We start from the raw sequence: 57671 nt of genomic DNA on the forward strand, positions 1-57671 counted from the left end.
AGCACCCCCGCCATCTCCTGCGCCGACACCGGTGCAGCCAGCGCCAGCGCCAGCGCCCGCGCCCGCGCCGACACCGGTGCAGCCGGCACCCGCGCCGACACCTGTGCAGCCTGCGCCCGCGCCGACACCTGTGCAGCCTGCGCCCGCGCCGACACCGGTGCAGCCTGCACCTGCGCCCGCACCCGCGCCGATTCCGGTGCAGCCCGCGCCTGCGCCTGCGCCCGCTCCCATGCCGTTCCCTCCGCCATCTCCCACGCCGGTGCCGCCTGCGCCGCGGCCTGCGCCCGCGCCGCGGTCCGCGCCAGCGCCTGCACCGCCGCCCGCGCCGCGGTCCGCGCCAGCGCCTGCTCCGCCGCCTGCTCCGCCGCCCGCGCCGCGGGCCGCGCCGGCCGCGGCCACGCCCGCTCCGGAGCCGCCCGCGCCGGTTCCGCCCGCTCCCGAGGAGCAACCGAAGGAGCCCGAGGACGACGAGAAGGACGGGATGCGCTTTCGTTTCGGTACGACGCTCGGCGGCGGGATCATCGAGTCACCCACGGGCGCGGGGGCCGTCTTCGCGCTGTCGGGCCGGCTCGGTGTCCAGGTCAACCACTATTTCGGGATATACTACCAGAACACACCGATGGTGACGCTCACCCCCGAGAGCACCGAGAACAGCGCTGGATTCGAGGCGGGGTTCATCGACTACAACTCGGTGCTCGCGGGCTTCACGCTGTTCCACTTCCTCGATCTCGGCGCGGGACCGTCCATGGATTACGTGGCCGTCGCGACCTGCGGCGCGGAGGTCCCGGAGGGCGGCATCCCGCTCCCGAGCGCCGGCTGTGAGAGCACGGCGGCCTGGTACCCTGGCGCTCACGCGCGGGGCGCGCTGATCCTCGGCGGCCTCGCCGGGAGCGGCGCGCGCCGGAGCGGCTTCGCCATCAGCGCGGATCTCCACCCGGTGTTCCTGCCAGAGGGGACGACATTCACCTTCACGCTGGGCCTCGGCAGCGAGTGGTACTGAGACGAACGGCGCGCCGGAGCGCGGCGCGCCGCCTCGCCGGGCGAGCCGCTCCGCTCGCTCGGCGCTCCGGGCAGCGGCGGGCAGCGGTGCGCCCGTCCGCTGGCTGAGCGCCCTTCGAGTGGAACCTTCGTTCCCCAGGTCAAGAGAGTTCCTCGCAAATACGCCGGGTCGCAAGGGGGCCCTGCCTCACGACTGCGCGGCGGTCGGCGCCAGCGCCTCTGTGGCGCGCCACCCGCTGTGATCCGCGACACCCCGACCCTGCGTTCGCGGTTCGCGAGGGTTGCTGTGTGGCGACCCGATGGACTACAATCCCATTGTCGGAGCGATTGTTGGCGGGACGCCGCACCGGAGAGCTGGACGCCACGATCGTCCTGCGGCAGCGGCAAGCGACAGCAGGAGAGCGCCAGCGGCAGAGCGCCACCAAGTAGAGCGCCAGCGATAGAGCGCCAGCGGTAAGCAAGCGGTACGTAGATCGAGCGCGATGCGCGAGCTTTCGAGCTCGGTGGCAGGGAGCGAAGGCGCGCCCATGGATCCGCTGTTGTGCATGACAAGGTAAAATTACCGAGTATCACGATGCACCATCGCTCACCATGTAGGTCGACAAGGCAGGATGTGTCGCGCGAATCCGGGGCGCCATCTGTTGGTTTCTCGGAGGCGCCATCTCTTGCTTACGCTGTGCGGTGGGCATGCCGCTCCTGGGACTCGAGATCGAGCCCTGAGACCGAGGTGCGTGAGGAGCATGTCAAGCGCTCGCCTTCGTGTTTGGCGTGCTCGGCAGCGCCGGCGTGGTCGTGCTGGCCGGCTGCTGGGGGAGCGGCCGTCGGGTGTCGTCACCCTCTCCGGCGTCCCCATTTCGCCAAGCTCCGTGGGACCGCGGGGGCGCCTCCGAGGGGGCGCTTGACAAAGAGGGTTAACCATCGGCTACGCTGCCTACCCATGATGACCGGGAGGGCATGAGCCTGGTGGAAACGAGCTGCAGGCGCTCCACGGGGGCACGGCGGTCAGCGGTCGAGCGGGCCGTGGGGCACCTCGCGTGTCGGGCGCGAATCGCAACCCGCTGGGCATCATCGTGGGTGCCACGAAATAACCGCGCGGCTCCTCCGGTTCGGCACGGGGGATTTCGCTCACTCCTCAGGACCCTCGCCGAGCGCGCTTGGCCCGACAGGACCGGAGTTCCGCTTCGCCGGGGGCTCCGATCGACGCGCGCGCCGGCGGCCCTGCTCGCGGCGGCTCTGCTCATCGGTTGCTGTCTTCTGCTGCTCAGCCCGCCTATCACGGCTGGGCCCGTGGCCACGCTCTATGTGTATGCGGTGACACCGCTCCGCGCTCGCGCCCTCGAGCAGAAGATCGAGGAGTCGATGCCCGGCGTCGATGTCACCGTGTTCGGAAAGTTGAGCGACTTCAAAGCCGCGCTCGAGTCGACGCCGCCCGACGCGGCCCTCTCGCCAAAGCCGGTCCTGGCTTCGCTCAATCGGACCGCCGACATCCAGGGCATGAAGGCGGGGAGCGACGCGGAGCAGTACCTCCTGGTCTCGACGAGGGCGCTGACCAAGGAGATGCTCTCCGGTCTCAGATACGGGATCGTCGATCTGGTCGAACGGAAATCGCTCCCTAAGTTCGTAGCCGGGCTGCTGGGTGTGAGCACCGCGCCTGAGGTCCAGCGCGTCACGAAGATCGAAGATCTTCTGCAGCTGCTCCAGTTCCAGACGGCTGATGCGGTCCTCCTCCCCGAGCGATTTCGTTCTGACTTCGAGTCGAGGAGCAAGATGACGTTCACGATCCTCAGCCTCTCGACGGCGAAGGTCGGGCTGGTGGCGGTCACGTTCCTGGGCGAGCGTCAGACGCTCGAGGGCGCGATCCGGAGGCTTCCGAAACACGTGCTGGCCGATCTGGGGGTTGACGAATGGAAGTAATGTCGACGCGTCCCCTCTCTCGGCGCTCGCTGCTGTGGGCCTCCGCCCTCGCGGGGCTCGTGCTGTCCCTGAGCTGCTCGTCGGGCCCGGCCACGCCCGTGGCCAGCGACCCGGCGCCGACGCTCACGCCGCCGCCTCCGGACGCGAGGCCGGTCATCTCCGTCATCGCCCCCTCGGATCCGCAGCTCGACGACATGCTGAAATCGCTCCGCGTCGAGCTGTCCGGGGAACACCGCGTCATCATCTCGCTGCTGCGCGGCGAGGCGTCGAGCCCCGATCTCGTGGCGCAGATCGTCGCCCGCGATCGCCCGCAGGCGGTGGTGCTTGTCAACAACTCGACCGTGCTCCTGTATCGCGAGTGGGCGCGCACCGTCCCGACCTCGCCGGTCGCGCTGATCCTGATGGCGTCCTTCGCCGAGGAGCTCCAGCGCACCGTCCCCAACTCGGTCGCCATCTCCTACGAGGTGCCGGCGGTCACGGCCATGGTGGGCCTGCGCACGCTGGGCCTCGACGCTCATCGGGTCGGCGTCGTCTACCGCCAGGGCTTCGCGGATCACATCGCGCGACAAGAATCGCTCATGCACGTCGAGAAGCTGACCTTCGTCAAGGAAGAGCTCTCGAACAAGCCGCGCGTGCAGGACCTCCGCGCCGCGCTGGTGAACCTCCAGCGGGCGAAGGTCGACGCGATCTGGCTGCCGAACGACAATGGCCTCCTGAGCCCGAGGTTCTTGACCAACGTCTGGCTGCCCTACGTGGACCGGCTCGGCGCGCCGGTGGTCGTGGCCGTGCGTTCGCTCGTGAACGAGCACGCGGAGTTCGGGACGTTCGCTGCCATCCCCGACACCCAGGCGCTCGCGGTGCAAGCCGCGGATGTCCTCTACGAGCTCGCGGACGCCGACTGGAAGCTCCGGTCGTCGGGCGTCCGCCTGCCCATCTCGGTGAAACGCCTGGTCGACGTGAGGCTCGCACGGCGCTTCGGGCTGAATTCCAGTCAGTTCGGCCAGGTTGACTTTCTCATCGGTAGGTGAGCGCGTATCGGGGGGAATGGAGGCGCCGTGCGATTACCTTTCCAACCGGGCACATGGTCACGATGCGACGGGCCAGCTCGAACCATCGAGCTCCCGGGCTCGCCCGCCATCTGCTCGTCGCGTGGAGAGCGTCGCGCGCGTAGCTGCCGCCCCTGGAGCGCGCCGTCATGATCCGGGTGCTCGTGATCGATGACGACGAGATCGCTCGCGAGGCGATGCGCGCCGTCCTGGTCAGGGCCGGCTTCGATGTGGTCGAGCTCGCCACGCCCATCGGCGCGACGGCGGTCATCAAGCGAGACAAGATCTCCGTGGTCGCGCTCGACATCAACATGCCGACCATCAACGGCGACAAGCTGGCGAAGCTGCTCCGGGACAACGCGCAGCTCTCGAACCTGGGTATCGTCCTCGTCTCCAGCTGTGATATCGACAAGCTGAGCGCGATCGGCGAGAAGGTCGGCGCCGACGGCATCGTCTCGAAAGCGAAGCTGCACGTCGCGCTGGCGCCGGCGGTCGAGCGCGCGGTGGCCTCGCGCGCCGGGAAGACCAGCCCGCCGCCGCCTTCGTCTGCGGGGTCTTCTGCGGCGTCGTCCTCCTCTAACCCGCCGCCCTCGATGAGGCGTCCAAAGTAGAGTGCATGGCAACCCCGAACACCCACGGCTCGCTCCGCATCAAGCTGCTGCGCCTGATCCTGGGGGCGCTGCTGCTGCTCGGGGGCACCACGCTGCTCGCGAGCGGCGCGCTCATCTATTCGACGGATCGTGCGGTCCAGGCCAAGCGTGAGCAGGAGCTCCTGAGCGGCCTGGAAGAGAAGGCGCGCCTGCTCGGCTTCAACCAGGCGCTGGCCCTGCGCAGCCTGGTGGCGGACAACCTCTTCGGGGATGTCAAGGCGCTCATTCACCAGACCGTCTCGGAGAACAACGACATCGCCTACGGGGTGTTCTTCGACGCGGAGAACCGGGTCTGGGCGGCGAGCGGCCTGGCCCGGGCGCCCGCCTCGAAGGACCCGCCCGGCCCGGCGGCGCCGAACTACACAGCGGCGGACCTGGAGTCCCTCGGGATCAGCACAGCGCACCAGTCCCGGCTCGTGCTGCGGCGGCGGCAGAACCCCCTGGGCGGGGAGGACGTCCTCGAGGTCGCGGCCCCGGTCATCTCGGAGGGGGCCCACGCCGGGAGCGTGATCTACGGCATCAGCACGAGGAGCGTCGTCGAGCGCATGGTCCAGGCCCGGGACCTCGCCGCGAACCGGCTCGTGACCACGCTCGGCCTGATCGTGGCGCTGATCCTCGGCAGCGGGGCGGCCAGCTATTTCCTCGTCAAGCGGGTCGCCGTCCACATCACCGAGCCGCTGCTCGCGCTGCGCACGGCGGCGGGGGCCATCGCCACCGGGCTCCGATCGAGCGCGCCGCCGACCGAATCGCCCATCGTGGATCGGAAGAAGTGGGAGCGCGTGCAGATCACGAGCGGCGACGAGCTCGAGCTGCTCGGATCGGCCTTCAACAGCATGGTCGAGGCGAACGAGCAGGCGTTCGAGGAGCTGCGCGTGAAGACCGAGCAGGCGCTCGAGGCGTCGCGGATGAAGAGCGAGTTCCTCGCCAACATGAGCCACGAGATCCGGACGCCGATGAACGGGATCCTCGGGGTCATCCGGCTCATGCAGAACCAGTCGCTCGACGGCAAGATGCGGCGTTACGTGGAGACCGTCGACGCCTCCGCCAACACGTTGATGTCGATCATCAACGACGTGCTCGACTTCTCGAAGCTCGAGGCCGGCAAGTACGTGGCGCAGCACGTCTCCTACGATCTGCGCCTCGTCATCCAGGAGGTCGCGGAGCTGATGGCGAGCCAGGCGCACGAGAAGGGCCTCGAGCTCGTGTACCGCGTCGAGCGCCGCGTCCCCACGGGCATCGTGGGCGATCCCGACCGGTTCCGCCAGGTGCTCACCAACCTGGTCGGCAACGCGATCAAGTTCACCGAGCGCGGAGAGGTGCTGATCGACGCCTCGATCTCTCAGCAGGACAAGGCCACGGCGCTCATCAAGCTCTCCGTTGTGGACACCGGCCCCGGCATCGCGCCCGACGACCAGAAGAAGCTCTTCGCGGCCTTCTCGCAGGTGGACGGCTCGCTGGTCCGCAAGCACGGCGGCACGGGCCTCGGGCTCGCGATCAGCAAGCGCCTCGTCGAGGTCATGGGCGGCGAGGTCGGCCTCGACAGCACGCCGGGGCAGGGCAGCCGGTTCTGGTTCACGATCAGGGTCGGCGTCACCGCCGGAGGCGAGCAGATCCGCTCCGCCGAGTGGGCGAGCGGGCGCCGCGCGCTCGTGGTGGAGAACAGCAGGAGCTGGCGCGACGTCGTGGTGGAGCACCTGGTGGCCTGGGGCTTCGACGCCGAGTCCGCGGCCTCCGGCAGGGACGCGATCAACCGGCTCGAGCTCGCGGTGCTGGAGAAGCGGCCGTTCAGCGCCGCCGTCGTCGGTGTCCAGATGGACGATCTCGGCCTCGAGGAGTTCCTCAGGACGATCCAGTCGGTCCCGGCGCTGCAGACGTTGCCCGTGGTGGCGCTCTATCACATGGGATCGAGCGTGACGTTGAGCGGGATGGACTCCAGCATGGTCACGCAGCTCCCCAAGCCGCTCCGCGTCTCCGAGCTGTACAACACGCTGCAGAGCGCGCTCACGGGCGCCTCGACCCCGCCGCCTAGCAAGCCGGGCGTGGAGCCGGGTAAGATCGCGAGCAAGCTCCCCGTGCTGGTCGTCGATGACAACGAGATCAACCGCTACGTGGCGATGGAGCAGGTCGAGCAGCTGGGCCTGCGCGTGGAGACCGCGTGCAACGGCCAGGAGGCTCTCGAGTGCGTCAAGCGAAAGCGGTATGTCGCCGTGCTCATGGATTGCCAGATGCCCGTGATGGACGGGTACACCGCCACCCAGGAGATCCGCGCCTGGGAGCGCTCGCGGAATCGCCACACGGTGATCATCGCGCTGACGGCGCACGCGCTCGTCGGCGAGCGGGACCGGGTGCTCGCGGCGGGGATGGACGATTATCTGGCCAAGCCGGTACGCCCTCAATCTCTGCAGAAGACCCTGTGGCGGCACGTGGTCCTGAGCCGGGACGAGCCGGCGTCGTCGCGGTCTCCCTCCGCCCCCGAGCTGGAGGCGGCGCGCGCGCCGGTGCTCGACCCGGAGGTCCCGCGCTCGCGGAAGCTGATCGAGCTCGTCCTCAAGAACGTGCCGGCGCAGCTCGATGGCCTGGAGGCGGTCATCCGGAGCGCCGTGGCTGCAGAGATCAAGGCGCACGCTCACAAGCTGAAGGGCAGCATGCTCTCGATCGGCGCGGCGCGCGTCGCGGAGCTGGCGGAGAAGATGCAGCTCGCCGCGGGTCAAGGCGAGCTGCCGCAGGCGGGCGACCTCACGCGGCTACGTGACGAGTTCGACTCCGTGAGCGCTGCCCTGAAGGAGGAGCTCGCCGCGACCGCCAAGGCGACGTGACGATCGCGCCGAATCGATGATGGACGAATGTCTGGAGCCCACTGAACCCGCATGATGCTTGCCTCACTCGAAACCCGGTGGATGGTTGCGCTGGTGATCGCTTCGATCCCCGGTCTCGCATGGGCCCAGCCGACGACCGCGACGGCGCCGGGAGCGCCGAAGGCGGTGGGGGGTGAGCGCCGGAACGACGCGCTCGAGGACGTCGACCTCTTGAGGCTGCTCGACGTCGAGGTGTCCACCGCCACCAAGACGCTGGAGACCCTCGACGACGCGCCCGCCATCATGACGGCGATCACCGCCGAAGAGATCCAGCGCTGGGGATACACCAGCGTCGGCGAGGTGCTGGAGCACGTCGTCGGGTTCTATCTCATCGACGACCACATCCTGCCGAACGCCGGCGTGCAGGGGATGACGGGCGGGCTGGGGGCCGAGAGCGGCGGGATCAAGGTGATGATCAACGGTCGATCGGCGGCGTTCCGGACCACCAGCGGCAACTGGCTGGGCACGGAGCTGATCCCGCTGTCGTCCATCAAGCAGATCGAGATCGTCCGCGGTCCGGCGTCGGCGCTCTATGGCGCCGATGCGTTCCTCGGGGTCGTCAACATCATCACCCTCGATCCGGAGGACATTCCCTTCGTCGACGGCACGGTGCAAGTCGGCGTGACGAGGGACCACCCGCGCGGCCGTTTCGACCTCGTGGGCGGCATGTTCACCGATCGCTTCGAGATGATGCTGACGGCCGCGGGGGAGCTCGACGATCGAAGCGGCCTGGAGATGCCTACCCAGTCCCCGCTTCCACGCATCCCGCCCTACAACGCGGGGCGCCTGGACGCCCAGAACCTCGAGCGTTTGTCGGGGGTCGTCGGGGCGCGCATCGGGTATCGCCATCCCGAGCGTGGGCACCACCTCAGGCTCAGCGCGTACTGGTCAGGCCTCCGGCGCGGCGGGGATTTCGCGCAATGGGCCCAGCTCACCGGCGGGACGGACGACGAGGGGAACCGTGTCGGCACGGTGGTCAGCCTCCAGCAGCGTCGCGTGGCGATCGACGGGCTTTACCAGCTGAACCGGGAGCTCGCGTTCGCGGTGCAAGGGATGTACTTCCAGGGCGGCGTCCTGCCGGACGACCGCGTCGACCTCGCCGGCGGCTGGTACTACATCGAGCGGCGCATGGCGTATCGCGGCGTGGACGCGAGCGTCGAGGCCCGGTGGATGCCGTGGGACCGATTCAACCTGATATTGAATCTGGAGTCCGTCTACGACAAGGAGGACCTGCCGTCCTTCCGCCGGGTCACCAAGGAAACGGGGCAGTCCTTCGGCTCGCCGGAGCGGGAGCAGCAATCGGCCGAGCTTGTCGACATCGGGGCGCTCCTTAGCGCCAACCTCAAGGTGCTCGATCCGTGGCTGAAGGTCACGGGCGGGCTCCGCTACGATCACCACAGCAAGTATGGCAATCAGCTGACCGGTCGGTTCGGGGCGACCTCGCACCTGGGAAAGACGGTCGTGGCCAAGCTGCTGTACGGCAGCGCCTTCAAGGCGCCGTCCCCGTATCTGCTCTTCGCCGAGCCCCTCGTGCCGGGCGACGTGATCGGGAACGAGCGCCTGTCGCCTCAGCTCATCCACACCGTGGACGCGGAGCTGACGTGGAGGCCTGCTGTCTGGGCCTCGGCGAGCACGGGGGTGTCGTACAGCCTCTTGAACGACAAGGCAGAGTTCGTCCCGCGGGGCATCAACAAGACGGCGCTGAACATCGCCAGCCAGAAGTCCTTGATCTGGGCGACCCGCGCCGAGCTGCGGCACGGCGACGCCTTCGGGGGCTACGGGTCGTTCGAGACCGTGCATTCCACCCGGGACTCCGGCCAGGTGGGGTACCAGGCGGATCTGGTCGGCTCGTCGATGGTCGCGTACCCGCGCTGGATCGCCCGCGCCGGCGCCTATGTGAAGCTGCCGTCGCCGAGCTCCGTGCCGCTGGAGCTCTCGACGCAAGGGATCCTCGTCGGGCCCCGGCAGTCCGCGGAGGCGAGCACCCTGGAGGCCGGCGGCGCGTTCGAGCTGCCCACGTACCTCAGGTGGAACGCCAGCCTGGTCGCGCGCAACCTGTGGATCATCCCGGGGCACGAGACGACCCTGGCCGTGCGCGCCAAGAACATCCTCGGCACCTTCGGCCCGGATCCCGGCTTCTCGGGCTTCGAGTACCCGCTCGCGCCGCGCGAGATCTTCTTCGAGCTACGACACCGCTACTGAGCGACGGTCACCCGCTTCGGATACGGGCCCACCTCGGCGTTTTCGGTGCTCAGCGCACCGGAGTGCGCTTGCGCGCCGAAAACGCCGATCTGGGCCCGTCTCCTGTGCGGGAGACCGCCGCTCTGCGACGCTCGTACCAGGCTCAGCTGAAAACCGCTCCAATAAGCTGCAGCGCTCTATATCACTGCTGGACCACACACTTGGCGTCGAAGGGGTCGAGATCGCGGAACTTGTCGCCTTCGATGGTCCACGTTTGCATGATGTGATTCTGGCTCGCCCCGTAGGAGTCGAACTCGTATTCGGCGGCTGCGCCGATGTAGCGGAGCGGGGTCCCCGCGCGGAGCCTGGCCATCGCGGTGCTCAGATCCCACCACAAGGCGACGTCGTTCTTGGGGTCGTTGAGCTCGAGGATCTTCTGCCGCAGCTCATGTCCGGACGTGATGATCTGCCCGGTGGTCGCGTAGCCGTACACGAGGCCCATCGCGATGAGGACGACGCCGTCGTAATAGAAGTGCGCTGCGGGGAACGGCACCTCGCGGTTCCACCGGCGGGAGAAGTGATAGGTGAAGGCGGTGGTGTTCCAGTTCGTGCAATCGAGCTTCTCCCCGGTTTCGTCCTTGGGGGTGCACTCGCTCCGCAGGCTGAGGGAGGGCGAGATCCCGTAGGAGTCATCGAGCGCGCCTTGAGGGATGTTGGAGAGGAACACCTGGGTGTGCAACGCAGGCCCGAGGAGCCACCTGCCCGGACGCCCGTGGACGGTCCATTCGGTCACGATGGTCGAGGCGGCGGCGGGATAGGCGGCCAGCAGCGTGCGGCCGGCCGGCGCCCGCTCCGTGTCGTCGTCCAGGTAGAAGGCGGCTTTGATCTTGTCCTTGTACGTCTGTGCGCCCGGCTTGAACGTCACCGAGGGGAGGATCCTGCCCTGGAGCGCCGCGAAATGGGACGTGAACTCGGTGCTGACGGCTGTGTTGTAGTCGTCCCGCGCGGAGAGGCTGTTGGCGGTGCGGACACCCTCGCTAACGATGTATTTCGCGAGCGCGCAGCCGATGCCGAGCGGGGAAGGGGCGAGCCTCATCCTGCCGCCGTCGTCCTCACGGCGCGCGATGGAGGGCGCGGCATAACCCGTCAGCATGTGGAGGATGTCCTCCTTCTTCACCTCGATCGCGATGTCGCGGGCGAGCTCGTTCTCTTCGGGCCCTACCAGGTAACGGACATCATCCGTGTAGATCAGCGAGAGCAGCTGGTCGAGCCCGCGGTCCGGGTTCGAGTGGCTGTCTCGGCTCACGACGTCGAACGGCCTCCCTTCGAGCCCGCCCGCGGCGTTCAGGTCTTGGACCGCGAGCAACATGGCTTGCTCGAGGTTGCGGCCGATGGCCGACTCGCCCCCGGAGAAGGGGAGGAGGGCCCCAATTCTGATGGCGTTCTCGGGCTCATCGGGCTCATCGGGCGCCGTCGACGAGCAGGACGTCGAGAGCAGGGACGCGAGTCCCACAATCAGCCCGGTCTCCATACAGCGCATGCGTCGCCTGCGAGCACCCAGCCACGCGCCGGCTCGATGGAGGCAGTCCCGAACGGTAGGCATCCCAGTGTACATGGTTGTCCTTCGAGACGATGACATCGCATTGAGGACGGAGCTGTCAAGGGCCGTGGGTGCGATGCGCATCACAAGGTTTGCTGTTTGCGTTCTGCGATCGATGCCCGTCGAACGCGGCTGTCGGGCCGTGGTGAGAGCGTGACCGGGAGAGAGACCCCGGGTCGGGCGCCGGCCGCGGCGTCGTGCCGTCGCCGGCGCCCGGGTTGCGCCCCCGCTCGGATTGTGATGGACGCCCGCCGCTCCTCCGCGAAACCTTTGCGGACCGCCCGTGTCCAAGGAGACGTGATGCCCTCCCACCTTCGCTCGCACTTCGCCTTCAACGCCCTCGCCGCCGCGATCGGGCTCTCCCTCGCGGCCTGCGCCGGGGCGCCTCCGCCCGCGCCGAACGCGCCGGTTTCGCCGGGCGACGGCCGCCCGGCGACCCCGCCGCCGGCGCCGCTCCCGGAGGAAGAGGCCTTCGCCGTCCACGGCACGCTCAAGGACGAGTGGCTCCCGATCCTGAAGCCGGCGCCCTTCGACCCGAAGACCGCGCTGGTCCCCCCGGCGCCGGCCGGCGTGCCCGCCGCGCCGCGCGCGTGCGAGGCGTTCGTGCGGCGCGCCGCCGTCGCGCCAGCGCAGCCCTGCGGCGACGCGCAGGGCGCGATCGAGGCGCTCGACGCCGCGCTCGCCGAGGACGACGCGGCGAAGCGCGACGCGCGGCTCGCGGGCGTCGAGGCGTGCGCGGGCCTCGAGGCGGGCCTCGCGCGCGCGCTCCGGGCCGAGCTCGCGCCCATCACCTGCGGCGACGCCATCGCCGCGCCGCTCCTCGAAGCGCCGCCCGCCGCGCTCCGGGGCGACCTCTACCAGGTGCTGCTCGGCCTGACGCTCTCCGCCCGGCTCGCGCGCACCGCGACCGAGCCGCCCACGCTGCGGCCGCCCTACGATGTCCAGCGCGTCCTCGCGTTCACCAAGGGGCCGCTCTTCGCGTGGGTGACGGAGCAGGCCCGGGCGATCGAGGATCTCGGGCGGCGCGGCGTCGAGCTTCCGTTCTACGCGAAGGGCATCGTCGCCGTGGAGTCCGGGCGGGCCGACATGCGGCTCGTCGAGGCGGTCCGGTCCGCGCCGCTGCCGGACGCCATGCGGAAGGACGCGGAGCTCGCCAACGTCTATTACGGCGAGCTCGATCAGCTGCTCGATCCCTGGAAGGCCCGCGGCCGTGACGCCGCGCTCGTCGGCCTGCGCGAGCTCTCGTCGGTCGGCGTGCTCCGCGACGCCCGCGTCGACGGCGCGCGCGAGATGCTCTCCCGCCTCTACGGCGGCCGGCGCGTCGACGCGCTGGACGCGCTGGAGCTGCCGCCGCCCGCAGCGGGCGCCGCCCCCTCGTCGGCCGTCGAGCGGCTCGCGGCCCGGTTGCCGACGTACTACGCGGGCCGCCTGATCGCGCCCGAGGCGGCGGCGCGGCCCGAGCTCCTGCGCGTCCTGCTCGGCCGGGGCGTCCCGCTCCAGCACCGCGCGGCGCTGCGCACCGCGCAGCTCTCGCCCGAGTCGAGGCTCCTCTACGCGAGGGCGCGGCTCGAGCTCGGGCGGCTTTACTGGCGGGCCGTGGACTTCGATCAGGCGACCGCGCTGCTCGCGGCGTGGCCCAAGGACACCCCGCGCCCCGCCGAGGCGACGGCGCTGCTCGCTGTCGCGCTCGGCCTGCGCAACGGCCCCGAGGACGCGGCGCTCATGATGCGGCGGGCGCCGCTCGCGGGGCTCGGCCTGGGCGAGCTCGCCGCGCTCGACTGGGTGGCCCGCGCGAAGCCCGCCTCGGCGTACGCGGGCATCGCGGCGTACGACGCGGCGCTCATCAAGCAGCTCGCCGCCCCGCAGGGCGCGGAGGCGAGCTACTGGTCCGACGTGGCGGCGCGCTTCCGTGAGGCGCAGGCGCTCCTGACGGGGCCGCTCGCGAAGGCGGCGGAGGAGAGGGCGCGGGCGGCCGACGAGATCGCGCGGGCGGCGCGGTAGGGGCGGCGCGCTGGGCTGCGCGCCGCATCGTCCAGGTAGGCTGCTTTGCGAGTCCCCGCCGGTGCCGGCCGCCCTACGTGAAGCGCCGGCGCTGCCAGCGGTCTACGGATCGATGATCCAAGGACCACCCGCGCCGCCCGCGCCGTCGTTGGCGCCGGCGCCGCCCGCGCCGTCGCCGCCGGCGCCGTCGCGGCCACCGGCGCCGGATCCCGAATCGCCAGGGCCGCCAGCGCCGGCTCCCGTGCCCGTGCCGCCGGTGGCCGCGGCGGTGGCCGCGACGCCGGTCGTCCCGGCGCCGCTGGCCTCCCCTTCATCGGGGGGCGTCGAGCCGTTGCCCGCACCGCCGTTGCCGCCGCCGGGATCCACGTACGGGCCCGGGTCGATCAGACCGCCGCCGATCGCGGCCAGATCATAGATGAGGTCGGTATCGAAATAGATACCGATCGGCCTGTAGGCGATGCCAGAGCCCACGACGACGGTCTCCGCTGCATGGGTCTCCCAGTTCCAGCCGGTGGTGCTGACGATATCCCATGTGTATTGCTGGTAGACCGGATAGGCCGAGACCCGCGCGAGCGCGGCCGTGGGCACGAACAGGACCGAGGTCGCGTCGAGGCCGACGCTCGCGCTCACGTCGAACCCGACCGCCTTGGTGATCTGGTCGTCCGACGGCACGCAGTCATCCAGCGGGCCCGGTGTGGGCTGGGCGCCCGGGGACGTGTCGCCGCCCGGCGTGGCCGAGGTCGGCTGAGGACCCCAGGTGCCGCCGCCCGGCATGCCCGGCGCGGGCTGATAGCTCCAGCCGCCGCCGCTGCCCGGCATCCCCGTCGAGGGCTGAGGGCCCCAGGTGCCGGTGCCGCCGGCGCCGCCCGGGAAGGGCTGGAAGACCCCGAACGGGTCCTCCTCCGCGAGCGCCGGGAAGGGCCAGAGGTTGTTGGGCGCGCGACTGGCCCGTGTGCGCTCCGCCGCCTGGGGCGGCCGGGGCGTGACGGTGCTCAGCACGCGCACCGCCGGCGAGACGCTCGCTGACACGGAGACGCTGAGGGTCCGCGGGCCGAACCCCTCCGCCACGCGGAGCAGGTGGGCGGCGTCCTCCCAGTGGAACGTCTCCGGTAGAACGAGGACGTTCGTGATCGTCTGACCAAAACACAGGGCCTGCCGGGCCTCGCCGACCCCGGCCCGTACGCCGCTGTCCGCGCGCTCGGGCACCTCGGACGCCTCGCGCGGGCTCACGCAAGTGGTGGATGGAACGAGCAGCATCGCCGTGGCGAGCACGCGCTTCACGTCAGGAACGAACATGTTCACTCCCCTGGGTTGCGATCAGAGCAGCGAAGAGACGGAGCCACTCGGGCGTGGAGAGCGCCGAGGAGCCGATCGTCGCCTTCCGCGTCCCGGTGTCCCGGGAGGCCTCTTCTTCCGACTCCGGGGCGGCGGCGGCCAGAGTGCAGCGAGCCCGTGAGCGCCGTGAGCTCGGGAGTCCTCCGTGAGACCAGCTCGATGAGCATAGAAGTCCTATGGGGCGACGCTCCCTGCAAGAAGCGTGGAGTGGAGCGCGCTCCCCTGTGCGCGCCGCGGCGGCGTCCACGGCGCGAACACTCCCGGCGCAAACGCCGGTCTCGGATGGACTGGCGCTTGCCGTCCCAGGAGGCGCGTGAGCGGCGTGCCCACGGGCGAGGTCGCGCATCCCCCCAGGATCGGCGGCCGTGCCGCGCGCGCGGCGCAAGAGAGGCGAGCGTGACGAGTCCTGTGGTCGTGACCAAGTATCTGTGTGCCGCCGCTGCGATTCACGCCGTGCTCGGCTGCGCGGCCGGCGTCGACCTGCTCGACGAGGGCGGATCCGCGGCGGCCGCGACGCCCTCCCTCGGGGTCGCAGAACAGCGGGCCAGCACCTACGGGTGGCGGGTCATCGAGGTGATCGACTACAATTTCGACGGAAAGCAGGATGTGCTCTGGATCGACCCCGAGCGCAGCCTCATGGCCGTATGGTTCATGGACGGAGTCCAGCTGCTCACGCCGGGCCCGATCCTTCGCGGGCCGGCCGGCAAAGGCTGGGTCGCCATAGGGCACGACTTCAACCTCGACGGCCTGGCGGACGTGCTCTGGCGTCACGATGAGCGGGACCTGATAACGATCTGGCTGACGGACGGAGGCCGGCCGTTCGCGCAGGGCCCGATGCTCCCGGGGCCGCGAGGCGGAGGCTGGGTGATCCGGCCGAACGACTTCAACCGCAACCTCGCCTCGGATGTGCTCTTTTACAACGAGGAGCAGAACCTGATGACGGTGTGGCTGCTGGACGGCGTCCAGCTGCTCGCGCCGGGGCCATTCATCCCGGGGCCCGGCGGCGACTGGGAGATCGGCCCCGTGCCCGACTTCAACTTCGATCGCATCGCGGATGTGATCTGGAACGACGAGGTGCACAATTTGATGACGGTGTGGCTGATGAGCAACACGGAGGTCATCGGACGGGGGCCGGTGATCCCCGGGCCGAGCGGCGATGGATGGGACATCCTCTGGGCGGCCGACTTCAACGCTGACGGCATGTCGGACGTGCTCTGGAGCAACGAGGAGAGGGGCCTCGTGGCGATCTGGCTGATGAACGGCGTCGAGCTCCTCGACGCGGGGCCGGTGATCCCCGGGCCGATCGGCGGCGGCTGGACAGCGGTCGCCGCCGGCGACGTCAACGCCGATCTGATGTCGGATGTGGTGTGGCAACGCCTGGGGACGAGCCAGATAGCGGTGTGGTTGATGAACGGCACCCACGTCCTCTCGCCAGGGCCGGTGATCCTGGGCCCCCCCGGCGGCTGACCCGACCCGGGCGGCTCGCGGCGCGCGCCGGCGGTTGACCTGCCCGCCCGTGTGCCCGGGTGGAACGAGATGGATCCGGACACCGGCGGTTGATCCCGGCGCGCTCCTCGGGTGCGATCGGCGCCCCGCGATGCGACAGATCCTCCACATCGACATGGACGCGTTCTTCGCGTCGGTCGAGCAGCTCGACGACCCGTCGCTGCGAGGCCGCCCCGTCCTGGTGGGCGGCGCCTCCCGGCGGGGCGTCGTCGCGGCCGCGTCGTACGAGGCGCGCGCCTCGGGCGCCCGCTCAGCGATGCCGATGGTCGAGGCGCTCCGCCGCTGCCCGCAGGCGATCGTCGTGCCGGTGCGGCACGCCCGCTACGCCGAGGTGAGCGCGCAGGTCTTCGCGATCTTCCGCCGCTTCACGCCGCTCGTGGAGGGGCTGTCGCTCGACGAGGCGTTCCTCGACGTGACCGCGAGCCGCGCGCTCTTCGGCGACGGCGAGGCGATCGCGGCGCAGATCAAGCGCGCGATCCGCGACGAGACCGGGCTCACGGCCTCCGCGGGCGTCGCGCCCTGCAAGTTCGCCGCGAAGATCGCGAGCGATCTGCGAAAGCCCGACGGCCTCGTCGTGGTCCCCGCCGACGTCGCCGCCTTCCTCGCGCCGCTGCCGCTCGAGCGCATGTGGGGCGTGGGCCCGCGCGCGGCCGAGCGGCTGCGCGCGGCGGGGCTCGCGACCATCGGCGATCTCGCGCGCTGCCCCGCGCCGCGCCTCCAGGAGCTGCTCGGCCCCGCGTGGGGCGAGCACGTGCGGCTGCTCGCCGCGGGCGTCGACGAGCGCGCGGTCGTCCCGGGCCGCGCGGCGGAGTCGATCGGCGCGGAGGAGACCGTGGAGGAGGACCTCCGGGGCAGGGAGCCGATCGAGCGCTGGCTGCTCGATCTGTCGGGCCGCGTGGCGCGGCGCCTGCTCAAGGCGGGCCTGTCCTGCCGCGCGGTGGTGGTGAAGCTCAAGTACTCGGACTTCACGCTGCGGACGCGCCAGACGACGCTGTCCGAGCCGGTCAGCGACACGGACTCGATCTACACCTGCGCGAAGGGGCTGCTCTCGCGCTTCGATCTCTCGCGGCCCGTGCGGCTCGTCGGCGTCGCCGCGAGCGACCTGACGAGCGAGACCGGCGGTCCGACGCTGAGCCTGTTCCCTGTCGCCTCCGAGCGCCGCCGGCGCCTCGAGGGCGTCGTGGCGGAGGTGGCCGAGCGCTTCGGTGGGATGGGGCTCACCCGCGCGGCGCTGCTGGAGCCCCCGCCCTCGGGCCGCGCGGCGTCGCGCGCGGCCCCGGGTGAGCGCGAGAAGAAGAAATAGACAGTCGCGAGCTCGTGTAGAGTGGAACGATGGCTAGGATCGTCGATTCCAGGTGTCCGCGCTGCGGCGCCCCGCTGCCGATTCAGCCGGCGATGGATGCAGTCACCTGCCAGTACTGCGGCGCGCGGTCGCTCATCGATCGCGGCAGGAAGCCGACCACCGCGCCGATCCCGCAGGGCATGCACGTCGTCCGGGTCGCCCCGCCGTCCAGCAACGCGGCGGGGGTCATCGTGATGTCGGTCGTCATGGCCATGGTCGTGGCCGGCGCGGCCGCCGGCGCCTTCATGTTCAGCGCGTCGGGGCCGTCCAAGGGCCGGTCGACGCCGCTCCTCGGCCTGGGACCGAACACGTACTTCAGCGATCGGCCGATGCTCGCCGACGTGAACGGCGACGGCGCGCCGGACGTGATCGGCAAGAGCAATGTCCCCGCCGGCGAGGAGTGGATCGCGGCCTACGACGGGCGCGACGGCAAGCCGATCTGGAAGACGGCGGCGCTCACCAAGGACGCGGCCAACCACGAGGCGCGGCGCGCGATCGTCGCCGGCCGTCTGATCTCGATCGACGCGCTCGGCAAGGCGCAGGCCTATGATCTGCGCACCGGGACGCCGTCGTGGGCGGCGTTGCTCGGTGAGAAGGCGAGGCGGCTGTGCCAGGGCGACGGCGTCATCGTCGTCGAGACGGTCGACGACGCGAAGCACGGGCTCGATCCGGCGACCGGGACGCGGCGCGAGCTCGCGAAGGGCGTGGCCTGCAAGACGGTCCCGAGCTCGATCCAGGAAGAGGCGCCGGGTTATCGGTTCGCCCGCTGGCACGAGTTCGACGAGCTCGGGCTGCCCGGCTCGCATGAGGTCGAGGGCATGTCGGTGAGCGGCGCGATCATCCCGAGCGGGCCCGGGCCGCGGTTCCTGCTCGGCGGCCGGAGCAAGGGCAGCCAGGTCGGCATGGTGGCCGCGGTGGACAAGAAAAAGGTCCTCTGGAAGATGGTGGTGCCCGGCGTCGACCCGCTGACCACGAGGGCGACGGGGGTGGAGGCGGGGGCCTATGAAGGCGGGTTCCTGGTCGTCCCTTATGACATGAAGGATCACAAGGACGGCACGCGCCTCGCCTGCTTCGAGGCCGGCACCGGCAAGCGGCTGTGGGACGTGCAGGTCCACAAGAAGTCGCAGGTCTCGTCCGGGATCTCGATCTCGGCGAACGACGTCTTCTTCGCCAGCTGGACGGCGCTCTACGTCTTCTCGCTGAAGACGGGGCAGCTCAGGTACATGATCGGGACCGAGTTCTAGGCGTCCGGCGCGCCCGCGGCAGCGCGGGCCCAAGGACTCCCCGCCATGTCGTCGGTCCAGCAGAACCCCTGGCGCATCTGCGTCTACCACGGCGTTCAATCGCTGATGTTCCCGGCGGCCATCTTCCCGCTGTTCTGGACGCAGGACATCGGCATGAGCGTGGCCACCATGATGGCCGTGCAGGGCGCGTTCAGCCTGAGCATCGCGCTCTTCGAGTTCCCGTCGGGCTACATCGCCGATCGCCTGGGCCACCGACGCGCGCTCGTGATCGCCTCTTTTTGCATCCTCGCCGGCTGGGTCCTCTACGCGCTCTCGCGCGGGCTCTGGTCGGTGCTGCTCGCCGAGCTCGTGCTCGGCGTCGGGTTCTCCCTTGTCTCGGGGGCGGACTCCGCGCTCCTCTTCGACTCGCTGCGAGAGCAGGGCAAAGAGCACGAGTTCGCCCGCTGGTACGGCCGCATGCGCTCGATCGCGCAGATCGCCTCGGGGAGCGCCGCGCTCGCCGCGGGCTTCCTTTACGCGCGCTGGTCCCGCCTGCCGTTCGCGATGGAGGCCGCGGCCTGGGCGCTCGCGGCGGGGATCGCGCTCCGGTTCGGCGAGACCCGGCGCGCCGAGCCGAAGGTCGAGGACCACCTGGGCCGCATGCGCGCGATCGTGCGCGACGCGCTGTTCGAGCGCGCCGACTTCCGCGCGGTGCTGCTGCTCGGCGTCGCGCTCGCGCTCGCGTCGTACCTGCCGACGTGGCTCATGGCGCTGTACGCGACCGAGGCCGGCGCCCCGGTCGCGTGGATAGGCCCCATGTGGGCCGTCGCGAGCTTCACCACCGCGCTCGGCTCGATGCTGAGCGAGCGCGCCGGCCGCCGCCTCGGCATGACGGGGACGCTGCTCGCGTGCGTCGTCCTGGTCGCGGTCGGGTACCTCGGCCTCGCGCTCTCGCGCCACGTGCTCGGGGTCGCGTTCTATTTCCTGCTGACGCTCGTGCGTGGGCTGCACATGCCGCTGCTCCACCACGAGGAGCAGCGCCTCGCGCCCGACGGCGATCGCGCGAGCTGCGTCTCGCTCCGCAGCTTTCTCTTCCGCCTCGCCTTCGTGCTGCTCGGGCCCGTCGTGGGGATGGGCGTCGATCGCTACGGGCACCGCCCCGTGCTGTGGGCCTCGGGCGCGCTCCTCGTCGCGCTGACGGGCGCGGCGTTCGGGCTGTTCGTCGCGCGCGCGGGGCGGCGTGATGAGGCGCGGGCGCCGCGGTGCTAGGGCGCCTGCCATGAAGAAGATCGAGAGAGAGGAGGAGGCGGACCGGCTCATCGAGCTCGCGGGCGCCGGGTCCTGGGACGTCATCCACGGGATCCTGGAGCGGCAGTTCGCCGTGCTCCACAACCGCGCTCAGGTGCTCATCGGTCTGTGCGGCATCGTCATCACCACGACCGGCTTCTCCGGCCGCCTCATCGCCGGCACCAGCCCCCACGCGCAGGGGCTGATCATCGCCGGCGTGGCGATCGTCCTGCTCTCCGCGACCCTGATCGTCTGGGGTGTGCAGCACATCCGCTGGCTCACCGAGCAACCGGGCGACGACCTGCGCGGCTGGCTCTTCGCCTCGCTCGCCTACCGCGATCGCAAGACCACGATCTACCGTGTCGCCATCGCGTTCCTGCTCGTCGGCCTCTCGTTTTATGTGATCGCCATTGCCATGATGCTACTCCACCCCACCGCCGCCCCGTCGCCCGGTGGGCGCTGAGCCCTGCGCCCCCGATGAGGCCGCTCTCTCTATCGGTGCCGCGCGCCGCCGTCGCCTCGACACCGCACCACGGCCGAGCAGCCAGGGACGCTCGGCCGCTGGCGCCGGCGGGCGCCCGCGCTCCGGACGCGACTTCGCAGGTGGCATGATGTGGCCTCTTCACGCGCATTGGCGCCGGCGTCGGTGATCGCGAAATGAGCTGAACTGTAACGACGGATCCGCACGTCCGTGTTGTTGAGAAGTTGCTCTGTCCAGGATAGTCTCGTCCCGTGCTGTTTGGCTCGGAGGAGCTCGGGCGTGGTCGGAGCCGCTGAAGGCGAACGGCGGCATTGGCCGCGGGGCCTCGCGGGATGGATCTAGGAGGGGCTAGGATGAGAACAGTTCGTTCTACGGCGGTGTGTGGGTTGTTGGTTTTCGCGTTCGCCGTCATGGGTTGCACGGACAATCCCGCGATCCAGGACGGTACGGGCGGGGGGTTCCCCTTCCCCCCGAGCACATCGTCGGGCTTGACGGGCGCGAGCAGCAGCTCGAGCGGCGGAGCGACCACCGGTGATGGCGGCGCAGGTGGTGGTGCCGGCGGCGGTACGGGTGGAGGCGTCGTTGATCCGGGCGATGGCTGCCCTGGCTGCGCGCGGCTCTCCGTGCCGCTCACGAGGGCGATGCAGGCCACGCAGTTCATGATCTTCTTCCACGAGAAGGTCGACCTGACCGGCGCGACCGTCACGTTCCGCGTGAGGACCCGCGCCGGCACGGGCGGCGCTCTGCAGCCGTTCGTGCAGAACGGGGGCGATCTCGGCTATGCGAACATCGGCTACTCGTGGAACCCGCTTGCCGACCTGGGACAGTGGACGGAGCTCAAGATCGATGTCGATGCGCTGGCTCCGGGAAATGCGATCTTCAACCGCACCGTGGTGGAGATGATCGGGGTTCAGGTCACGGCGGGCAACACGGGGCCCTGGGCCAATCCGACCGTTGTCGATGTCGACTACGTCACGGTCACGAGACCCGGCACAGGCGACGGGGCTCCGAGCAGCCAGCGCTTCTTCTTTGGCCCTAGCGGGGAGCGCGGCGAAGGCGGCGCCGGGGGCGAAGGCGGCGCCGGAGGGATGAGCGGCGCAGGCGGCGCGGGCGGCACCAGCGGCGATGGCGGCGCGGGGGGTATGAGCGGCGCAGGCGGCGCGGGTGGGGTGGCCGGGGCCGGAGGCGCGGGCGGCGAAGGCGGCGGCAGCGCGAGCAGCAGCAGCGCGAGTAGCAGCAGCAGCGCGAGTAGCAGCAGCAGCGCGAGCAGCAGCAGCAGCGCGAGCAGCAGCAGTTCGAGCAGCAGCAGTTCGAGCAGCAGCTCGAGCGGCGGCGGAGGCGGAGAAGGCGGCGGAGGCGGAGAAGGCGGCGGCCCCAGCGTCGATGTGATTCATGTGATGGGTCCGTACGAGTTCACGACGAGCGAGGAGCCGATGGAGGTCAACAATTACCAGCCCGTGGAAGGCTCGACGGTGACCCACGTCGCACCGTGACCCGTGGCTATCCCGTGGCGCCCCTGTACCCCGTCAGGGAGGTCCACGAGACGTGTTGAAGCATCCATCTGCACCGATCTGACGACGGTTCCGGACGCGACGGCGAGGGGCTCGGCACGCTCGACGAGCCGAGCGCGCTGCCGCGTCCGGAGGTGCCTTGAATGAACGAGGTGCGCTGTCGGTGGCGTCGTCGGGCGACGATGGTCGCTGAGGAAGCGATTGGCATGAGAGCGTGCTGATGTGCGCTCTCAGGATGCCGCGCTGTGCTCGGGCTCGACTCCGCAGGTGGTCTCATGTGGCTGCCGCGCCCCGCCTTGCTCGACTCCACAGGTGGTCTCATGTGGCTGCTGCGCTCGCAGCGGCGCCAGCGCCGAGCGATGCCAAGCGCGTTGGGTTTTGGTGACGGATTCGCACGTCCGGGCTGTTGAGAAAGTCGTCTGTCCAGGATAATGTCGCTCCTTGCGGGGCTGGCTCGACAGAGATCGAGTGCGGTGAGAGCCGCTCCGGCGAACGGCGGCTTCGGCCGCGCAGCCTCGCGGGGGCCTATCCAGGAGGGGTCACGATGAGATCAGTTCTTTCTTTGGCGGCGTACGGGGTGTTGGTCGGCGCGTTCGCCATGACGGGTTGCGGTGACGACGAGTCGACCGGCAGCGGCGGTGCGGGCGGGACGGGCGGGACGGGCGGCGGGAGCTCGTCCACCTCCAGCACGTCGTCGAGCTCGACCAGCTCGGGCGCTGACGGCGGCGGCGGCGCGGGTGATGGCGGTTCAAACGCGGATGGCGGCGGTGGTTCGAGCGACGGCGGCGGCGGTTCGAGCGACGGCGGCGGTGGTTCGAGCGACGGCGGCGGCGGTTCGAGCGACGGTGGCGGTGGTTCGAGCGACGGCGGCGGTGGTTCGGGCGACGGCGGCAGCAGCCCGGGTGTCGGCGGCGGCGGCAGCTCGGGTGAAGGCGGCGGCGGCTCGGTCCCGGAGGAGCGTTGCTCCGGCTGCGCGCGGCTGTCCGTGCCGTTCACGACCGCGAATACCGCGACGCAGTTCTTCATCGAGTTCGCCTCGGTGGTCGATCTGACGGGGAGCACGGTCACGTTCCGTGTGAAGACCCACGCCGGCACCAGCGGCGGCGTGCAGCCGTTCGTGCAGAACGGGGCGGACCGGTCCTATGCGAACATCGGCTACTCGTGGAATCCGATCGCCGGGCTGGCAGACTGGCAAGAGATCACGATCGATGTCGACGCGTTGGCCGGGTCGAAGCCCTCCTTCGAACGCAAGGAGGTGAAGTTGATCGGACTTCAGCTCACGGCGGGCGGCACCGGGCCCTGGACCAACCCGACCGTCGTCTACGTCGACTCCATCACCGTCACGAAACCCGGCACTCCGAGCGCCGCGCGAGGCGCCGCACCGAGCGGCGAGCGCGGCGAGGGCGGCGCCGGCGGCGAGGGCGGCGAGGGCGGCGCCGGCGGGTGGAGCGGCGAAGGTGGCGCCGGCGGCGAGAGCGGCACGGCCGGTGTCGGCGGCGCGGGCGGCGAAGGCGGCTCGGTCGGTGTCGGCGGCGCGGGCGGCACGGCCGGTGTCGGCGGCGCGGGCGGCGAAGGCGGCTCGGTCGGTGTCGGCGGCGAAGGCGGCTCGGTCGGTGTCGGCGGCGAGGGCGGCACGGCCGGTGTCGGCGGCGCGGGCGGCGAGGGCGGCACGGCCGGTGTCGGCGGCGCGGGCGGTGAAGGCGGCGGCTCCAGTGGAGAGGTGATCCACGTGGTGGGTCCGTTCGAGTTCACGACCGGCGCGGAGCCGATGGAGATCGGCAACTACAGGCCGGTGGCCGGCTCGTTGCTGACCCACATCGCCGAGTGATCCCGGGCCAGCCGGGGAGCACGCTGCGCCGGACGCAGCGAAGCGCGCAAGGCGCGCCAGAGCATCCAACAACAGCCTGAACCCTGACAACGCCAGCCGGAGGGGCTCTACAGCCCCCCGGCGAGCTTTCTCTGGTTGCGCCGGCGCGAGCTGCGCGATGAGAATGGCCTCGACGCGCCAGGACCCGGCGCGCTCGATGGACCGACCCACGGCGAGCTCAGGACAGCGTTCCAAGGAGGATTCGAATGAGAAAGATCGTCTATGACGTCGCGGTGACGGTCGACAACTTCATCTCGCACGAGGACGGCTCGGTGGACGGCTTGGTGATGCAAGGAGAGCACGCCGCCGATTACGTCGAGCGCCTGAAGGGCTACGACACCGTCGTGATGGGGCGAAGGACGTACGAGTGGGGCTATCCGTTCGGGCTCGTCCCGGGGAAGCGAGCCTACCCGCACATGGCACATTACATCTTCTCGAAGACCCTCCGCTTCGGCGAGGGCGCCGAGGTGGAGGTCGTGGACCGTGACGAGATCGCGGCCCTGAAGCGGCTGAAGGAGGGCGACGGGACCGATATCTACCTCTGCGGGGGCGGCGCCTTCGCCGGCTTCCTCCTCGATAACGACCTCATCGATCAGCTCGTCCTCAAGGTGAACCCCATCGTCTTCGGGCACGGGGTCCGGCTCTTCGGCGGCAGCACCAGGAAGGTCGAGCTGGCGCTCCTCGGCGCGACGTCGTACGCGAACGGCGTCTCGCTCCTCCGGTACGACGTGAAGCGCGGGAGTGCCGCGTAAGGGGTCGCCCGCGGCGATCGCGTGCCGCACGATTCCGTCGCGACGCCGTCGTCGGGCCCGCCGCGGCGCTTTTGTCGGGCGGGCGCTGAGCGCCGCGCCTCGACGGGGCTCATCTGGTTGCCAGGCTCACACGTTCGGCCGGTTGAGAAAAATTTCTTCCCAGGGTAGCTTGCGCCACGCGGCTGGCTCGGAGGAGCTGGCGGGCGGTGGCAACCGCCATGGCGAACGGCGGCCCGGGCTGCGTGGCCTCGTGGTGCACATCAGGAGAGGGTCAGGATGAGATCAGTTCTTTCTTTGGCAATGTGCGGGATGCTGGTCGGCGCATTCGCCATGACGGGTTGCGGTGATGACGACACCACCGGCAGCGGCGGCGCGGGCGGTGCGGGCGGCGGGGCCAGCTCCAGCACGACGTCGAGCTCCCGCAGCTCGACCAGCTCGGGCGGCGGCGAAGGCGGCGAAGGCGGCGCGGGCGGCAGCGATGGTGGCGCCGGCGGCGAAGGCGGCGCGGGCGGCAGCGACGGTGGCGCCGGCGGCGAAGGCGGCGAAGGCGGCGAAGGCGGCGGCGCCCCCAACATCGGGCCCGGTCCGGAGGAGAGCTGCTCGGGTTGCGCCCGGCTGGCCGTGCCGCTCACCACGGCGAACACGGGGACGCTGTTCCAGTTCGATTTATCTCCGCTGGTCGACTTGACCGGCGCCACCGTCACGTTCCGTGTGAAGGCTCATGCCGCCACCGGCGGTGGTCTGCAGATCTTCGTGCAGAACGGAGAGAAACAGACCTGGGCGGGCGTCCCCTGGGCGTGGACGAGCTTCAGCGACCTGAAGGAGTGGACCGAGCTCACCATCGACGTCGATGCCGCTGATGCGGCCGATGCCGCTGCTGGCGGGAAATTCGAGGCGACCGAGGTGAGGCGTATCGGCGTCAAGGTCGACGCAGGTGCCGAGGGGCCCTGGGCCAACCCGACCATCATCTATATCGACTCCATCACCGTCACGAGGCCGGCCAGCACGAGCGGTTCGGGCGGTGCCGGCGGTGCCGGCGGCGCGGGTGGTGCCGGCGGCGCTGGCGGCGAGGGGGGCGCCGGTGGTGCTGGTGGCACGAGCGGTGAGGGCGGCTCGGCGGGCGCGACCGGTGAGGGCGGCTCGGCGGGTGCCACGGGTGAGGGCGGCTCGGCGGGTGCCACGGGTGAGGGCGGCTCGGCGGGCGCGACCGGCGAGGGCGGCGCTGGCGGCGCCACCGGTGAGGGCGGCGCCGGCGGCGGCGCGAGCGGCGAGGTGGTCGATGTGATCGGTCCGTTCTTGTTCACGGACGGGCTGCAGAAGTTCCTGCTCGGCGATTACCAGACCGTGCCCGGCTCGCGGCTGGATCCCCTCGGTCCCCTCGGCGAGTGATCCACGAGGGCCTGCGGCGCTCGCTCTCGCGCTGCTGCGCGGAGCGAGCGCCCGGGCCGCCTCATCGATCATCGAGGGCGCGCTCCCCTGCGCGCTCCAGCTCGACCCAGCCTCCCTGTCTCACGTAACTGCTGTGCGGCGGCATACTTTGGCCGAAGGTGGGGCTTTTGAACCGCCAAGGACGCCAAAGACGCCAAGAAAAACATAAAAATCTTGGCGTCTCATGGCGTCTCATGGCGTCTTCGCGGCCCCATCCTCTCGGCGGGGGGGAATTCCCCCGCCATCCGCCACGCTGCTGAAGCATGCTCCGAACCGTCCACACGACCCGCTACGTCACCCCGCTCCGCGAGGGCGGGTCGCTGCCGGCCCTCGTCGAGGCCGATGACGACGGGCTCTATGTCCTGAAGCTCCGCGGCGCCGGCCAGGGGCCGAAGGCGCTCATCGCGGAGCTCGTCGCGGGGGAGATCGGGCGCGCGCTCGGGCTCCCGGTGCCGGAGATCGTCTTCATGGAGCTCGACCCCGCCTTCGGGCGGGCCGAGCCGGATCCGGAGCTGTCCGACCTGCTCTCGGCGAGCGCCGGCTTGAACCTCGCCCTCGACTACCTGCCCGGATCGCTCGCCTTCCAGCCGCTCGCCGGCCCGGCGATCGACCCGGGGCTTGCGGCCGCCGTCGTCTGGTTCGACGCCTTCATGAGCAACGTGGACCGGACGCCCAAGAACCCCAACCTGCTCCTGTGGCACCGCCGCCTCTGGCTGATCGACCACGGCGCGGCGCTCTATGTCCACCACGCCTGGACCGACGCGACCGACCCGCGCGCCGACGCGGGCGACCGCTTCCCGCTCGTCAGGAGCCATGTCCTGCTCCCGTTCGCGGGCGATCTCGCCGCGGCCGACGCCGCGCTGAGCGCCCGGCTCACGCCCGAGCGCATCGCGGGGATCGTCGCCGCGATCCCGGACGCGTGGCTGGCCGACCACGACCCCCGCGCCCGGCCCTCGGGCGAGCGGCGGTCCGCGTTCGCGCCCGACGCGGTCGAGGCGCCGCAGCCCGACGCCGCGCCGGTCGCGGCGCGGCGCGCGGCGTACGCCGCCTACCTGACCCACCGCCTCGCGTCGCCGCGGGGCTTCGTCGAGGAGGCGCTCGATGCAGCCCGTGCCCGGCGGTAGCCCTCCGGGCGCGCGCGACGTCGACGCCGCCGACCCGTTCGATTACGCCGTGCTGCGCGTGGTCCCGCGCGTGGAGCGCGGCGAGCGCGTCAACGTCGGGGTGGTCCTCTTCTGCCGCGCCCGGGGGTTCCTCGACGCGCGCTTCGAGCCCGACGAGCGGCGCCTGCTCGCCCTCTGGCCCGACCTCGACCTGGAGGCGGTCTGCGGCCACCTCGACTTCATCCGCCGCGTCTGCGCCGCCGATCGCGCGTGCGGGTACGTCGCCGAGCTCCCCCAGGCCGAGCGCTTCGGCTGGGTGGTGTCCCCGGCGAGCACCGTCGTCCAGCCCTCGCGTGTCCACGCGGGGCTCGGCGCCGACCCGGCCGCGGCGCTCGACCGGCTGGTCGCGACGCTGGTGCGGCCAGCGCGCGCCGGACAGGGCTGATCGGCGCAGCGCGAGCCCGCGCTCCAGGTGGCGCGAGCCCGCGCTCCAGGGTCAGTGGCCGTCCTTCTCGCGGTTCAACGCCTGCTTCACCGCGGTCACGACGCCCAGCACGACCGCGCCGGCCGCGACGCCGACGATCATGTTGGCGAGCGACGGCACCACCGCGCCGAGCACGGCGCCCGCGCCCTGGGTCATGTCCTCGATGTGGTGGTGCAGCCACGGCACGCCGTGCGTCAGGATGCCGCCGCCGACGAGGAACATCGCCGCCGTGCCGGCGACCGACAGGCCCTTCATCAGCCACGGCGCCGCCTTCAGGATGCCGCTGCCGAGCGACTGCTGGAGACCGCCGCTCTGGCGGCTCAGGTAGAGGCCGGCGTCGTCGAGCTTCACGATGCCGGCGACCAGACCGTAGACGCCCACGGTCATGAGCAGGGCGATGCCGGTCAGCACGGCGACCTGCGTGCCGAACGGCGACGCCGCCACGGTGCCCAGCGTGATCGCGATGATCTCGGCCGACAGGATGAAGTCGGTGCGCACCGCGCCCTTGATCTTCTCCTTCTCGAACTCGACGAGGTCGATCTTCGGATCGGAGAGCGCCTGCACGAGCTCGGCGTGGTGCGCCTCGTCCTCGTGCTTGCTGTGCAGCACCTTGTGGGCGACCTTCTCGAAGCCCTCGTAACAGAGGAAGGCGCCGCCGACCATCAGCAGGGGCGTGACGGCCCAGGGCGCGAAGGCGCTGATCGCCAGCGCCGCCGGCACCAGGATGGCCTTGTTGAGCGTCGAGCCCTTCGCGACGGCCCACACGACTGGCAGCTCGCGATCGGCGTTGACGCCCGTCACCTGCTGCGCGTTCAGCGCCAGATCGTCGCCCAGCACGCCGGCGGTCTTCTTGGCGGCCACCTTCGTCAGCACGGCAACGTCGTCCAGCACGGTGGCGATGTCGTCGATCAAGGCGAGCAGGCTGCTTCCGGCCATGGAGTGAGGTCCTCGTCGGGTGAATGGGGGTGGAGCGTAGGGAGCGTGTGGAGCGTGGCGAACGTCACGGGTGGCGCCGCACCGCAGCCGTCGCGGTGGGCATGGTAGCGGGCGTCGGCGGCCGACGGGTCGAAGATCCTGGGCGCCCGCGTCGATCGGCCGGCCTGGCCGTCGGCGCCGTGCCGCGGCTCACGCGCTCTCTTCGATCCCCGACGGCGACTCCAGCCCCGGCGGCTCTTCCAGGCTGATGCGCCCGAGCCGGCCGGCGCGGAAGTCGTGGACCAGGATGTCCGACGCCTTGTGCAGGTCCACCGATCCGCCGCTGCGCAGGCAGCCGCGGCGGCGGCCGATCTCCTCGATCAGCGCCGCGGCCGTCTCCGGCAGCTCCTTCAGCTTGTAGCGGGCGACGAGGAGCTCGGGGTAGCGCCGCAGGAAGTACCCCGCCGCGAACAGGGCGACGCTCTGGTAATCGATGGCCGTGTCGGGGATCGCCCCGCCCACGGCCAGGCGGAACGAGGCCGCCTCATCGTCGATCTTGGGCCAGAGGATCCCCGGGTTGTCGGAGATGGCCATGCCGGTCTTCAAGGTGACGAGCTGCTGGCTCTTCGTGACCGCGGGCTCGTCGCCGACCTTGGCCACCTTGCGCTCCATGAGCGCGTTGATGAGCGTCGATTTGCCGACGTTGGGGATCCCCACGATCATGGCCCGCACCACCTTGCCGGGGCCGTTCTTGGGGGGCGCGAGGCGCTTGCAGAGCTCCGGGATCCGGCGCCGCGCCTCGGACGACTGGCTCGCGGAGATCGCGATCGCGAGCACCTGGCCGCCCGGCGAGGCGCCGCGCCCGGCCTCGTCAGGCGGCGCGGCGTTCTCCGCCTCGAAGTAGCGGAGCCACGCCGTGGTGACGGCCGGGTCCGCCAGATCGCTCTTGTTCAGGACCTTGATGCACGGCTTCTGGCCGCGCAGCCCGGCCAGGACGGGGTTCTCGCTGGCCAGCGGCATGCGGGCGTCGAGCACCTCGATGACGACGTCCTGCGACGGCATCGACTCGGCGATCGAGCGCCGAGCCTTGGTCATGTGGCCTGGATACCATTGGATCGACATCCGCCGCGGAGCTCTATCACGCCCGGCGGGTCACGCGCACCCGTCCGGGCCGCAGGCCGCCCCCTCGGCGAGCGCCTGCTCAGGCGCGCCGGCCGCCTCGTCCCACGCCTTCTGGAGCACGCCGAGGAGGGCCTCGGCCGGCTGCGCGCCGGAGACGCCGTACCGCCCCCCGAACGCGAAGAAGGGGACGCCCGTGATGCCGATCTCGCGCGCCTCGGCCTCGTCGGCCCGCACCTCGCGCGCGTGGGCGTCGCTCGCGAGCGCCGCGCGGACCTCCTCCGGGTCGAGCCCCGCCTCGCCGGCGAGGCGCGCGAGCACCTCCGGCTCGCCGATGGCCTCGCCCTCGGTCATGTAGCCGCGGAGCAGCCGCTCCTTCACGGCGTCCTGCACGCCGCGCTCGGCCGCGAGGTGGAGCACGCGGTGCGCGTCGAAGGTGTTGCCGGGCCGGACCTTGTCGAAGCGGAGATCGAGGCCGTCCGCCGCGCCCACCTCGGTCATCTGCCGGATCATCCCCTCGGCCTTGGCGACCGGCACGCCGTATTTCTTCGCGAGGCGCCCGGCGTAGGAGACCTCGGTGTCGAGCACGCGCTTCGCCGAGGGGTCGAGCTCGAACGCGCGCCAGACGACCTCGACGGCATCCCGGCGCGGGAACCTGGCGAGCGCGGCCTCGAGCCGGCGCTTGCCGACGTAGCACCACGGGCACGCGATGTCGGACCAGACATCGACACGGAGCTTCTTCATGGCGGTCAAGGTAGGGCCGCGCGGCGCCTCCGGCCAGGCGGCGTGCGTCGCGGGCGGGAGGGGCGCCGGCGCGGCGGTTGGGGAGGGGCCGAGCTCGCCGGGGAGAGCCGAGTGGAGCGCCGAGCCCTCCGTGTACGCTCGCCTGTGCGAGGCGGATACCTCCGCGGCGGCATCTGAGGTCTGGCGTAAGGGGGGAGTGGGAAATTGGATGAGGAGAGGCGTGATGGACATTGAGAGGCTCTTGGTCGATTTCTACAACGGTGCCCACATGCTCGATGTCGTCGCCGCGTGGGCTTATGCGGTCGGGAATCGACAGAAGATTCTTGATGATCTCGCTTCGTTCGAAGGCGCATACGAGCAGCTCGTTGAGCCTCAAGAGAACCATGCTTTGGCTGAGCGATGCGCGCGAGCGTTGAAAGGAGGTGATGTGTCGCTTGCTGGATGAGCCTTGCCGCGCAAGCCCAGCCGCGTCACGACGACGCCTGTGCATCCCGTCCTCGTCGCAGTTCGCGCCGCCCTGGGCGCGGGCCCGGTCACCGCCGGTCCGCCTCCTGACCCGTGGCACGCGTGGCTCCTCGTGGCGCTCGCGCGGCAGGTCGATCGGCAGCGCTGGTTGGTACGGGTCCAGCGTGAGCGCCTCTCTCGTGCCTCCCGCCGTGGCGACGTACCGGGCATGCCGGGCTGGAAGTTTTACTTTCACGGCATCGGCCTCTGCCTGACCGCACCCGACGGCGAGACGATCGACGTCGACGATCACGGCGATGACGGCCTCACGATCGATCCTTGGTTCTTCACGCAGCGCATGCTGACTTCGCCGATGAGTCGCTCGAGTACGAGATCGACGAACGTCGCGCCTGGGCCGACGCGATCCGACCAGGGATCGATCCGGACTTCGACCGCGTGGTGTGGGGATGAAATGCAGGTGGTGGGGAATTCCCCCATCCAGCCGGAATGATGGAGCCGCCAAGACGCCACAAGACGCCAAGAAAAATAATCATCCTGGCGTCTTATGGCGTCTTGTGGCGTCCTCGCGGTTTAAAAGACTCCACCTTCGGTACCCCACCACCGGGCGACGTGGCGCCGCCTCGCCGTCGCCCGGTCACCCCCGTCTTACCGCCGCTCCTCCGCGCTCATCAGCGCGGAGAGGCTCTGCCGCTGGCGGCCCGCTCCATCGAAGTTCGAAGGATCGAGCCAGCGCTCGAACGCCGCCTTCGCCGCCGGCCACTCCTTGTCGATGATCGCGTGCCACGCCGTGTCGCGGGTGCGCCCCTTGACCACCGCGGCCTGCCGGAACACGCCTTCGAAGCGGAACCCGAGCCTCGCCGCCGCCGCCCGCGAGCCCGCGTTGAGCGCGTCGCACTTCCACTCGTAGCGGCGGTAGCCGAGCTCGTCGAACGCACGCCGCATCATCAGGTACATCGCCTCCGTCGCCGCAGGCGTCCTCTGAAGGAGCGGCGAGTACCTGAGGTGTCCGACCTCGATCACGCCGCTCTTGGGGTCGATCCGCAGGTACGCCGCGACGCCGACCGCCCGACCTGTCGTCGCATCGATGATCGCATGGAACAGCGGATCGTCGCCCAGGCACGTGGCGTCCATCCAGGCCCGGTAGTCCGAGAGGGTCGCGAAGGGCCCATAGGGCAGGTAGGTCCAGCCCCGCCCCTCCGCGTCCGCGAGGTTGGCCGCATGGAGGTCCGCCGCGTGCTTCTCGGGATCGATCGGCTCGACCCGGCACGTGCGCCCGAGCAGGATCTCGCGCGGCGGCAGCGGCCGCGGCGTCCAGCCGGGGAGGGGGTGGCCGATCGGCTGCATCAGAGAATTCATGTGCTCCACGGGATCGCTCTCTCCGCAAGGTGGTTTGCTCACGGCGCCGGCCGCGGGCGCCGCCCGCCGGGTGTTACTGCGCCACGATCGTCGCCGCCACCTTGTCCTCGATCCCTTCCCACGTCGCCGGCCGATCCGCCGTCGAGTAGGCCTGGAGCATCACCTCGCGGTCCCCGAGCACCACGACGTAGCTCACCATCTGCACCCCGTTCTTGAGCCCGTTCTTGACCCTCACCGCCGGCCGCCCGCCCAGCGTGATGCGCGCCGCCGGGCCCTTCGTGACGGTGTTCGCCGGCCGTTGCTCGTCGAGCACCTTGCGCTCCTGCTCGAGGAGGGCGTCCAGCTGCTCGGGCGGCACCGCGCCCTCGAGCGGGAAGACGGCGACCTGGAACACGACGGGCGTCCGGGGCAGCTGCCCGTACGTGTGGAAGCGGACGCCGGACAGCTCCTCCACGGACGCGGCGCTCGCGAGCGCCTCCGGCAGGTCCAGGGCGACGCCCGTGTCCGCGACCGCGGTGCGCGTCAGCGCCGGCGGCGCGCGGAGCTCCCACGGGCGGCCGGCGGCGAAAGCCGTCGCCACCGACAGCGCCATCGCCGCGGCCGTCAGGGCGGCCGCCGCCGTGAGGAGGGGGCGCGGCCTCGGCTCGGCGTCCGCCGCGCGCTCGCGCTGGTCCACGGGCGTGAGGCCCCGGGGGAGGACGGTGACGACGAGCGCGAAGCCGACGACGCCGCCGCCCAGGTGGGCGAGCAGGTCGACGCCGGGCTGAAAGCTGTAGACGAGGTTGAGCCCGAGCGGCAGCCACGCGCGGCTGCGCATCTGCGCGATCATCGCGGGGGGCAGGAGCCCGTGCGGCCGGAGCGCGACGCCGATGCCGGCCGTCATGAGCCCCCAGATCGCGCCCGACGCGCCGACGCTCCACCGCTCCTCCAGCATCGCGCTCGCGAGCGACCCGCCGAGCGCCGAGGCCCCGTAGAGCAGGAGGAAGCGCCGCGGGCCGAAGAGCGCCTCGAGCATCGGGCCGAAGGACCACAGCGCCAGCATGTTGACGAAGAGGTGCATCGGGTCGGCGTGCAGGAACGCCGACGCGAGGAGCCGGTAGAGCTCCCCGTGGCGCACCGCCTCGCCGCTGTTGGCGCCCATGCGCCACAGCGCCGCCTCATGGGTGCCCGAGCCGAAGGCGTAGCTCACGGCGAGCAGCACGGCGCACGCGATCATGAGCGTCGCCGTGACGCGGCGGCTGCCCCTCAGCCTGTCGACGATCGCGCGCTCCTGCTGCGCCAGCGCCTGCCCCTCGGCGAGCGCCTCCGCGAGCGCCTCAGGCTCGAGCGGGCCCGCCTCGGCGAGGCGCTCGTGGGCCCGCTCGAGGGCCGGAAGGGCCTGCCCCTTCACGCGCGCGAGCTCGCCCGCCGCGTCGAGGTGGTGGAAGCCCATCCGCACGGGCTGCACGAACGGCGCGACCTTGGCGAGCGCGGCCTGGCCCGGGGCAGCGCCGCCACCCACCAGCACGACGTGCGTCGGCGGCCCGCCGGACTGCACCGCCTTCACGAGCGGCTCGAGCAGGGCGTGGAGCTCGTCGGCCGTGGGGTCCCCCGGCGCCGTGACGAGCGCGATCTGGAGGGGCGCCGACCTGCCCGCGAGGAACGCCAGGACCGGGTCGCAGCGGAGCAGCACGAGGGCGTCCGGCCCGCGGAGCAGCGCGGCGAGCAGGCGGTCGCGTCGAGCCGCCGCGTCGTCCCCGGGCGCACGGTCCATGATCGGCAGATCCACCACGCTCGCTCCTCCTCCTGCTTCCCCCTCCCGCGAGAGGTCGCGCGGCGAGCGTAGCCGAAAGGCGGCGCGCGCAGCACGGCGGAGCGCGCCCGGCGAGCTGCCGCGCTCGTCCCGGGTCGGCGCGCTCGGCCTCCTCGCTAGGGCATGTGCGACGCCCGCGCCGCGTGCGCCGCCACCTCGCGGCGGAGGGCCTCCGTGACCCCCGGCAGCTCCCTGAGCCAGTCCCGCGTCGGGCGGTTGCGCATCAGCCAGGCGACGGCGTCGTCCATGGTGCTGAACACCTCGTAACGAAGCCGCGAGCGGCTCAGCAGGATGAACTCGATGGCCACGTTGCGCACGAGCGACGCCTTGAAGCCGTGGCCCTCGAACACCAGCGCGGCGCACATGCCGTGGGCCGCGAGCTCCCTGGAGAGCTCTGCGAGCGAGCTCCGGACCTCCCGCCCCGCCGGGACGGTGTTCTCCTCGAGGATGACCAGCGTCGCCTGCAGCTCGCTGCCGCGCTCGCGCAGGATGCTCCGGACCTCGCTCACCGCGGCCGCCGTGGTGTGCCGGCGCCAGATCTGGAAGAGGAGACCCTTCCAGGTGGCGACGCAGTGATCTTCATCCAGCGCGTGGAGGAAAGGCCTCGTCGCCCTGCTTCCCCCCTCGCTGCGCGGCGGCGAGCTCGCGGGCGGCGCGGGATCGTCGTGATCCCGGAGCGGCGGGGCCGCGAGCGGGCTGTTGAAGCAGGCGGCGACGGGGGCGGGCGGCCTCGCCGTGACCATGCCGGCCGGGGAGGCCTCGGGCGGAGGGAGCGAGCTGCGGCGACGCGCCGCCGCGGCGCCGGACGACGCCTCCGGCGGCGGGAGCGAGGTGCGGCGGCGCGACGCCGGCGCGGTCGACGCCGGCGCGGTCGACGCCGGCGCGGTCGGCGCCACGCGCGCGGCGCCGTCGAGGAGGCGATCGAGGGCAGGGCACATCGCGGACGCGCCGGTGAAGCGGGCGAGGGGGTCGCGCTCGACGCAGCGAGAGAACCAGGCGTCGAATCCGGCGAAGAAGGGCGGCAGTCCGAGCTCTCCCGCGCGCCGGCTCGCGGTGGGGATGGGCGCGAACAGCACTTCCCGGAGCAGCGCCGGGAGGTCTCGGCCCTGCCAGAAGGGCTTGCCCGTCAGGACGAAGAACGCGAGGAGCCCATAGGCCCAGACGTCGCTCTGGGGGAGCGCCCCCTGGCTCTCGCGCGCTTGCTCGGGGGCCATCCAGAGGGGCGTGCCGACGGCGGCCGTCAGCGAGGCGCGCGCGTCGGCGATGACTTTGGCGATGCCGAAATCGAAGAGCTTGACCCGCGGCGCGGCGCCGTCGCCCGCTTCCTCGAGAAAGACGTTCTCGGGCTTGAGATCGCGGTGAACGATGCCCGCGCCGTGCGCGTCCTCGAGCGCGCGCCCCAGCTGCCCGAGGACGCGGCGCGCCTCCGCGAGCGGGAGCGGGCCTGCCCGCTCGACGCAGGCCGAGAGGGTCTCGCCCTGGAGGAGCTCCATCGCGAGGTAGGGCAGGCCCGTCCCGCCGTCGACGCCGGCGATCAGCACCTCGACGATGTGCGGGGACCCGATGAGCCCAGGAGCTCGCGCCTCTCGCTCGAAGCGGCGGCGCTCCTCGGGGTCGACGGCGCGCACCGGGTGCATGACCTTCACGGCGCGCTGGCGCGCGGTGCTGTGCTGGCGGCAGAGATAGACGCTGCCCGTGCCGCCCGAGCCGAGCGTGCGCACGACCTCGAAGTCGCCGCCGATGATGCTGCCAGCTTGCAGGCCGTAGGGTGAATCCATGGCGCGGACCGAAGCGTTTGCGTAACGGATGCGTAACCGAGCCCCCCGCGCGTGTCGCGCGCGATACCGCCGATTCAATCATGTTGTCGGCCGCTGGCGAGCCGAAGACATCGCGTTGTGTGCTGTTCCAGTGCAGTCGTCCCGGTTCGACCCGGTCACACCGGCGCTCCGTCCATGGCTCGATCGCTGCCGCCACCGCGCTCGCCGTGAGGATTGCTGAGCGAACGGTGCCTCGCTGTTGCAGTTGCAGAGGCGTGGACGGATCGTCCGCGCGGCGCGCGGTGTCAGGAGAGCTCGGCGACGACCGCGTGGTGGTCGGACGCGGCGCCGACGTCGATGACGTCGGCCAGCGCGAGCCGGCCGGCGAGCCGCGGCGACAGCAGCACGTAGTCGGTCCGCGTCTCCACCTGCGCGCCGTCGCGCCCGCGCAGCGCGGTGAACCAGCGCGAGGAGCGCGGCCTCAGGAGCAGGGCGTCGGCCCAGCCGAACGCCTCGATCGCATCCATCGTGTCGAACCGCGGCGGGCTGCCGTACTTCTCGATGCCGGCCGCCGCGAGGCGCGCGCCGAGGTCCGCGGGGTAGGGGTCGCGGCGCGACAGCGCGTTGAGGTCGCCGGCGAGCGCCCAGAGGCCCGAGGCGAACCGGGCGGGCGGCACGAGGGAGAGCAGCCAGCGGGCCTCGGTGAGCCGGCGATCCTCGCTGCCGGCGTTGAGGTGGGTGCCGAGCACCACGAGCGGCTCGCCGCCCAGCGAGAGCTCGACCTCGACGAGGCAGTGCGCCAGCGCCTCGGGCGCGTGCACGCGCGCGCCGGCGAGCGGCGCCCGGCTGACGACGGCGACGTGGTTGCGCCTCCCGTTCGGGCGCGGGTTGGCGTTGCCCAGGACGGCGTGCCGCTCGCCGGCGGGCGCGCCGATCGCCTCGGCGACGGCCCGGAGCCGGGCGCCGTCCTCCCAGCCCACGCACTCCTGGAGGACGAGCAGATCGGGGCGCGCGGCGGCGACGATCGCGAGGATCGCCTCGAACCGATCCTCGCCGCCGAAGAGGATGTTGAAGGTCATGATCTTCACGGTCCGATCAGGCTAGCTCCTCCGAGGCCGGAGCGTCTGCGCGGAGCAGCCAAAAGGCGCGCTGAATCGGGTGGACGCAGCGCCCGAGACGGCGCACGAAGCGGGCATGGCCGGCGACGTCCTCCCGATCCGCAGCGACTCGCCGCTCTACGCCGGCGCGCTCCGCCTCCGGCGCGAGGTCTTCATCGTCGAGCAGTCCGTGCCCGAGGACATCGAGATGGACGAGCTCGACCCCGTCGCGCGGCATTTCGTCGTCCTCGACGGCGGCGAGGTCGTCGCGACGATGCGGATCGTGCCGTACGAGGGCGCGCTCAAGGTCGGCCGCGTCGCCGTCAGGAAAGACCTTCGCGGCGCGGGCCTCGGACGGCGGCTGATGGAGGAGGCGATCCGCGTCGCCGGGGCCGAGGGCGCGCGCGCGCTGGTCCTGAACGCCCAGGTCGTTGCAGCGGCGTTTTATCGCAAGCTCGGCTTCGTCGAGGAGGGGCCGATCTTCGACGAGGCGGGGATCCCGCACACGAAGATGGTCCGGCGGATGGCCTGAACCGGCGGGCGCTCCCGGGCGCCGCGCTCGAAAGGAGCGGATGAACCGATGACCGAGCAGCGAATCCTCCTCGCCGGCGCCACGGGCGCGGTCGGCATCGAGCTCTTGCGCCTGCTCCGCGCGCGGGGGCGCTTCGTGCGCACGCTCTCTCGCTCGCCCGAGAACGCGGCGCGCGTCCGCGGCCTCGCCTCCGAGGTGGTCGTCGCCGACGCCGCGGAGCCCGGGGTCCTCGCCGGGGCGCTCGAGGGCATCCACACGGTCGTCTCCTGTCTTGGCGCGAACGTCTCGATGGCGCTGCGCGAGCGCAGGAGTTACCAGGACGTCGACGTCGTCGCGAACACGCACCTGATCGAGGCCGCGAAGCGGGCGGGGGCGAAGCGCTTCGTCTATCTCTCCGCGCACCCGGGCCCCGGTTATGCCCACACGCGGTACATCTCTGCCCATCTCCAGGTGGAAGAGCGGATTCGCGCCTCGGGCCTCTCGTCCTCGTCCGTGCGCCCGACAGGCATCTACACCGCGCTGACGGACCTGATCGCGATGGCGCGCTCCGGCGTGGGCGCCGTGCCCGGCGACGGACGGGCGAGGACCAACCCGGTTCACCCCGTGGACGTCGCGGAGGCGCTCGTCGAGGTGCTCGCCGAGGGCCCTGACGTGGTGTCCGTGGGCGGGCCCGACGTGATGACGCGCGACGAGGTGATGCGGCTGGCCTTCGCCGCTGTCGGCAAGGAGGGGCACGTCGTGCACGTCCCCGCGGGGGTGTTCCGGTCCACGAGCGTGCTGCTCGCGGGGGTGCATCCGCGGCTGTCGGATCTGCTCGAGTTCGTGGCGGCCGTCATGGTGTCCGATTCGGTCGCGCCCGCGCGCGGGACACGGCCGCTGCGCGCGTGGTTCGAGGCGGCGGCCGGGGGTCGCGCGGATCGCCCAGAGGTCTCCGAACGTTAGTTCCGCCCGATAGAAGTCCGGCCGGGGATGGCGGCGGCGATCCGCGTGCTCGGCGCGCCGCAGCAGGTCGCGACCTCTGCCGCTCCATCCGCGGCCGGGCGGACACCGCCGTTCCGCCTGGGTTGCCCCCGCGCAGATCGCTGACCCGAAGATGCCAAAAAAACTCGTGGAGAGAGGCGCTGGGAGGCATGACGAGAAGGCAGCGCGCGGCCTCTCGCGCACGTTGCGCATCGCGGTGTTCGGAGCCAATCTCCCGTGAACGATGATGTCGAAAGCGGGCGGGCGAAGCCCCGGACTGGATGGGCCTGGCTGCCCGCGCGAAGGTCCTGGTTCACCTCTGATCGGCTGGATTGGGATCGTCCCACGAGCCGCGTGCGCCATCACCGTCGTGACCGCTGCTGCCGTCCTGGTGGGCTGGTGGCTCGATGTTCAGACTCTCAAGAGTGTTCATCCGACCTTCGTGACCATGAAGGTGAACACGGCGCTGGCGTTCCTTGCCTCCGCCGCGTCGCTGTGGCTCCACTGCCGCGCGGGATCGAGCCTGTGGACGCGCCGGCTTTCGCGGGCGTGCGCCGGCGGGGTCGCTGTCGTCGGGTTGCTCACGTTCCTGGAATACGCGCTGAACCGGCCGCTCCATATCGATCAAATTCTCTTCCGGGAGGGGCCGGGCGCCGTCGGCACCCCTCACCTCGGGAGGATGGCTATCACGACGGCCATCTGCTTTGTCCTCGTCGGCTCGGCGCTGTGGCTCCTCGACGTGAAGGCGCGGCGCGTGCGCCGGCTTTTTTCCGCGCTGGTCGTGCTGATCGCGCTGTTCGGGCAGCTGGTGGTGCTCGGATACGTGCTCGGGGTCGGGTACCTTTATGGCGTCGGGGCGACGACCGAGGTCGCGTTGCATACGGCGCTGCTCTTTCTGGTGCTGTCTGCCGGCGTCCTGTGCGCGCGGCCCGAGCTGAGCGGCGTCGAGCTGCTGATGAGCGCGGGGGCAGGCGGCGTGATGGCACGACGCCTGATTCTCGCCGCGTTCGGCGCGCCGTTCGTCCTCGGCTGGGTGATCGTGGAGGGGCGGAAGCTCGGCCTCTACGATTCGGCGTTCGAGTCGTCGCTCCTCGTCATCGGCTGCATCGTCCTCATCGTGCGCCACATCTGGAAGAGCGCTGCCGCGCTGGAATGCATCGACCGGGATCGGGGGAGGGCCGTAGAAGATCGCGGCCGACTCGCTCTCCGTGAGGAGGCCGTGCAGGCTGCCGTCCGGGAGAGAGACGAGTTCCTCTCCATCGCGTCCCACGAGCTCAGAACGCCCATCGCCGCGCTCCAGCTCACGCTGCAGGTGCTGGAGCGCAGGCTCGGCGGCGACGAGTCAGCGACCCTCCGGCACGACGGCACCGTCCGGGCGGTGGAGGGGAGCCTTCGACAGGTCGCGCGGCTGACGCGGCTCGTCGAGCAGCTGCTCGATCTGTCGCGCATCAAGGCGGGTCGTCTCAAGCTCGAGCCCGAGAGGGTCAATCTCGTCGAGGTGGTGCGTCAGGCCGTCGAGCCCCTCCAGGGGGTGCTGGCGCAGGCGGGTTGCTCGCTGTCTCTGCGCGTCGAGCGCGAGATCCTCGGTCGCTGGGATGCGCTGCGGATCGAGCAGGTGGTGACGAACCTCGTGTCCAACGCGCTGAAGTACGGCGCGAACGCTCCCGTCGAGCTCAGCGCACAGCGGCGTGGGGACACGGCCGTGATCGCGGTGCGCGATCATGGAATCGGCATCGCTCCGGAGAACGCGGCGCGGATCTTCGAGCGGTTCGAGCGCGCTGTCTCGTCGCGCGACTACGCCGGGGTGGGCATCGGCCTCTTCATCGCCAGGCAGATCGTCGAGGCCCACGGCGGCTCGATCCGGGTCGAGAGCGCGCTCGGCGTGGGTTCGACCTTCGTCGTCGAGCTGCCCATCGAGCCCGTGTGGGCTCGCTGAAGGCAACGCGATCCCAGCCGGAGCTGAAGCGGTCGCCGGCAGAGCGACGCGAGCCGAAGAGGACGAAGTCGGTCGTCGAGGACGATGTCGAGCGGAGCGCCAGGCGGGTCGATCTGCTCGATGCGCGGTCCGCTGTCGTGGGAGGATGGCGTGATGCGCTCCATACGCCGATCCCTCACGCTCTCCCGTTCTGTCCCCATCGTCCTCGCGCACCTGGTCGTCGCGGCGTGTGGCGGGGAGCCGGGCCCAGGCGTCGAGTCTGCCGAGGAGATCGGCGTCATCGAGAAGAGCTCATGGATCGAAGGGCGCGACGGTGGAGACAGCGCTGTCGCGTGGGGCAAGTCGGTCTGGGTCTACGGCGATACCGTCCTCACGCAGGCTGACGAGGCCGGGACGAACTGGCACCATAACTCGTTCGACATCTCGGACGATCTCGACGCGTCCGACGGCATCGGTGGCTTCTCATCCCCGGCCGACGGCGCGGGGGCGCCGGGGTATTTCATCGCGCCCACCACGGACGAGCAGGCGTTCAACGACGCTCACGCCGGCGATGACTGCGCCGAGGCGCCATGCGGCGCCCGCTGGGCGGTGTGGCCCGGGGCGCCGGTGTTCGATGCGGCGCGCGACCGCGCCCTGATCCCGTATGGTCTCATCTACGCGGAGCCGGGCGACTTCAACTTCCGCGGCGTGGGCCAGTCGTTCGCGATCTGGGAGGGCCTCGACGAGGCGCCGGTGCGGCCGATCGTGGACGCGAGCGCCGAGCACCCCGACCTTCTCTTCGGGGAAGGCGAGCCCGGCTGGGGTGCCGCGCTGGTCGCCCACGGCGACGACCTGTACACCTTCGCGTGCGACGGCAGCCTGTCCAAGCCGTGCCGCCTCGCGCGCGTGCCGCTCGAGACGCCCCTCGACCGGGGCGCCTTCCGCTACTTCGACGGCGATGGCTGGAGCGACGACGCCGGGGATGCCGCGGAGCTGTTCGACGGCGCGCCCATCATGTCCGTCTCGTACTGTGAGCACCTCGGGGCGTGGCTGGCGGTCTACTCGCCCCCGTTCGAGCACCGGATCGTGGCGCGCACCGCCCCGGACCTCACCGGCCCATGGTCGGACGAGGCCACCCTCTATACGGCCCCGGAGGAGCGCGCGCCGTACGACTCGGTTCACCACGCGGAGTACGAGGAGGACGGCGGCCGGGTGCAGTACATCACGTACTCGCGGCCGACGAGCGGCTGGTTCGGGTCGGAGTTCGCGCTCGTGCGCGTCGTGCTGAAGTGACGGGCGAGCGCTCGCCCCTGACGGGCAATCTGCTGCGGGAGGTCAGCGGGTGAAGCGGCGGATGGCGTGCCGGATCTGCTCGGGCGCCATGGGATCCGTCGACAGGGCGCTGTGCAGCACGAGGCCCTCGATCAGCGCGTCGAGCTCCCGCGCGGTCACCGGGTCGAAGTGGAGCTCCAGCGCGCGCCGGCTCCGCAGCATCCAGGCCTGGGTGACGGCGCGCAGCGCGGGCCTCCGGGCGGCGGCGACATAGAGCTCGACGCTGAGCACCAGGTCGCGCTCCGAGCCGAGCAGGGCCATGGTGAGGTGCTCGACGAGGAGCTCGACCGCGGCCCCGCGGTCACACGCGGCGCGCATCTGCTCCTCGAAGCGGGCGGCCATGTCGTCCGCGTGCCGGGTGAACGCCGCGGCGAGCAGCTCGTCGATCGAGGCGAAGTGGTACGTTGTCGAGCCGAGCGGCACGTCGGCGGCCCGGGCGATCGAGCGGTGGGACGCGCCGGCGACGCCCTGCTCGGCGATCACGTCGAGCGCGGTCGCCAGGAGCCGCTCCCGGCGCCCGGGGTCGTGGCGGCGGGCCCGCCGCGCGGGGGCGGCGCGCCTCGCCCTGGCGGCGCTCATCGCGCCTCCGTCACCCTCGCGCCCCGCCCGGCGCCTGCGCGGCCCCCGCGGCGTCGAGGGTGCGGATCACGCGGGCGGGGTTCCCGACCGCGATCACGTTGGCCGGCAGGTCGCGCGTCACGACGGAGCCCGCGCCGACCACGGTGTTGTCGCCGATGGTCACCCCCGGAAGCACGATGGCGCCGCCGCCGAGCCACACGTTGTTCCCGATCGTGATGGGCTTCGCCGCCTCCCATTTCTGCCGCCGGGGCTCGGGCTCCACCGGGTGCGTCGGCGTCAGCAGCTGCACGTTCGGGCCGATCTGCACGTCGTCGCCGATCGTGATCGGCGCGACGTCGAGCGCGACCAGCCCGAAGTTCGCGAAGCAGCGCGCCCCGAGCGTGATGCGCGAGCCGTAGTCCACGTAGAACGGCGGGCGGATCTCGGTGCCCTCGCCGATCGCGCCGAGCAGCTGCTCCAGCAAGCGGCGGCGCAGCGGGCGCTGCCGGGGCGACGTCGCGTTGTACGCCGCCATGAGATCGAGCGCAGCCGCGCTCTGCTCGGCGATCTCGGGATCGTCGGCGATGTAGAGGTCGCCAGCGAGCATCCGCTCGCGCATGGACCGGGGATCGTGAGGCGTCGACATATGGACGAGTGTACACTGTATAGGAACGGGTGTCCACATCGGCGGCCGGGACGCCAGCCTGCGCCTGCCTGGCGAACGACCCTGCTGCGATGTTCCATCAAACCATGTGCGCAGGACGAGCCGGCGGGCGCGGCGCTCGCTCACACGAGCAGCGCACGGGTGTGCCACGACGTCGGCATCCTCTGGCGCCCGGATCGGGTCGGCCAGCACAGGAGCGCCACGAGCTGCTCGGATTCCCGTGCAATTGGCCGCCTGGTACACGGCTTGTTAATCGCTCTGCCCATGTCAGGAACCGCCTTTATTCACGTTCGTGGTAGTTTTGTGCTGGTGCTCGCCGCGCTTTATGGCTGTGGCGGAGAGAGCTCCAACGCCGAAAGCGGATCGGGGGGCAGCGGAGGCGCGGGCGCCGGAGCGACGTCCGGATCCGGCGGCAGCTTGGATGGCGGCGGCGGCTCGGGCGGCGCGAGCACGGGTGGCTCGACGACCGGCGGCGCGGGCACGGGCGGCGCGACCACCGGAGGCTCGCAGACCGGCGGCACGACCACCAGCGGCGCCGGCGGACCGCCTCCGACCGCGCTTTGCCCGGAGACCATTCCGGTGCCCGAGGCGGAGTGCCGGCAGCAAAACGGCCCCTCCTGTTTCTATGGCGATTGCGAAGATGGCCAGCGTACGGTCGCGACCTGCCTGGCATCGGGGTGGACGCTCGAGACGCGACCCTGCGCCGCGTTTCCCTGTACCGGCAGCCAGGAGTGCATGCCCGGCCAGATCTGCTCGGTGATCCAGGGCGGCGCCCTCTTCGGGACGTGCATCGCCAATCCCTGCGGAGCTGGCCCTGTCACCTGCGAATGTGCCGACGCGGGCTGTCCCGCGTGCCGCGTCGACGATTCCTCGGGCGGCATCACCGTCACCTGCAACACCTGTCCGGGCGGCGGCTGCCCGTGAGCGCGCTCCCTCGCCGCTTCAACGCGCCGGATTCATCAGGGGTAGACATAGGGCGCGTCCAGCCCGAGCGGGAAGCCGAGCTGCCAGTACGCGAGAAGGAACAGCGTCCAGGCGACGAGGAAGGTCACCGAGTAAGGGACCATCAGCGCGACGAGCGTGCCGATCCCCGTGCCCTTCACGTACTTCTGGCAGAAGACAACGACGAGCGGGAAATACACCATCAGCGGTGAGATGATGTTCGTCGTCGAGTCCCCGATCCGGTACGCCGCCTGCGTGAGCTCCGGCGAGATGCCGATCGACATGAGCATGGGCACGAGGATCGGGGCGAGCAGCGCCCATTTCGCCGACGCGGACCCGATGAGGATGTCGGTGATCGCCGTGAGCAGGATGACGCCCACGATGGTCACCGCGCTCGGGAGCGCCAATGCCTGCAGCCCCGCGGCGCCCTTCAGCGCGAGGAGCGCGCCGAGGTTCGAGCGGTTGAAGAGGTGGATGAACTGCGCGGCGAAGAAGGCCATGACCAGGTAATAGGCCATCGTGCTCATCGTCTTGCTCATGCCGTCGATGACGTCGCGGTGGCTCGTGAACGTGCCGGCCGCGTAGCCGTAGACGAGCCCAGGGACGAGGAAGAAGAGAAAGATGAGCGGCACGATCGCGCCCATGAGCGGCGCGCCGCTGACCGTGAGCTGCCCGCTCGGCGCGCGCAGCGGCGACGAGGCCGGCACGCTCGCCGCGACCAGCAGCGCGACGCTGGCCGCCATCGACGCGAGGGCCAGCCAGAGCGCGCGCGCCTCGCGCGGCGTGAGCGCCGCCGTCATGCGCTGCTCCCCCTCGGGCGCCGCGTCCACGGGGGTCCGGGCCACGCGCGGCTCGATCACGCGGTCGGTGATGTACCAGCCGACCGCGACGATCACGAGGCAGGAGGCGCTGCAGAAGAACCAGTTGCAGAGCGGGTTCACGGTGCGCTTCGGGTCGAGGATGCTCGCGCCGGCCTGCGTGAGGCCCTGCAGCAGCGGGTCGAGGCTCGACGGGATGAAGTTCGCGCTGAAGCCGCCCGACACGCCCGCGAACGCCGCGGCGATGCCCGCGAGCGGGTGCCGGCCGGCGGCCTGGAAGATGACGCCGCCGAGCGGGATGACGAGCACGTACCCCGCGTCGGCCGCGGTGTGGCTCGCGATGGCCACGAGGATCAGCATCGGCGTGAGCAGCACCCTCGGCGTGACCGCGAGGACCTTCTTCAGGCCGGCGTTGATGAAGCCCGAGCGCTCGGCGATGCCGACCCCGAGCAGGGCCACGAGCACAACGCCGAGGGGCGGGAAGCTCGTGAAGGTCTGCACCATGGTCGAGAGGAACTCGGTGATCGCCTTGCCCGAGAGCTGGCTGTGGATCACGAGCGGCTGCTTCGTGCGCGGGTCGATCTCGCTGAACGTGAGCGTCGCCAGCGCCGCGGAGAGGACCACGACCACCGCGGCCAGCAGGACGAAGAGCACCGCCGGATCAGGCAGCTTGTTGCCGGCGCGCTCCAGCGCGTCGAGGACGCGGCTCGCCCTGCGGAGCTCGGCGCGGGGCAGGGGAAGGGACTGCTCGGGTTGCTCGCTGGACATGCGCTCATCTTAAGGCGATCTCCCCGCGGAGCGTGACGCGCTGAGGCGTGATCGGCGGCTCGAGCCGGCGCCGGTGTGCTTGTGCAGGAGCAATGGATCAGCACCGATTGCTGCTGGAGCAGCAATGGGCGCCGGGGCCGCCCCGCAGATCAGAGCAAATGGCGCGCTTTGATCTCGAGATACCGGTTGATGAGCTGCCCGGTGAGCTGGCCGGGCGCGACGTCGAGCACCAGCGCGCCGTGGTTCTTGAGGTCGCGCACGAGCCGATCGCGGAAGCTCGAGAGCTCGGCGGCGGCGCCGCGCGTGTACGGGTCGGCGTCGCCGCCCTCGACCAGCGCGTCGATCTCCACGTCCCGCAGCAGCACCATGAGCGGCAGGTGGCGCGGCATCACCCCGCGCATCAGGCGGAGCAGCTCGCTCGCGGCGACGTCGTCGACGACCTGCGTGAAGAGCACGATCAGGCTCCGCTTGCGCACGCGCAGGCCCACGTGCTGGAACGCCGCGCCGTAGTTGGTCTCGACGAGCTCGGGGTAGAGGTCATAGCCCGCGGAGAGCACGTGCTTGGCCGCGCCCGCGCCGCTCACCGGGGGCGCGTAGCTCTTGATGCCGTCGGCGAAGGCGAGCAGGCCCACGCGGTCGCCGCCGCGCGCGGCGACGTGCGAGAGCATCAAGCTCGCGTTGAGCGCGTGATCGAAGAGCGAGAGCCCCTGCGTCTGCGCGGTCATCAGGCGGCCCGCGTCGAGGAGGAAGAGGAGGTTCTGGTTGCTCTCGAGCTGGTACTCGCGGCTGATGATCTTCTTCTGCCGCGCGGTCGCCTTCCAGTCGATGGAGCGGAACTCGTCGCCGCGGCGGTACTCGCGCAGGCGCTCGAACTCGCTCTCGCCGCCGCGCTTGCGCGAGGCGCGCAGCGCCGACGGATCGCGATCCTGGCGCGCCATGAGCTCGAAGGTGCGCACGGCCTGCACGTCGGGGTACACCTTGACCTGCGTCTCGGCCGGCACCGTGACCTGCCGGATCCAGAGGCCGAACGGCGAGAGGTAGCGCACGTGGTGATCGCCGATCGTGTGCGCGCCGCGGCGGGTGGGGCGCACGTGGTAGCGGGCCGTCGCGCGCTCCCTGGGCGGGAGCTCGAGCTTCACGGGCAGGTCGTCGCTCTCGGCGTGATCGAAGAGATCGTCGGCGACCTCGATCGAGAGCTTGCGGCGGGAGAGCGAGCGGATCTCGAGCGTGATCAGGTTGGGGCGCCCGATGGAGAGCACCGCGGGGGCGTGGCGCTTCACCGTCACAAGCGGCCTCCGCGCGAGGAGCGCGTCGATCGCGGCCCAGAGCGCGATGCCCGCGTCCGCGGCGAGCATGGGCAGGAGCAGCGTGCGATCGACGAGCGTCGCCACCGCGAGCCCGAGGGGCACGATCGCGAGCAGCACGAGGGCGCGCGAGGGGATCATCGCGCTCAGGCCGCCGTCTTCGGCACCTTGGCCTCGCGGAGGATGTCGTCGACGCAGTCGTCGGCGCTCACGCCCTCGATCTCGGCGTCGGGGTGCAGGATGAGCCGGTGGCGCAGGATCGCGGGCGCGAGCGCCTTCACGTCGTCAGGGATGACGTACTCGCGGCCCTCGCTCGCGGCCATGGCGCGCGCGACCGCGAGCAGGCCGATCGACGCGCGCGGCGAGGCGCCGAGGTAGACCGAGCGGTGCACGCGGCTCCGGCCGACGATGTCGGCGATGTACTCGATGATGCCGTCGTCCACGCGGATCCGCGCGAGCCCCTCGCGCATCTCCACGAGCTCGGCGGCGGTGGCGATGCGCTGGATCTCGAAGCGATCGAGGCGCGCCGCGTGGAAGCCGTTGACGTGGTTCTTGAGGATCAGCCGCTCGACCGCCTGCGAGGGGTGCTTGACGTTGACCTGGATCAAGAAGCGATCGAGCTGCGCCTCGGGGAGCGGGTAGGTGCCCTGCGACTCGATGGGGTTCTGCGTGGCGATGACGAAGAACGGATCCGGCAGCGCGCGCGTGATGCCGTCGGAGGTGACCGCGAGATCTTGCATCGCCTCGAGCAGGGCGCTCTGCGTCTTGGCGGGCGCGCGGTTGATCTCGTCGGCGAGCAGGAGCTGCGTGAAGATCGGCCCCTCGTGGAAGACGAAGCGGTCCTCCTTCTGGTTGAAGACGTTGCCGCCGGTGACGTCGCTCGGCATCAGATCGGGCGTGAACTGGATGCGCTTGAAGGTGGCGCCGAGCACGTGCGCGAGGGTGCGCACGAGCAGCGTCTTGCCGAGGCCGGGCACGCCCTCGATGAGCACGTGACCGCCGGCGAGGACGGCGACGAGCGTGTGCAGGATGAGATCGTCCTGGCCGAGGAGCACCTTGCCGGCCTCGCGGCGGAGGAGATCGAAGCGATCGCGGAATTCAATCGGGTTCATGTCGTCTTTCGATCGGAGGTTCGCTGACCGGTCGCGTCGAGGAAGCCCTGGAGCTCGCGCACGAGCTCGAGATCGGCGGCGGCGCCGTCGCGCGAGCGAGGCGAGGGCCGCGCGCCGCGCGCGCTCTGCGGCGCGCGGAGCGACGAGGCGGGCGCGGCGTCCTCGCGGGCGCCGGAGGCCTCGACAAGCACGCGCATCACCTCGGCCTCGGGGCGGCCGGTGCGCGCGGCGATCGCCTCGGCGAGCGGGATGAGGCCCCGCCGGCCGGACCGGTGCACGCGCTCGCGCAGGCGATCGAGCGCCCAGCTCGCGTAGAGGCCCGCGGCGTGGCGCGAGGCGCGCGCGCGCCGGTAGGCGAGGCCGAGCGCGCGCGCGTGATCGGCGAAGGCGCGCCGGCCCGCGGCGGGCGGATCGCGGAGGCGCGCGAAGGCGCTGCCCTTCCAGAGGTAGAGCAGCGCGAGGAGCAGGAAGAGCTGCGCGATCACGGGCCAGAGGTTCGCCTCGCGCACGGCCTCGAAGGGCGTCTCGGCGCCGACGCCGGTCCACTCGTCGATGATCTCGACCTCGGTCGCGTACGGCGCGAACCGGAGCAGATCAAGGAAGAGCTGCGCGTTGTCGGGGGCCGCGAGCGAGACGTTCGACACGAGGCGATCGTCCGCGACGACGACGACCTTGCCCTCGCCGAGGCGGCGGACGACGCCCGCGGTCGAGGACGACTCGCCCCGGAAGATCATGTAGAGGTCTTCGGGCTCGTCGCCGTTCGCCTCGACGAGGCGCTTGCTGGGCGGGAGCGAGGCGCGGAGCCCGCGCGACCAGTCCGCGGCGAGCGCCGTCGACGTCTCGGCGTCCTGGGCCACGCGCAGGCCGAGCTCGACCTCGTCGGGCAGGCGCGGGAGCCCGGCGAGGAAGAGCGTGCCGCCCTTGTCGCTCACCCACGCGAAGAGGTCCTTCCACGTCGCGTCGTCGATCTCCGCGCCCGGCAGCACCACCAGCGCGAGCGCGCGCTCGGGCGCCGTGAGCGCCTCGCCGCGGCGCCGCGCCTTGAAGCCCTGCTCGTCGAGCACCTCGAGCACCGCCTGGGTGCCCGAGGGCGACCGATCGCCGCCGCCCTCGTCGCCGCCGCCCCCGTGCGGCGTGCAGGAGAGCGCGGCGGAGAGGCCGAAGGCGACGAGCGCGAGCGCGAGCGCGCGGCTGACGAGCGGGACGACGCGGTCCATCACCGCGCGGAAGATCGGCTCGGAGGGCGGCGTGACGCCGAACTGCACGCCCTCCACGTCGCGCACGATCGATCGCATCGCGCCCTTGAGATCGGGCCGCTCGCGCAGGCTGCGCACGTAGTCGCCGTTGGTGCGAGAGGGGTGGATCTCGATGAGACCATCCCCGTCGAGGCGGCGCAGGAGCGCGGCGTACGCGTCGTCGATCGCGCGCGCGTAGTCGCCGCGGGACGCGTGGCTGCGGGCGCGCGCGAGCAGGCGCTGCACGTCGGTCTCGACCTCGCGCCTCGCCGTCTCCTCGGGCGTGGGGCCGCGCGCGGGCGCCTTCTCCTCCTTGGCCTCGTCGGCTGGCGCGCGATCGCGGAGCAGGTTCTTCAGCAGCGCGTGGAGCACCCCCCCGAAGAAGACAACGAGCAGGCCGATGAAGAGCACCGACGCGAAGAAGCTCATCCCCGAGAGATCGACGCGCATCTCGGGCCAGGGGCGGCGGCGCTCGTCCTCGGTCGGGCCGCGATCGGTCGGCGCGCCGCCCGCGGGATGTTTGCCGGACGCGTCGCGGCCGCCGCGGCCGCCGCGGCCGCCGCGGCCGGACGCGGCCGATCGCGAGAGCTCGACCGGGGGCAGCTTGCACGCGGCGGGGAGCTCCGGGCACACGTCGCTCGATCCGGCGATGATCGGGCACCACGCGTGCTCCTCGGGCGTGAGCGGGTAGTCGGCCTCGTGGCAGAAGCGGTAGCGATCGTCCTCGAGGACGTCGCGCACGCTCCAGTGAACATTCTCTTCCGCGTCCTCCGCCCGGGCGTCCCGCGCGAGCGGCGCGCCGGCGGAGAGCGCGACGAGGGCGGCGAAGAGGCGCGCGCGGCGGCTCACGCGGCGGCCCTCTTCTCGCCTTCGCGCGCGGCGATCGCGAGGAAGCGGAGCTGGATGTCCCAGCCGTCGGCGCGCGTGCGCGCGTCGATGTAGTGGAGGAAGCGCGCGGTCGCGACGTACGGGATGCCCGCGAAGAAGCCCGCGAGCGCGAAGGGCGAGCCGCCGTCGTCGACGAGCGCGCCGAACGGCTTGCCGAGCTGGAGGATCGCGTCGACGAGCGACTGGCCGAGCAGCTCCGCCGTGAGCGCGACGCCGGCCTGCGCGAGGAGCAGCGCGATCAGCGCGCCCAGGACCGCGGCGACGCGGCCGGTGACGAAGCGGCTGCTGCGCTGGATGGCGTCGCCGGCGTCCGCGGCCTCGAGCAAGCTGGCCTCGTGCACGAAGACGAGGCGCGGCCAGGCGAGGGGGAGGCCGAGGAACATCGGGAGCGCGGCCGCGGCGAGCAGGAGGCGGCTCAAGAAGAGCATCCACAGGTACGACCAGAGGCGCGCCCTGAACAGGCGGAGCACCTGGCCCGCGCTGAGCTCCTCCGAGAAGAGCAGGCGCCCCACCGCGACCGTGAACACGCCCTGCGCGACGCCGCCGAGCGCGATCGCGACGCCCCACACCGCGAGCCACGACCAGCCCGCCGCATACCGCAGCGCGAGGCAGCCGGCGAGCATCGGGAGGAAGAGGATCGCCGAGAGCCGCGCGTAGAGGCCGAGCGCGAGCGACATGGAGAGGCGGCAGGCGAGATCGAGGATCTCGGAGAGCGGGCGCGGGCGCAGCACGATCGCCGAGGCGCCGAGGTTCATCGCGAGGCCTCCTTCGCGGGGCGACCCGCGAGCGCGAGGTAGAGGACGATGAGCAGCGAGAAGACGCCCGAGGCCGCCCACTTCACCGGCGGGGGGAGCCCCGAGGGGGACCAGAAGCCCTCGATCCCCGCGGCGATCAGCAGCATCGCCGCCGCGCCGAGGATCTGGCGCACGATCGACGGCGCCGCGCGGCGCAGCGAGCCGACGCGCGTGCGGCCGCGCGTCTCGACGAGCGCGTAGCCCATCTCGAGCCCCGCGCCGCCGGCGATCACGATCGCGGTGAGCTCGAAGGGCGCGTGGCTGCACATGAACGTCCAGATGTTGCCGCCGTGGCCCACGCTCATCACGTGGCCGACGACGGTGCCGGTGAAGAGGCCGTTGTAGATGAGGAAGAAGATGCTGCCCGCGCCGAAGAGCACGCCGGTGGCGAAGCAGCGGAAGGCGATGCCGACGTTGTTGAAGACGTAGAACCCCGCCATGCCCGTGTCGGTGCCCGCGTCGCGCCCGCTCTGGCCCTCGCTGTACATCTGGGCCATGCCCTGGAGCACCGGGCTCGGGAGCACGTGGGTGGCGAACTCGTCGGAGGCGAGCGCGCCCGCGATGCCGACGAGCGAGGGGAGGAAGAAGAGCGCGCAGGCGATCGCGAAGAAGCGGCCGTTCGCGCGCAATGCGCGCGGGAAATCGCGGGTGAAGAAGGAGACGATGTCGGGGAGGCGGAAGGGCTCCGCGCCGTAGAGCGCGGCGTGCGCGCGCGCGGCGAGCGCGTCGAGGTACGCGGTGAGATCGGGCGTGTAGCGCGCCGCGCGCGCGCGCATCAGATCGGTGCAGAGCGAGCGGTAGAGCGCGGCGAGGCGCGAGATGGCGGCGCCGTCCTTCTTCGCGAGCGAACCGCTGTCGTGGATCAGGAGGCCATCGAGCTCCTGCCAGTCCGGCCTGCGGGCCGCGACGAACTCGTCCTGGGAGCGGGCGCCGATCACGCGCTCACCTCCTTCTTGCGCTTGCGGCGGGGCTCGGGGTCGCTCGCGGCCCCCTCCTGGCCGCCGCGGTGCGCGTGCGCGCGGTGGTGGAGGACGCCGAGGAAGCGCGTGGCGTCCTTGTAGCGGACGCCCATGCGCCGCGCGAACACGGGCGCGGTCATCTCCGCGAGCTCGCTCGCGCGCGCGGGCGAGAGGCGATCGAGGCGGCGGAGGAAGAGCTCGATGGCGTCGAGCTCCTCGCCGGAGAGCGGGAGTCGCGCGGGCAGGCTCGAGAGCTCCGCGGGGCTCGGCGGCGGCCGGAGGACGAGCGGGCCGGCGACCGTGTGGCGCGCCTCGACGATCACGAGGGTGCCGCCCACGAGATCGCCGAGGCGGCGGAAGCGCGGATCACGGCCCATGACGGCGAGGCCGACCGCGTACGTGCCGAGGAACGAGAGCGGATCGATGAACGGGGGGAGGAGATCCGCGGCGCGCAGCAGGTTGCGCAGCAGGCTGTCCCCGAAGCGGAGCGGCTGGCCGCCGTCGGTGACGACGCGCAGCGAGAGGGCGCGCTTGCCGGGCGTGCAGCCGCTCCAGAGGGTCTCGAAGAAGACATAGTACCCCCACTCGATCGCGAAGAGGACCAGCAGCACGAAGCCCGTCGACGCCCCGCGCAGCGCTGGCCCCACGGCGACGCCGCCGACCGCGGCGAGCATCCCGATCGCGAAGACGATGACGCCGCGCACCAGCAGATCGATGAGGTACGCGAGCGCGCGCCGCGCCGGGCCCGCGATCTGGTGGCGGAACCGCACGTGCTCCGGCGTCTCGATCTCGGCGCTCGTGTCGAGCGGCTCGCGGAGCGTTTCGCGGTGGATCATGCGGCGAGGAGGGCGATCAGGAGCCCGCCCTGGGCGGGGCGACGACGACCTTGGTGCCGGCGATGCGATCGTGCAGGCAGCGGCGGTCGTCGTCGAAGATCATGAGGCCGTTCATCACGTTGAAGATCGCGTGGAGCAGCCGGCCGACGCCGGGGACGAGGCCGGGGAGCGCGATGAGCCAGTTGCGGAGGACGACGCCGGACGCGAAGTCGACGCGCGAGCCATCCGTCTTGATGATCTTGATCTTCGTCCACTTCTTTCCGAGCGTCTGCCCGCGTGTGGCGATGAGGTACCACTGGTAGATGACGAGCGGGAGCGGGCCGAGGAGCGCGCCGACGCTGAGCACCAGGTAGGCCTTCTCCTCGCTGTGCGCGGCGTAATCGAGCGCGCCGGTGGCGAGGAGGAGGATCGCGGCGGGGATCATGGAGCCGACGAGCAGCAGGTTGTCGATGATCCGCGCGCCGAGCCGCGTGCCGCGCTCGGCGAGGACGTGCTCGTCCGGCTCGTTCTCGCCATGGGAGTGCGCGTCGCCGGTCGTCGGCGCAGCGTACGGGTTGTACTCGTGCCTGGGATCGTCGAGCTGCATGCCCCCTCCTCCTCGTCGGAATTGCATCACCCGAGCGACAGCGCGTCAATTGGCCGAGGCGCTCGGCCCCACACGGCGCGCGCGGCGGCGCCCGGCCACGGCCTTCCCTGAAAGACGAGCACCGTCGGCGAGCCGAGGGCCGTCGCCCCCGCCGGTCGCCGTGGACGACCTCCTGACGCCACCGCATGGGATCACGTGTCGAGATCGCCGACGATTCCACAGGTCGTCGATCGGCCCCGCCGGCTGCGGACATTCATGGTTCATGCAACCACGGAATCCTTCGTGTGGACTCCGTGCCATGGCATCAGGGGCCCACGCAGGTCGCGGCGCGCGATTTGCGCTCTGCGCCTGCTAGGGCGGATATCGGTCGGGCGCCCGGGGGAGCGAGAAGGTACCGCGGATCCGCTCGGTCGGGCGGTTCAGGCGCGCGCTCATGGTCGCCTCGAAGGTGCCCTTCACCGGCGCTCCGACGCTCGTGAACTCGGTGACCCTGAGCTTCGCGGTGTCCGAGGTCCACTCCGACCCTGTCTTCGGATCCAGGAAGCGCACCCGGATCACCTCGAGCTCTCCCGGCAGCTTGAGGCCGGTGGCGACGATATCGAAGTACGTGCCTCCTGCGCCGCACGAATCGAGGATGAGCCGCGGCGCCTTCGCGTCGGGATCCAGGACCTCGGCGTAGGGCCCGGGCATGGGATCCGCCACCTCGTAGGTGGACTGGCACGGACCCTCGAGTCGGCGCACGCTCCCGCCCTGCTCGATCTCGATGCGGCCGTCGCCGCCGATGCGCGATCCGCGCCTCTGCGGAGCGGCGCCCGGCTCGGCGCTCGGGGCGGAAGGCGCTTCGACCTTCGGCAGCGCCGAGGCGAGGGGCTCGGGCGGCGCGGGGGGGCGCGCGGGCGAGGCGAGCGGCGCGGCCGCCGGGGCGGGCGGCGCCTGTTCTACGGTGATGCGATCCCGCTCGGGCGACGACGGACAGGCGAGGAGCTGCGATGCCACGAGGCCGGCCGCCCCGACCTGGCTTGCCACCCGCCTGCGCGCGCCGCTCAGCGCCGCCTCTCCTGTCCGCTCACCCCTTGTTCCGCCCACCCCGCGACCTCCGGTATTCGTCGAGCTCCTCGCGGCCCGCCTTCCCGTTCCGCTCGAGCGTCTTCAGCCAGCCGTCGCGGTATTCCCGCATCGTCTCCGCCACGGTCTCGGCGACGACGAGGTTGCGGTACCACTTCGCGTCGGCCGGCACGACGCACCAGGGCGCGTGCTTGGACGAGCAGCGCCGGAAGACCTCGTCGTAAGCCTCTGTGTACTCGTCCCAGTGCTCCCGCTCTTTCCAGTCGTTCACGTTGAGCTTCCACGCGGTCGACGGGTTCTCCTCGCGCTCCAGCAGCCGCTTCTCCTGCTCCTTCTTGCTGATGTGCAGGAAGAACTTGATCACGATGGTCCCGTGCTCGGCGAGCAGCTCCTCGAAGTCGTTGATGTGATCGTAGCGCTCCCCCCACAGCGACTTGGGCGCGAGGTCGTGCACGCGCACGACGAGCACATCCTCGTAGTGAGAGCGGTTGAAGATGGCGAACTCCCCCGCGCGCGGCGCCTGCCGGTGGATACGCCACAAGAAGTCGTGCTCTCGCTCCTCCTTCGTGGGCACGCCGAACGAGCTCACCGTGACGCCGCGCGGGTTCAGCGCGCCGACGACGTTCTTGATCGCCCCGTCCTTGCCGGCCGCGTCGCGGCCCTGAAGGACGATGAGGATGCTGTGCGTCCTCGCTCCCCACATCAGCTCCTGCAGCTCGAGCAGCTCTTCGCCCAGCTCCTTGAGCCGCTCCGCTGCCTCCTGCTTCGTCGCGTCCCGAGGCGGATCGGTCGAGACGTCATCGAGGCGAAACTTCGAATCAGGCTTCGTGAGTCGCGTGATGGGCATGCCCGCGAGCCTACACGATCCCGCAGCGTCGCCATCGCCGGAGTGACGCGTGACGTCACGGCGCCGCGGCGGCGACGAGCAGCCCGATACGGACGAGCTGGGCGCCAGAGTGGAGGCCAATGCGACAATCCCCTTCATGCTTGGCGAGCGAGCCCTCGCGCTCCTTGCCATCCGCGCGGAGCGGCGAAGACCGGAGCAGGCCGCCGGGCCGATGACGGGGTAGCTGGTGACCGGTAACCCGGTCGACCCGTAACGCGTGGACCCGTTGACGCGTGGACCCGTTGACGCGTGGACCTGTTGACGCATGGACCCGTTGCCGATGACGCGACGAGCGAACAGCCACATCGGCGGTGCGTAAGGAAAATCCTGTTGCAGAAATGAAATGAACTACGTACCGTCGAGGTCGGAAGGGCATCGCCATGCGCCTGTCCTCGTCCCTCGGGTGCTTCCGATGGTGCGCCTGGCGAAGCTTCTGCCGTGGAGGGGGGGCGCGGATGACGCACGCTCTTGGATTCGACCATTTCTTGGCTCGGATACGGCCTGCCGCCCCGAGCGCGTGATGCTGGTCTCTGCCCCTGTCTCCCGGCCCCCAGCGGCTCACCGGCGGCGCTCCGGTGTTCACCTCGGCATCGGCGTCAAGCTCGCCGCAGCGACCGTGGTGGTCCTCACCAGCGTCACCGTGCTGGTCGCCAATCAGGTGATCCAGAAGACACGAGATGATCTCGTGTCGGCGAAGGCGAACGCCGCATCGATGATGGCGGATCTGCTCTCGGGCTCCCTGACCGCGCCGCTCGATTTCGGCGATCGGGACACGGCGCAGGGCGACCTCGACCAGCTCCGGTCGAACCGCGCGCTCATCGCCGCGGTCGCGTGGGGCAGCGACGCCGAGCCCATCGCCAAGATCGGTCAGCCGGAAGGCGGCCTGTCGGCGTTCACCGCGCGCGGCGCCGAGAATCAGGTCCTGGAGCGCGAGATACGCGTCGCCCGCCCGGTCGTGCGCGACGACGGGCGGCGCCTCGGGACGCTCGTCCTCGTCTTCTCCCTCGAGCCCGAGAACGCCGCATTCGCCGCGGCCCGCCGCAACATCCTCGAGTTCGCGGGCATCGTCGGCGCGATGACGGCCTTCCTGCTCCTCGCGTTCGCAAGGTGGCAGATCGTGCGTCCGCTCTCGCGGCTCGTCGACGCCGCGCGGCGCGTCGGGGAAGGGGACCGCGCCGTCCGCGTGAACGTCCGCACGAACGACGAGCTCGGCCGGCTCGCCGACGTCTTCAACGCGATGAGCTCCGCCATCATCGAGCGCGAGGGCAAGCTCGAGATGGCCACCGAGAGCCTCCGCGAGCTCTTCGACAACATGCGCGAGGCCATCGTGGCCTTCGGCCCCGGCGGCCGGCTGGGCAGCGAGGCCTCGAAAGAAGCCAGGCAGCTCTTCGGCGACCGCGCCGCGGAGGGCAACCACGTCGCGGAGCTCCTCTACCGCGGCGGGCCGCTCTGCGTCGAGAGCCAGGCGCTCCGGCAATGGGTCGACGCGGCGTTCGACGCCGAGGTCGACGCCTTCCCGGAGGTCGCCGAGCTCGCCCCGCGCGAGGTGTGGTTCGAGCGCGCGCCGGGCGACCGGAGGTTCTTGCGGATCGAGTTCTGCCCCATCGTCTCCGGCCAGAAGATCGCGCGCATCATGCTGCTCGCGACCGACCAGACCGAGCTCAGGCGCCTCACGGAGAGCGTCAAGACCAAGGACGAGGAGCACGCCCGCCAGATCGCCGCCATGCGCCGCCTCATCGCCGGCGGCGGCCAGGTCTTCGTCCGCTTCATCGAGATCTCGCGCGAGCGCGTGGCCCGGTGCAGCGAGATCCTGAGGCCCGGCGGGGAGCTCTGCCCCGCGGACATCGACGAGCTCTTGCAGCAGCTGCACACCATGAAGGGCGAGGCCCGGTCGTTCGACCTGGAGCGCCTCGCGGACGAGATCATGGCGCTCGAGGACGAGCTCTCCAGGGTCCAGGGGCGCGCGCGCTCGGAGGACAGGCCCTCGGTCGAGGGGCACGCGGCGTCGTGGCGCTCGCGGCTCACCCGCGTCGCGGACGAGCTCACGCGCGCGCAGGAGACGTTCGTCGACGCCTCGCCCGTGGGCAGCGCGATCCTCGACCAGATCACGGTCCGCCGCACGGACGTCACCCGGCTCCGTGAGCTCGTCGGCCCGCAGGGCGGCGAGGCCGCCGAGATCGTCCGCCGCCTCGCGGCCCGGCCGTTCGGCGAGGTGCTCGCGCCGCTCCTCGAGCGCGTCCCCCGCTGGGCCGAGCGGGAGGGCAAGCGCGCCCGCCTCGAGATCGACGGCCGCGAGGCCTCCATTCCCTCTGATCTCGCCCGCTTGCTCCCGGGCGTGTTCCTTCACCTCGTGCGGAACGCGATCGCCCATGGAATCGAATCCCCCGACGCGCGCGCCCGGGTGGGCAAGCCCGAGGTGGGCGTGATCCGCGCCAGCTGCATTGAGGACCGGCCGCTGCCCACCCTCCTCGTCGAGGACGACGGTCAGGGCATCGACTTCGACGCGCTCGCGACGAGCGCCGGCGTCGATCCGAAGGATCTGCGCCGGACACGCGAGCTCCTGTTCACCCCCGGCGTGAGCACGAAGGGCGACGTGAGCGACCTCGCGGGCCGCGGCATCGGCCTCTCCGCGGTCCGCGCCGATCTCCTCTCGGTCGGCTGGCTCATCGAGGTGGACGCGTCGCGCCAGACCGGCGCGGCGTTCGTG

At 71.3% G+C, this 57671-nt stretch carries 47 protein-coding genes (1 of these 47 only partly in view); 26 read left to right on the forward strand and 21 right to left on the reverse strand.

The genetic code is table 11. From position 1 onward, the window contains the following. Positions 1-481: 481 nt before the first annotated feature. From WMF46_RS07375 to WMF46_RS07400, 6 genes are all read left to right on the forward strand, one after another. Positions 482-1000 (forward strand): hypothetical protein, encoded by a 519-nt coding sequence (locus WMF46_RS07375; protein ID WP_437907762.1) that lies wholly within the window; start codon positions 482-484, stop codon positions 998-1000. A gap of 1286 nt (positions 1001-2286) precedes the next feature. Next, positions 2287-2913: a hypothetical protein gene (locus WMF46_RS07380; RefSeq protein WP_437550540.1), complete on the forward strand. Its 627-nt coding sequence runs from the start codon at positions 2287-2289 to the stop codon at positions 2911-2913. Next, positions 2913-3941, forward strand: coding sequence for a hypothetical protein (locus WMF46_RS07385; protein WP_437984959.1), 1029 nt, complete (start codon positions 2913-2915; stop codon positions 3939-3941). The genes WMF46_RS07380 and WMF46_RS07385 overlap by 1 nt, the downstream gene beginning before the upstream one ends. A gap of 167 nt (positions 3942-4108) precedes the next feature. After that, positions 4109-4570 carry a response regulator gene (locus WMF46_RS07390; protein ID WP_437984960.1) on the forward strand — a complete coding sequence of 154 codons (462 nt, stop codon included), beginning with the start codon at positions 4109-4111 and terminating at the stop codon, positions 4568-4570. A 5-nt stretch (positions 4571-4575) separates the two neighbouring features. After that, on the forward strand, positions 4576-7425 hold the full coding sequence (locus tag WMF46_RS07395; RefSeq protein ID WP_437984961.1) for a response regulator: 2850 nt from the start codon (positions 4576-4578) through the stop codon (positions 7423-7425). A gap of 93 nt (positions 7426-7518) precedes the next feature. Beyond that, the gene (locus tag WMF46_RS07400) at positions 7519-9666 is read left to right on the forward strand and encodes a TonB-dependent receptor plug domain-containing protein (protein WP_437984962.1); all 2148 of its coding nucleotides are present in this window, start codon (positions 7519-7521) and stop codon (positions 9664-9666) included. 181 nt (positions 9667-9847) lie between these two features. On the opposite strand, the gene WMF46_RS07405 is transcribed toward WMF46_RS07400, so the two are convergent. Then, a complete protein-coding gene (locus tag WMF46_RS07405; protein ID WP_437984963.1) occupies positions 9848-11158 on the reverse strand; it encodes an ABC transporter substrate-binding protein in 1311 nt (436 codons plus the stop codon). 387 nt (positions 11159-11545) lie between these two features. Between WMF46_RS07405 and WMF46_RS07410 the strand changes: the two genes are divergently transcribed. Beyond that, a complete protein-coding gene (locus WMF46_RS07410) occupies positions 11546-13246 on the forward strand; it encodes a hypothetical protein (protein WP_437984964.1) in 1701 nt (566 codons plus the stop codon). Between the two features lie 102 nt (positions 13247-13348). Here the strand turns inward: WMF46_RS07410 and WMF46_RS07415 are convergent, their stop codons facing one another. After that, entirely contained in the window at positions 13349-14542 is a 1194-nt protein-coding gene (locus WMF46_RS07415) for a hypothetical protein (RefSeq protein ID WP_437984965.1), read from the reverse strand. Between the two features lie 453 nt (positions 14543-14995). On the opposite strand from WMF46_RS07415, the gene WMF46_RS07420 reads away from it, so the two are divergent. The 11 genes from WMF46_RS07420 (at position 14996) to WMF46_RS07470 (ending at position 27526) form a co-directional block, all read left to right on the forward strand. Beyond that, positions 14996-16048, forward strand: a complete 1053-nt coding sequence (locus tag WMF46_RS07420; RefSeq protein ID WP_437984966.1) for an FG-GAP repeat domain-containing protein — start codon at positions 14996-14998, stop codon at positions 16046-16048. Between the two features lie 130 nt (positions 16049-16178). After that, positions 16179-17390: a DNA polymerase IV gene (locus tag WMF46_RS07425; protein WP_437984967.1), complete on the forward strand. Its 1212-nt coding sequence runs from the start codon at positions 16179-16181 to the stop codon at positions 17388-17390. Positions 17391-17419: 29 nt separating this feature from the next. Further along, entirely contained in the window at positions 17420-18673 is a 1254-nt protein-coding gene (locus WMF46_RS07430) for an outer membrane protein assembly factor BamB family protein (protein ID WP_437984968.1), read from the forward strand. 45 nt (positions 18674-18718) lie between these two features. Beyond that, positions 18719-19921 carry an MFS transporter gene (locus tag WMF46_RS07435; protein ID WP_437984969.1) on the forward strand — a complete coding sequence of 401 codons (1203 nt, stop codon included), beginning with the start codon at positions 18719-18721 and terminating at the stop codon, positions 19919-19921. A gap of 10 nt (positions 19922-19931) precedes the next feature. Continuing rightward, a complete protein-coding gene (locus tag WMF46_RS07440; RefSeq protein ID WP_437984970.1) occupies positions 19932-20402 on the forward strand; it encodes a hypothetical protein in 471 nt (156 codons plus the stop codon). A gap of 428 nt (positions 20403-20830) precedes the next feature. Then, entirely contained in the window at positions 20831-21913 is a 1083-nt protein-coding gene (locus WMF46_RS07445) for a hypothetical protein (protein WP_437984971.1), read from the forward strand. Positions 21914-22475: 562 nt separating this feature from the next. After that, complete coding sequence (locus WMF46_RS07450) at positions 22476-23759, forward strand: hypothetical protein (RefSeq protein WP_437984972.1); 1284 nt, start codon at positions 22476-22478, stop codon at positions 23757-23759. A 245-nt stretch (positions 23760-24004) separates the two neighbouring features. Further along, the gene (locus WMF46_RS07455) at positions 24005-24550 is read left to right on the forward strand and encodes a dihydrofolate reductase family protein (protein WP_437984973.1); all 546 of its coding nucleotides are present in this window, start codon (positions 24005-24007) and stop codon (positions 24548-24550) included. Positions 24551-24859: 309 nt separating this feature from the next. After that, positions 24860-25939, forward strand: a complete 1080-nt coding sequence (locus WMF46_RS07460; RefSeq protein ID WP_437984974.1) for a hypothetical protein — start codon at positions 24860-24862, stop codon at positions 25937-25939. A 302-nt stretch (positions 25940-26241) separates the two neighbouring features. Then, positions 26242-27102 (forward strand): HipA family kinase, encoded by an 861-nt coding sequence (locus WMF46_RS07465; RefSeq protein WP_437984975.1) that lies wholly within the window; start codon positions 26242-26244, stop codon positions 27100-27102. After that, positions 27080-27526 (forward strand): DUF3037 domain-containing protein, encoded by a 447-nt coding sequence (locus WMF46_RS07470; protein WP_437984976.1) that lies wholly within the window; start codon positions 27080-27082, stop codon positions 27524-27526. The genes WMF46_RS07465 and WMF46_RS07470 overlap by 23 nt, the downstream gene beginning before the upstream one ends. Before the next feature lie 51 nt (positions 27527-27577). Here WMF46_RS07470 and WMF46_RS07475 read toward each other — a convergent pair whose 3' ends face one another. From WMF46_RS07475 to WMF46_RS07485, 3 genes are all read right to left on the reverse strand, one after another. Further along, positions 27578-28501 carry a DUF808 domain-containing protein gene (locus tag WMF46_RS07475; RefSeq protein WP_437984977.1) on the reverse strand — a complete coding sequence of 308 codons (924 nt, stop codon included), beginning with the start codon at positions 28499-28501 and terminating at the stop codon, positions 27578-27580. 189 nt (positions 28502-28690) lie between these two features. Further along, positions 28691-29602 carry a ribosome biogenesis GTPase YlqF gene (gene ylqF, locus WMF46_RS07480; protein ID WP_437984978.1) on the reverse strand — a complete coding sequence of 304 codons (912 nt, stop codon included), beginning with the start codon at positions 29600-29602 and terminating at the stop codon, positions 28691-28693. Between the two features lie 30 nt (positions 29603-29632). After that, entirely contained in the window at positions 29633-30343 is a 711-nt protein-coding gene (locus WMF46_RS07485) for a DsbA family oxidoreductase (RefSeq protein WP_437984979.1), read from the reverse strand. A 223-nt stretch (positions 30344-30566) separates the two neighbouring features. Between WMF46_RS07485 and WMF46_RS07490 the strand changes: the two genes are divergently transcribed. Both WMF46_RS07490 and WMF46_RS07495 read left to right on the forward strand, forming a co-directional pair. Continuing rightward, positions 30567-30788, forward strand: a complete 222-nt coding sequence (locus tag WMF46_RS07490; protein WP_437984980.1) for a hypothetical protein — start codon at positions 30567-30569, stop codon at positions 30786-30788. 3 nt (positions 30789-30791) lie between these two features. Then, positions 30792-31298 (forward strand): DUF6896 domain-containing protein, encoded by a 507-nt coding sequence (locus WMF46_RS07495; RefSeq protein WP_437984981.1) that lies wholly within the window; start codon positions 30792-30794, stop codon positions 31296-31298. A 155-nt stretch (positions 31299-31453) separates the two neighbouring features. Here the strand turns inward: WMF46_RS07495 and WMF46_RS07500 are convergent, their stop codons facing one another. The 4 genes from WMF46_RS07500 to WMF46_RS07515 form a co-directional block, all read right to left on the reverse strand. Then, the gene (locus WMF46_RS07500; protein WP_437984982.1) at positions 31454-32164 is read right to left on the reverse strand and encodes a GNAT family N-acetyltransferase; all 711 of its coding nucleotides are present in this window, start codon (positions 32162-32164) and stop codon (positions 31454-31456) included. Between the two features lie 73 nt (positions 32165-32237). Further along, positions 32238-33932, reverse strand: a complete 1695-nt coding sequence (locus tag WMF46_RS07505; RefSeq protein WP_437984983.1) for a rhomboid family intramembrane serine protease — start codon at positions 33930-33932, stop codon at positions 32238-32240. A gap of 140 nt (positions 33933-34072) precedes the next feature. Next, positions 34073-35734, reverse strand: a complete 1662-nt coding sequence (locus WMF46_RS07510) for a protein kinase domain-containing protein (RefSeq protein ID WP_437984984.1) — start codon at positions 35732-35734, stop codon at positions 34073-34075. Between the two features lie 284 nt (positions 35735-36018). Continuing rightward, positions 36019-36792 carry an endonuclease/exonuclease/phosphatase family protein gene (locus tag WMF46_RS07515; RefSeq protein WP_437987868.1) on the reverse strand — a complete coding sequence of 258 codons (774 nt, stop codon included), beginning with the start codon at positions 36790-36792 and terminating at the stop codon, positions 36019-36021. A gap of 79 nt (positions 36793-36871) precedes the next feature. Between WMF46_RS07515 and WMF46_RS07520 the strand changes: the two genes are divergently transcribed. The 4 genes from WMF46_RS07520 to WMF46_RS07535 all read left to right on the forward strand — a co-directional run bounded on the left by WMF46_RS07520 (position 36872) and on the right by WMF46_RS07535 (position 41510). Continuing rightward, the gene (locus WMF46_RS07520) at positions 36872-37342 is read left to right on the forward strand and encodes a GNAT family N-acetyltransferase (protein ID WP_437984985.1); all 471 of its coding nucleotides are present in this window, start codon (positions 36872-36874) and stop codon (positions 37340-37342) included. 48 nt (positions 37343-37390) lie between these two features. Further along, positions 37391-38284, forward strand: a complete 894-nt coding sequence (locus tag WMF46_RS07525) for an SDR family oxidoreductase (protein WP_437984986.1) — start codon at positions 37391-37393, stop codon at positions 38282-38284. Between the two features lie 466 nt (positions 38285-38750). Then, positions 38751-40238 carry a sensor histidine kinase gene (locus WMF46_RS07530; protein ID WP_437984987.1) on the forward strand — a complete coding sequence of 496 codons (1488 nt, stop codon included), beginning with the start codon at positions 38751-38753 and terminating at the stop codon, positions 40236-40238. A gap of 153 nt (positions 40239-40391) precedes the next feature. After that, positions 40392-41510 (forward strand): DUF4185 domain-containing protein, encoded by a 1119-nt coding sequence (locus WMF46_RS07535; protein ID WP_437984988.1) that lies wholly within the window; start codon positions 40392-40394, stop codon positions 41508-41510. Between the two features lie 42 nt (positions 41511-41552). On the opposite strand, the gene WMF46_RS07540 is transcribed toward WMF46_RS07535, so the two are convergent. Further along, a complete protein-coding gene (locus tag WMF46_RS07540) occupies positions 41553-42128 on the reverse strand; it encodes a TetR/AcrR family transcriptional regulator (protein WP_437984989.1) in 576 nt (191 codons plus the stop codon). Between the two features lie 10 nt (positions 42129-42138). Beyond that, the gene (locus WMF46_RS07545; RefSeq protein WP_437984990.1) at positions 42139-42753 is read right to left on the reverse strand and encodes a sugar O-acetyltransferase; all 615 of its coding nucleotides are present in this window, start codon (positions 42751-42753) and stop codon (positions 42139-42141) included. A gap of 282 nt (positions 42754-43035) precedes the next feature. Here WMF46_RS07545 and WMF46_RS07550 point away from each other — a divergent pair, with 282 nt between their 5' ends. Further along, positions 43036-43695: a hypothetical protein gene (locus WMF46_RS07550; RefSeq protein WP_437984991.1), complete on the forward strand. Its 660-nt coding sequence runs from the start codon at positions 43036-43038 to the stop codon at positions 43693-43695. Positions 43696-43730: 35 nt separating this feature from the next. Here WMF46_RS07550 and WMF46_RS07555 read toward each other — a convergent pair whose 3' ends face one another. The 10 genes from WMF46_RS07555 to WMF46_RS07600 form a co-directional block, all read right to left on the reverse strand. Beyond that, the gene (locus WMF46_RS07555) at positions 43731-45299 is read right to left on the reverse strand and encodes an AbgT family transporter (RefSeq protein WP_437984992.1); all 1569 of its coding nucleotides are present in this window, start codon (positions 45297-45299) and stop codon (positions 43731-43733) included. Between the two features lie 149 nt (positions 45300-45448). Next, complete coding sequence (locus WMF46_RS07560) at positions 45449-46744, reverse strand: DUF58 domain-containing protein (RefSeq protein WP_437984993.1); 1296 nt, start codon at positions 46742-46744, stop codon at positions 45449-45451. Between the two features lie 5 nt (positions 46745-46749). Beyond that, a complete protein-coding gene (locus WMF46_RS07565; RefSeq protein ID WP_437984994.1) occupies positions 46750-47715 on the reverse strand; it encodes an AAA family ATPase in 966 nt (321 codons plus the stop codon). Next, positions 47712-49799 (reverse strand): DUF4350 domain-containing protein, encoded by a 2088-nt coding sequence (locus WMF46_RS07570; RefSeq protein WP_437984995.1) that lies wholly within the window; start codon positions 49797-49799, stop codon positions 47712-47714. Before WMF46_RS07570 ends, WMF46_RS07565 begins: the two co-directional genes overlap by 4 nt. Beyond that, positions 49796-50593 (reverse strand): hypothetical protein, encoded by a 798-nt coding sequence (locus WMF46_RS07575; RefSeq protein ID WP_437984996.1) that lies wholly within the window; start codon positions 50591-50593, stop codon positions 49796-49798. The genes WMF46_RS07570 and WMF46_RS07575 overlap by 4 nt, the downstream gene beginning before the upstream one ends. Beyond that, positions 50590-51570: a stage II sporulation protein M gene (locus tag WMF46_RS07580; RefSeq protein WP_437984997.1), complete on the reverse strand. Its 981-nt coding sequence runs from the start codon at positions 51568-51570 to the stop codon at positions 50590-50592. The genes WMF46_RS07575 and WMF46_RS07580 overlap by 4 nt, the downstream gene beginning before the upstream one ends. Continuing rightward, the gene (locus WMF46_RS07585; RefSeq protein ID WP_437984998.1) at positions 51567-52427 is read right to left on the reverse strand and encodes an RDD family protein; all 861 of its coding nucleotides are present in this window, start codon (positions 52425-52427) and stop codon (positions 51567-51569) included. The genes WMF46_RS07580 and WMF46_RS07585 overlap by 4 nt, the downstream gene beginning before the upstream one ends. 16 nt (positions 52428-52443) lie before the next feature. Further along, positions 52444-53013 (reverse strand): RDD family protein, encoded by a 570-nt coding sequence (locus WMF46_RS07590; RefSeq protein ID WP_437984999.1) that lies wholly within the window; start codon positions 53011-53013, stop codon positions 52444-52446. 351 nt (positions 53014-53364) lie between these two features. Then, positions 53365-54009, reverse strand: coding sequence for a hypothetical protein (locus WMF46_RS07595; RefSeq protein ID WP_437985000.1), 645 nt, complete (start codon positions 54007-54009; stop codon positions 53365-53367). A gap of 70 nt (positions 54010-54079) precedes the next feature. Beyond that, complete coding sequence (locus tag WMF46_RS07600; protein WP_437985001.1) at positions 54080-54925, reverse strand: PPK2 family polyphosphate kinase; 846 nt, start codon at positions 54923-54925, stop codon at positions 54080-54082. 559 nt (positions 54926-55484) lie between these two features. Between WMF46_RS07600 and WMF46_RS07605 the strand changes: the two genes are divergently transcribed. Next, on the forward strand, positions 55485-57671 hold the 5' portion of the coding sequence (locus WMF46_RS07605) for a HAMP domain-containing protein (RefSeq protein WP_437985002.1). It continues 39 nt past the right edge of the window; 2187 of the gene's 2226 nt are visible here — the first part of the coding sequence; its start codon is at positions 55485-55487; its stop codon lies beyond the right edge, outside the window.

It is taken from the genome of Sorangium sp. So ce117 (assembly GCF_051524395.1).
Lineage (GTDB): Bacteria > Myxococcota_A > Polyangia > Polyangiales > Polyangiaceae > Sorangium > Sorangium cellulosum_B.

What these genes read in the sequence shown, in the direction of transcription:
- WMF46_RS07375 (WP_437907762.1), top strand. Translation starts at nt 482, where the DNA reads ATGCGCTTTCGTTTCGGTACGACGCTCGGCGGCGGGATCATCGAGTCA.
- WMF46_RS07385 (WP_437984959.1), top strand. Translation starts at nt 2,913, where the DNA reads ATGTCGACGCGTCCCCTCTCTCGGCGCTCGCTGCTGTGGGCCTCCGCC.
- WMF46_RS07390 (WP_437984960.1), top strand. Translation starts at nt 4,109, where the DNA reads ATGATCCGGGTGCTCGTGATCGATGACGACGAGATCGCTCGCGAGGCG.
- WMF46_RS07395 (WP_437984961.1), top strand. Translation starts at nt 4,576, where the DNA reads ATGGCAACCCCGAACACCCACGGCTCGCTCCGCATCAAGCTGCTGCGC.
- WMF46_RS07410 (WP_437984964.1), top strand. Translation starts at nt 11,546, where the DNA reads ATGCCCTCCCACCTTCGCTCGCACTTCGCCTTCAACGCCCTCGCCGCC.
- WMF46_RS07415 (WP_437984965.1), bottom strand. Translation starts at nt 14,542, where the DNA reads ATGTTCGTTCCTGACGTGAAGCGCGTGCTCGCCACGGCGATGCTGCTC.
- WMF46_RS07425 (WP_437984967.1), top strand. Translation starts at nt 16,179, where the DNA reads ATGCGACAGATCCTCCACATCGACATGGACGCGTTCTTCGCGTCGGTC.
- WMF46_RS07430 (WP_437984968.1), top strand. Translation starts at nt 17,420, where the DNA reads ATGGCTAGGATCGTCGATTCCAGGTGTCCGCGCTGCGGCGCCCCGCTG.
- WMF46_RS07435 (WP_437984969.1), top strand. Translation starts at nt 18,719, where the DNA reads ATGTCGTCGGTCCAGCAGAACCCCTGGCGCATCTGCGTCTACCACGGC.
- WMF46_RS07440 (WP_437984970.1), top strand. Translation starts at nt 19,932, where the DNA reads ATGAAGAAGATCGAGAGAGAGGAGGAGGCGGACCGGCTCATCGAGCTC.
- WMF46_RS07445 (WP_437984971.1), top strand. Translation starts at nt 20,831, where the DNA reads ATGGGTTGCACGGACAATCCCGCGATCCAGGACGGTACGGGCGGGGGG.
- WMF46_RS07450 (WP_437984972.1), top strand. Translation starts at nt 22,476, where the DNA reads ATGAGATCAGTTCTTTCTTTGGCGGCGTACGGGGTGTTGGTCGGCGCG.
- WMF46_RS07455 (WP_437984973.1), top strand. Translation starts at nt 24,005, where the DNA reads ATGAGAAAGATCGTCTATGACGTCGCGGTGACGGTCGACAACTTCATC.
- WMF46_RS07460 (WP_437984974.1), top strand. Translation starts at nt 24,860, where the DNA reads ATGCTGGTCGGCGCATTCGCCATGACGGGTTGCGGTGATGACGACACC.
- WMF46_RS07465 (WP_437984975.1), top strand. Translation starts at nt 26,242, where the DNA reads ATGCTCCGAACCGTCCACACGACCCGCTACGTCACCCCGCTCCGCGAG.
- WMF46_RS07470 (WP_437984976.1), top strand. Translation starts at nt 27,080, where the DNA reads ATGCAGCCCGTGCCCGGCGGTAGCCCTCCGGGCGCGCGCGACGTCGAC.
- WMF46_RS07475 (WP_437984977.1), bottom strand. Translation starts at nt 28,501, where the DNA reads ATGGCCGGAAGCAGCCTGCTCGCCTTGATCGACGACATCGCCACCGTG.
- ylqF (WP_437984978.1), bottom strand. Translation starts at nt 29,602, where the DNA reads ATGTCGATCCAATGGTATCCAGGCCACATGACCAAGGCTCGGCGCTCG.
- WMF46_RS07485 (WP_437984979.1), bottom strand. Translation starts at nt 30,343, where the DNA reads ATGAAGAAGCTCCGTGTCGATGTCTGGTCCGACATCGCGTGCCCGTGG.
- WMF46_RS07490 (WP_437984980.1), top strand. Translation starts at nt 30,567, where the DNA reads ATGGACATTGAGAGGCTCTTGGTCGATTTCTACAACGGTGCCCACATG.
- WMF46_RS07500 (WP_437984982.1), bottom strand. Translation starts at nt 32,164, where the DNA reads ATGAATTCTCTGATGCAGCCGATCGGCCACCCCCTCCCCGGCTGGACG.
- WMF46_RS07510 (WP_437984984.1), bottom strand. Translation starts at nt 35,734, where the DNA reads ATGGATTCACCCTACGGCCTGCAAGCTGGCAGCATCATCGGCGGCGAC.
- WMF46_RS07515 (WP_437987868.1), bottom strand. Translation starts at nt 36,792, where the DNA reads ATGACCTTCAACATCCTCTTCGGCGGCGAGGATCGGTTCGAGGCGATC.
- WMF46_RS07525 (WP_437984986.1), top strand. Translation starts at nt 37,391, where the DNA reads ATGACCGAGCAGCGAATCCTCCTCGCCGGCGCCACGGGCGCGGTCGGC.
- WMF46_RS07530 (WP_437984987.1), top strand. Translation starts at nt 38,751, where the DNA reads ATGAAGGTGAACACGGCGCTGGCGTTCCTTGCCTCCGCCGCGTCGCTG.
- WMF46_RS07535 (WP_437984988.1), top strand. Translation starts at nt 40,392, where the DNA reads ATGCGCTCCATACGCCGATCCCTCACGCTCTCCCGTTCTGTCCCCATC.
- WMF46_RS07540 (WP_437984989.1), bottom strand. Translation starts at nt 42,128, where the DNA reads ATGAGCGCCGCCAGGGCGAGGCGCGCCGCCCCCGCGCGGCGGGCCCGC.
- WMF46_RS07545 (WP_437984990.1), bottom strand. Translation starts at nt 42,753, where the DNA reads ATGTCGACGCCTCACGATCCCCGGTCCATGCGCGAGCGGATGCTCGCT.
- WMF46_RS07550 (WP_437984991.1), top strand. Translation starts at nt 43,036, where the DNA reads ATGTCAGGAACCGCCTTTATTCACGTTCGTGGTAGTTTTGTGCTGGTG.
- WMF46_RS07555 (WP_437984992.1), bottom strand. Translation starts at nt 45,299, where the DNA reads ATGTCCAGCGAGCAACCCGAGCAGTCCCTTCCCCTGCCCCGCGCCGAG.
- WMF46_RS07560 (WP_437984993.1), bottom strand. Translation starts at nt 46,744, where the DNA reads ATGATCCCCTCGCGCGCCCTCGTGCTGCTCGCGATCGTGCCCCTCGGG.
- WMF46_RS07565 (WP_437984994.1), bottom strand. Translation starts at nt 47,715, where the DNA reads ATGAACCCGATTGAATTCCGCGATCGCTTCGATCTCCTCCGCCGCGAG.
- WMF46_RS07575 (WP_437984996.1), bottom strand. Translation starts at nt 50,593, where the DNA reads ATGAACCTCGGCGCCTCGGCGATCGTGCTGCGCCCGCGCCCGCTCTCC.
- WMF46_RS07585 (WP_437984998.1), bottom strand. Translation starts at nt 52,427, where the DNA reads ATGATCCACCGCGAAACGCTCCGCGAGCCGCTCGACACGAGCGCCGAG.
- WMF46_RS07590 (WP_437984999.1), bottom strand. Translation starts at nt 53,013, where the DNA reads ATGCAGCTCGACGATCCCAGGCACGAGTACAACCCGTACGCTGCGCCG.
- WMF46_RS07600 (WP_437985001.1), bottom strand. Translation starts at nt 54,925, where the DNA reads ATGCCCATCACGCGACTCACGAAGCCTGATTCGAAGTTTCGCCTCGAT.